Genomic DNA, 56,643 nt, shown 5'->3' on the forward strand with positions numbered 1-56,643 from the left:
CATCGGACATCGTGCTGGCTATTGCAGGTAACTGGACAGTCGCCAAAGCTTTCCGGCATAGTCGGCCCGCACCGACAACTGCACATGAACAACAAGGAACAACCGATGGCGACCCTACTGGTTCTGCACGGACCCAACCTGAACCTGCTCGGCACCCGCGAGCCGGGTGTCTACGGCGCGGTGACGCTGCCCGAGATCAACCAGGACCTGGAGCGCCGCGCCCGCGAGGCCGGGCACCATCTGCTGTACCTGCAAAGCAACGCCGAGTACGAACTGATCGAGCGGATCCACGCCGCCCGTGGCGAAGGCGTGGACTTCATACTGATCAATCCAGCGGCTTTTACGCACACAAGTGTCGCATTACGTGACGCGCTGCTGGCGGTGAGCATCCCATTCATCGAAGTGCATTTGTCGAACGTGCACAAACGCGAACCTTTCCGCCATCACTCCTACTTTTCAGATGTTGCTGTGGGAGTGATCTGCGGCCTTGGCGCCAGCGGTTACCGACTGGCCCTGGAGGCCGCCCTGGAACAGCTTGAATCACAGGCTAAACACCCCTGACCGACCCTTGGGAGTTGACGATTAATGGATATCCGTAAAGTTAAGAAACTGATCGAATTGCTGGAAGAATCCGGTATCGACGAGCTCGAGATCAAGGAAGGCGAAGAGTCCGTACGCATCAGCCGCCACAGCAAGACCCCGGCGCAGCAGTACTACGCTCCGGCACCGATGCCAGCACCGGTCGCCGCTCCGGCAGCAGCACCAGTGGCAGCGGCTCCAGTCGCGGCAGCCGCTCCGGCACTGAACGGCAACGTTGCCCGTTCGCCGATGGTCGGTACCTTCTATCGCAAGGCCTCGCCTGCTTCCCCGTCTTTCGTCGAAGTCGGCCAGAGCGTGAAGAAAGGCGACATCCTGTGCATCGTCGAAGCCATGAAGATGATGAACCACATCGAAGCTGAAAGCAGCGGTGTGATCGAATCCATCCTCGTCGAAGACGGCCAGCCGGTTGAGTACGACCAACCGCTGTTCACCATCGTTTGAAGCGCGGAGAGACAACGATGTCGAAACCTGCGAAGTTGGAAAAAGTCCTGATTGCCAACCGTGGTGAAATTGCACTGCGGATCCTGCGCGCCTGCAAGGAACTGGGAATCAAGACCGTTGCCGTGTACTCCAAGGCCGACAAGGAGCTGATGCACCTGGGCCTGGCGGACGAATCCGTGTGCATCGGGCCGGCGCCTGCCGCCCAGTCCTACCTGCACATCCCGGCCATCATCGCGGCAGCAGAAGTGACCGGCGCCACGGCGATCCACCCGGGCTACGGCTTCCTCGCGGAAAACGCCGACTTCGCCGAACAGGTCGAGAACTCCGGTTTTGCCTTCATCGGCCCGAAAGCGGACACCATTCGCCTGATGGGCGACAAAGTGTCGGCCAAGCACGCCATGATCAAGGCCGGTGTACCGACCGTTCCCGGTTCCGACGGCCCACTGCCGGAAGACGAGGAAGAAGCCCTGCGCATCGGCCGTGAAGTCGGCTACCCGGTGATCATCAAGGCCGCCGGTGGCGGTGGTGGTCGCGGCATGCGTGTGGTGCACCAGGAAGAAGACCTGATCTCCTCGGCCAAGCTGACCCGTACCGAAGCCGGTGCAGCGTTCGGCAACCCGATGGTGTATCTGGAAAAATTCCTCACCAACCCACGTCACGTGGAAGTCCAGGTGCTGTCCGACGGCCAGGGCCACGCCATTCACCTGGGTGACCGCGACTGCTCGCTGCAGCGCCGCCACCAGAAGGTACTGGAAGAAGCACCGGCCCCGGGCATTGATGAAAAAGCCCGCCAGGAAGTCTTCGCCCGCTGCGTCAAGGCGTGCATCGACATCAACTACCGTGGCGCCGGCACCTTCGAGTTCCTTTACGAGAACGGCAGCTTCTACTTCATCGAGATGAACACTCGTGTGCAAGTGGAACACCCGGTATCGGAAATGGTCACGGGGATCGACATCGTCAAGGAGATGCTCAGCATCGCCGCTGGCAACCCGCTGTCGTACACCCAGGACGACGTGGTGATCCGCGGTCACTCCCTGGAATGCCGGATCAACGCCGAGGACCCGAAGAAATTCATCCCGAGCCCAGGCACCGTCAAGCACTTCCACGCTCCGGGCGGCAACGGCGTTCGCGTCGATTCGCACCTGTACAGTGGTTATGCGGTACCGCCGAACTATGACTCGTTGATCGGCAAGCTGATCACCTACGGCAAGGACCGTGACGAAGCCCTGGCGCGCATGCGCAACGCCCTGGACGAAATCGTGGTGGACGGGATCAAGACCAATATCCCGCTGCACCGCGACCTGGTTCGCGACGAAGGCTTCTGCAAGGGTGGTGTGAACATCCACTACCTGGAACATAAGCTCGCTAATCAATAAACCACTGTACTGTAGGAGCGAGCTTGCTCGCGATCCGACGCCATAGCGGCGGCCATTCAACAGGGCCGCGTTATCGTTGACGATTTTTTCGCGAGCAAGCTCGCTCCTACAGATGTTGTAGTGAGTGCGTGATCCGACCGACAAGGCCGCTTAATTGCGGCCTTGTCGTTTTTGAATACCGTCCAGGGCGCGGCTCAAGTAGACTTGCGCGTTTCTCGCAGCCCCACGCGGTTGCACACTCCATTTTTGCAAAGGTGCCCCGCCATGCCTTGGCTGCAAGTACGCCTGGCCATCAGCCCGGAACAAGCCGAAACCTACGAAGACGCCTTCCTCGAAGTCGGCGCCGTTTCGGTCACCTTCATGGATGCCGAAGATCAACCGATTTTCGAACCGGAACTCAACACCACCCCGCTGTGGTCCCACACCCACCTGCTGGCCCTGTTCGAAGGCGGCACCGAAGCGACCAGCGTGCTCGCGCACCTGGAACTGCTGACCGGCTCGCCCCTGCCCGAACACCACAGCGAAGTGATCGAGGACCAGGACTGGGAACGCAGCTGGATGGACAACTTCGAGCCGATGCGCTTCGGCCGTCGCCTGTGGATCGTCCCGAGCTGGCACGCCGCACCGGAACCGGACGCGGTCAACCTGCTGCTCGACCCGGGCCTGGCCTTCGGCACCGGCACCCACCCGACCACCGCACTCTGCCTGGAATGGCTCGACGGCCAGGAACTCAAGGACTGCAACGTCCTGGACTTCGGCTGCGGCTCGGGGATCCTGGCGATTGCCGCCCTGCTGCTGGGCGCCAAGGAAGCGGTCGGGACCGATATCGACGTCCAGGCCCTGGAAGCCTCCCGTGACAACGCCGGGCGCAACCACATCGCCGAAGCGCTGTTCCCGCTGTACCTGCCGCAAGACCTGCCGCAGGTCCAGGCCGACGTGCTGGTGGCGAATATCCTCGCCGGCCCCCTGGTTTCCCTGGCGCCTCAGCTGTCCGCCCTGGTCAAGCCCGGCGGCCGCCTGGCACTTTCGGGGATCCTGGCCGAACAAGGCGCGCAAGTGGCTGCCGCTTATGCCCAGGACTTCGACCTCGACCCGATTGCCGATCGCGACGGCTGGGTGCGCATCAGTGGTCGTCGGCGCTAGAATGGCCGCCTGCATGAACCGGATCGCCGCATGACCGACAGCTTCGTCACCCAGTGCCCGCATTGCCAGACCAGTTTCCGCGTCAGCCACGCTCAATTGAGCGTGGCCCGCGGAGTGGTTCGTTGCGGCTCCTGCCTGCAGGTGTTCAACGCTGCGCGACAATTGCTCGAACAACGCGCGGCCCGGGAAGCGGCAGCCGCTGCCGCTGCCGCGCCGACACCGGCTCCGGTGCCGAAACCGGCCCCTGCACCGCCACCACCGCCTCCAGAACCACCGCAACAGCCACGGGCCATCAGCCAGCGACAATGGTCGGCCGAAGAGCTGGACCTGGACAACCTCGACCTGGACGAGGAGCTGGCGCGCCTGGAGCAACGGGAAATCCAGCCGACCAAGGCGTTCGGCCAGGACCGCGGCGGCAAGGGCGAGTCCCTCAGCGCTCGCCGCGACGGCCCGGACACTGAAGAAGAGCAATGGCCCGACAGCCTGTTCAGCGAACCGCCGGGCAAGCACCTCGACGCCGATCCGGTCGACGACGGCGCCATGACCGCGGCCCCAGCCAAGGCACCGGAAAAGAAGGTCGAGCCGCCGAAGCTGGTGCGCACCGAGCCTTCGCTGTCCTTCGACCTTGCCGACCTCGACGACGAACCGCCGGTCCCGCGCCTGCAACTCGAACACGACGAGCTGGAAGACGACACCTTCCATGCGGCCCCCGCCGCCGAGCACGCTGACGAAGCCCCCGCCGAAGACGAGCGCAAGAAATCCAAGCCCCGGCGCGAGCGCAACGAACCCGGCCTGCACGACGACGTGCTGCTGGACCTGGTCGACGACCCGATCCAGCTCGACTGGCAACGCCGCCGCTCACCCTGGGGCCGTCGCCTGCTCTGGCTGCTGCTGGTGCTGCTGGCCGCCGGCGCCCTGGTCGGCCAATACGTCGGTTATCACTTCGACGAGCTGGCGCGCCAGGACCAGTACCGCCCCTGGTTCCAGCAACTTTGCCCGGAAATCGGCTGCAAAGTGCCGTCAAAAGTCGATATCGCCCGAATCAAGAGCAGCAACCTGGTGGTCCGCAGCCACCCGGACTTCGCCGGCGCCCTGGTGGTGGATGCGATCATCTACAACCGCGCCCCGTTCTCCCAGCCCTTTCCGTTGCTGGAGCTGCGCTTCGCCGACCTCAATGGTCATCTGATCGCCAGCCGCCGCTTCAAACCCGCCGAGTACCTGAGCGGCGACCTCGCCGGCCAAGGCGAAATGCCGCCGCAGACACCGATCCATATCGCCCTGGATATCCTCGACCCGGGCGCCAAAGCCGTGAACTACAGCCTCAGCTTCCACTCGCCCGAGTAACCCGAGGCCCATTGCCCGGTTGCGCGGCGGTTTTCTGGCGACAACCAAACCGCCAGTGACAAGCAAATAACTGTTCAGATTTTATCCAACTTTGCCTTTATCCAGTCATCGAGAGCGGGTATCATGCCAACCCTTTTTCGAACTCTCATGATCCGGCCCCACAACAGGGAAGTCCTATGTCGGCGGTACGCATCGGCCCATATACATTGCAGAACGGCTTGATTCTCGCCCCCATGGCGGGTGTCACCGACCAGCCCTTTCGTCAGTTGTGCCGACGCCTGGGCGCGGGTCTTGTAGTCTCGGAAATGGTCACCAGCGACATGAGCTTGTGGAACAGCCGCAAATCGCGTCTGCGCATGATCCACGAAGGCGATCCCGAGCCCCGCTCGGTACAGATCGCCGGTGGCGACGCGCAGATGCTGGCGGATGCGGCCCGGGCCAATGTCGAGCTGGGTGCACAGATTATCGATATCAACATGGGCTGCCCGGCCAAGAAGGTCTGCAACAAGGCCGCTGGCTCCGCGTTACTGAAAGATGAAGCACTGGTGAACGAGATCCTCCAGGCCGTCGTGGCGGCGGTGGATGTACCGGTCACCCTGAAGATCCGCACCGGCTGGGACCGGGCGAACAAGAACGGCCTGACGGTGGCGAAAATCGCCGAGCAGGCGGGAATCACGGCGTTGGCCGTGCACGGGCGAACCCGTGCCGACCTGTATACCGGTGAAGCCGAGTACGACACCATTGCCGCGATCAAGCAGGCGGTGTCGATCCCGGTCTTCGCCAACGGCGACATCGATTCGGCCGAGAAAGCCCGGCACGTGCTGCACGCGACCGGTGCCGATGGCCTGTTGATTGGCCGGGCCGCCCAGGGGCGGCCATGGATTTTTCGTGAAATCGAGCATTTTCTGCGTACCGGCGAAACCCTCCCGGCACCGGAGCTGTTCGAAGTGGAACGTATTCTGCTAGAGCATCTGGCCGCGTTGCATGCCTTCTATGGGGAGGTGATGGGTGTACGTATCGCCCGCAAGCACGTCGGCTGGTATCTCGCAACCTTGCCGGGCGCCAAGGAGTTTCGCGCCCACTTCAATCGTGTGGAAGATACGGAAGCACAGTGCGCCAGCGTTCGTGAGTTCTTCGCCGAACGTTACAAGAGCCTGGTGACAGGGGAAGGGAGAGGGGTGGCCGCATGACGATGATGACCGAGACTTTAGTGAGTGGAACAACGCCCGTGAGCGACAACGTCAATTTGAAACAGCACCTCAACACGCCGAGCGAAGAAGGCCAGACCCTTCGCGGGAGTGTCGAGAAGGCGCTGCACAATTATTTCGCCCACCTTGAGGGCGCGGCCGTCACGGACGTGTACAACCTCGTGCTCTCGGAAGTCGAGGCGCCCTTGCTGGAAAGCGTGATGAACTACGTCAAGGGCAACCAGACCAAGGCCAGCGAGCTGCTCGGGCTGAACCGCGGCACCTTGCGCAAGAAACTCAAACAATACGATTTGCTGTAAGCATTCAATCAAACCAGAAAGGCGCCCGCGTAAAACCGGTCGCCTTTTTTGCTGACTCCTTTGCTTTTGATGGAAATTGAGATGACCGACCAGACCACCCGCCTGCCGATCCGCCGCGCCTTGATCAGTGTTTCCGACAAGACCGGGATCCTCGAATTTGCCCGGGAGCTGGAAGCCCTGGGTGTGGAAATCCTTTCCACCGGCGGGACCTTCAAACTGCTGCAGGACAACGGCGTGGCCGCAGTAGAAGTCGCGGATTACACCGGTTTCGCGGAAATGATGGACGGCCGGGTGAAGACCCTGCACCCGAAAATCCACGGCGGTATCCTCGGTCGTCGCGGTATCGATGACGCCATCATGAACGAGCACGGCATCAAGCCGATCGACCTGGTGGCGGTCAACCTCTACCCGTTCGAAGCCACCATCAACAAGCCCGGCTGTGACCTGCCGACCGCCATCGAGAACATCGACATCGGCGGCCCGACCATGGTCCGCTCGGCGGCCAAGAACCACAAGGACGTGGCCATCGTGGTCAACGTCGGCGACTACGCCCAGGTCCTGGAAAGCCTCAAGGCCGGTGGCCTGACCTACGCCCAGCGTTTCGACCTGATGCTCAAGGCCTTCGAACACACCGCCGCCTACGACGGCATGATCGCCAACTACATGGGCACCGTGAACCAGGCCGCTGAAACCCTGAGCACGGAAGGTCGCAGTGAATTCCCGCGGACTTTCAACAGCCAGTTCATCAAGGCCCAGGAAATGCGCTACGGCGAGAACCCGCACCAGAGCGCGGCGTTCTACGTAGAAGCCAAGCCAGCCGAAGTCGGCATCGCCACTGCCACCCAGCTGCAAGGCAAGGAACTCTCCTATAACAACGTGGCCGATACCGATGCCGCGCTGGAATGTGTGAAGAGCTTCGTCAAGCCAGCCTGCGTCATCGTCAAGCACGCCAACCCATGTGGCGTGGCCGTGAGCCCGGACGCCGAAGGCGGTATCCGCCAGGCCTACGAACTGGCCTATGCCACCGACACTGAATCGGCCTTCGGCGGCATCATCGCCTTCAACCGCGAACTGGATGCCGAAACCGCCAAGGCCATCGTCGAGCGTCAGTTCGTCGAAGTGATCATCGCCCCGTCCGTGAGCGAAGAAGCTCGCGCCATCGTCGCCGCCAAGGTCAATGTACGCCTGCTGGTCTGCGGTCAGTGGGACGCCAACCGCGCCCCGGCCTGGGACTACAAGCGCGTCAACGGTGGCCTGCTGGTGCAGAGCCGCGATATCGGCATGATCGGCAGCGACGACCTGAAGGTCGTGACCCAACGTGCACCGACCGAGCAAGAGATCCACGACCTGATCTTCGCCTGGAAAGTCGCCAAGTACGTCAAGTCCAACGCCATCGTCTATGCCAAGAACCGCCAGACCATCGGTGTCGGCGCCGGCCAGATGAGCCGCGTCAACTCCGCACGCATTGCTGCAATCAAGGCCGAGCATGCTGGCCTGCAGGTACAGGGTTCGGTCATGGCCTCGGACGCATTCTTCCCGTTCCGCGACGGTCTCGACAATGCGGCCAAGGCCGGTGTCACCGCGGTGATCCAGCCAGGCGGTTCGATGCGTGACAATGAAGTGATTGCAGCGGCCGACGAAGCCGGTATCGCGATGGTATTCACCGGCATGCGCCATTTCCGTCACTAATACGACAACGGCCGCACTGAAACCGGCATCTGCTGCGTTGGAGCCGATCTCGATGATGCTCATTGCCAAAAGGCAACTCCGCTCATCGAGACCGACTCCGCCTTGCATCTACCGGCTTCATTGCGACCTCCGACAGCGTGAAGCGCTTTAGGGTCCAAAACGAAATTCAGCGTCATCGAGGTTTTTGAAATGAATGTTTTGATCATCGGCAGCGGTGGCCGTGAACACGCCCTGGCCTGGAAAGTGGCGCAGGACCCGCGGGTCAAGAAAGTCTTCGTTGCCCCGGGCAACGCCGGTACCGCCATTGAAGCCAAGTGCGAGAACGTCGCCATCGACGTGCTGGCCCTTGAGCAACTGGCGGACTTTGCCGAGAAAAACGTCTCCCTGACCATCGTCGGTCCGGAAGTGCCGCTGGTGGCCGGTGTGGTCGACCTGTTCCGCGCCCGTGGCCTGGACTGCTTCGGTCCAACCGCCGGTGCCGCCCAGCTCGAAGGCTCCAAAGCCTTCACCAAGGACTTCCTGGCACGTCACAAGATCCCCACCGCCGATTACCAGAACTTCACCGAGATCGAGCCAGCCCTGGCCTATCTGCGTGAAAAAGGCGCGCCGATCGTGATCAAGGCCGACGGCCTGGCCGCCGGTAAAGGCGTGATCGTCGCCATGACCCTGGCCGAAGCCGAAGACGCCGTGCGCGACATGCTCGCCGGCAATGCCTTCGGTGAAGCCGGTTCGCGCGTGGTCATCGAGGAATTCCTCGACGGCGAAGAAGCCAGCTTCATTGTCATGGTCGACGGCAAGAACGTCCTGCCCATGGCCACCAGCCAGGACCACAAGCGCGTCGGCGACGGCGACAGCGGTCCGAACACCGGCGGCATGGGCGCTTACTCGCCAGCGCCAGTGGTCACCGCCGAAGTCCACCAGCGGGTCATGGACCTGGTTATCTGGCCGACCGTGCGCGGCATGGCTGCAGAAGGCAACGTCTACACTGGTTTCCTGTACGCAGGGCTGATGATCGACCAGGCCGGCAACCCGAAAGTCATCGAGTTCAACTGCCGCTTCGGCGACCCGGAAACCCAGCCGGTGATGCTGCGTCTGCAATCGAGCCTGATCCTGCTGATCGAAGCCGCGTTGGCCCAGGCCCTGGACAAGATCGAAGCCCAATGGGACCCGCGTCCGAGCCTGGGCATCGTCCTGGCCGCCGGCGGTTACCCGGGCGACTACGCCAAGGGCGCCGTGATCAACGGCCTGGATGCGGCCGCTGGCCTGGAAGGCAAAGTCTTTCATGCCGGTACCGCACTGAAGGACGGTCAGGTAGTAACTTCTGGCGGTCGTGTGCTCTGCGCCACCGCCCTGGGTAACAGCGTTGACGCCGCACAGCAGCAGGCCTACAAGCTCGCAGCTAAGATTGATTGGGACGGCTGCTTCTACCGTAGCGATATCGGCTATCGTGCAATAGCACGCGAACGCGCAGACTCAAAGGAATAAGCTATCCGAAGGGATAGGCAAGGGCGTTGGGCCCTTGCCGAACGATTCCAGCCCTGCGCATAGTTATCACCAGGCATCAACCTACGAAGGGATTTCGCCGTGCGCTGGCTCAGGATCGCCATAGGTATTACTGTCAGCTTGCTGACCCTGCTCTGCCTTGCTCCGGCCCAGGCCTCGCAAGGCATTGGCTGGGCGTCATTGTTTGACGACCAGGCCGACCTGCAATTGAGCGATATCCGCTCCTCGCGCTACATCAACCAATTCAGTCCGGTCGAGCTCGAACGCTTGACCGCCGCCCAGCCCGAGGGTGCCTTGTGGCTGCGCTTTCGCCTGCAACCGGGCCCCCACGAACAAGTGCTGCGGGTCTTCGCCCCCGACCTGGCGCGTCTCGACCTCTATACCCTCGACGGCGACAGCCTGATCGCCCAGGTGCGCACCGGCAACGACCTGCCCCAGGCCGAACGCCCGCTGCCCAGCAGTGACTTCATGCTGCCGCTGGTGCAAAGCAGCCGGCCGCTGGATATCTACCTGAGACTCGTCTCCAAGCACGAACTGCGCCCGCACATCACCCTCGAGCCGGCTATTGCGGTCGCCGCCGACCAGAGCCAGTCGCTGCTCTACGGCCTGCTCTTCGGCTGCCTGACGATGCTGATCCTGCACAACCTGATCCGCTTCGCCTACACCCGCTCGCGCAGCAGTCTGTGGTTGGCCGCCTGCGAAGGCTTCCTGTTGCTCAGCGCGCTGTTCCTGTTGAACCTGATCGGCCCCTGGCTGCCCGACTGGCACGGCACGCAGACCCCCGCTTCCTATGTGGCGCTGCTGCTGACCGCCCCCTGCGGGCTGATGTTCACCTACTCGTTCTTTTCGCAGTTGGGCCCGCATCCGCTGAACAAACTGCTACTGGGCGACATCCTGGTCATCAGCCTCGGTGGCCTGCTGCTGTTGTTCATCGACACCCTGCCCTTGAATGTCATGACCTACGGTCTGGTGGGTCTGGCGAGCCTGAGCATCCTGCTGGTCTCCGCCTATCACTGGCAGAAGGGTTACCGTCCGGCGCGGCTGTTCGTGGTCGCCATGGTGATCTTCAACATCGGTACGCTGGTGATCCTGCCCGCGCTGCTGGGACTGACCCTGGTGGCGCCGCAAGGCCTGATCATCGCCTTGCTGGTGTTCATCTGCATCAGCGGTCTGCTGATGAGCGTGGCCCTGGGCGAGCGCCGGCGCAGCATCACCGAAGACCAGTTCAGCCTCAGCCGCGACCTGGCGGCAAGCAATGCGGAAATCGCCGCCAAGGCCGAGTTCCTGGCGAAGATCAGCCACGAGATCCGCACGCCGATGAACGGCGTGCTGGGCATGACCGAACTGCTCCTCGGCACGCCGTTGTCGGTCAAGCAACGCGACTATGTGCAAACCATCCACAGCGCCGGTAACGAACTGCTGACCCTGATCAACGAGATCCTCGATATCTCCAAGCTGGAGTCCGGGCAGATCGAGCTGGATGACGTGCAGTTCGACCTCAACGCCCTGATCGATGACTGCCTGAGTATCTTCCGCGCCCGCGCCGAACAGCAGAATGTCGAGCTGATCAGCTTTATCCAACCGCAAGTGCCGCGGGTGATCAGCGGTGACCCGACGCGCCTGCGCCAGACCCTGCTCAGCCTGCTGGAACACGCCCTGAAGAAAACCGACGAGGGCGAGATTCTGATTGTCGTCGCCCTCGACGAACGCAGCGGCCAGCCGCGCCTGCGTATCGCGGTCCAGGACAGCGGCGTGCCGATGGGCGACGAAGAGCGCGACGCCCTGCTCCACGCCGAACTGCAGAGCAAGAATTTCCTCGCCGCAACCCGCCTGGGCGGAAACCTCGGGCTGGTGATCGCCCGGCAGTTGGTGCAACTGATGCAAGGCGAATTCGGCATCAAGAGCGGCACCCACCAGGGCAGCACCCTCTGGCTGACCCTGCCGCTGGACCCGCTGCACCTGGAGAACCCGACGTCCGACCTCGACGGCCCGCTCCGGGGCGCGCGGGTGCTGGTGGTCGACGACAACGACACCTGCCGCAAGGTGCTGGTGCAGCAATGCAGCGCCTGGGGCCTGAATGTCAGCGCCGTGCCATCGGGCAAGGAAGCCCTGGCACTGCTGCGGACCAAGGCCCACCTGCGCGACTACTTCGACGCGGTGCTGCTGGACCAGAACATGCCCGGCATGACCGGCATGCAACTGGCGGCGAAGATCAAGGAAGACCCGAGCCTGAACCACGACATCCTGCTGATCATGCTCACCGGCATCAGCAACGCGCCGAGCAAGATCATCGCGCGCAATGCCGGGGTCAAGCGCATCCTCGCCAAACCGGTGGCCGGCTACACCCTCAAGACCACCCTGGCGGACGAACTGGCCCAGCGCGACAAGCGGCCGGGGTCGGGACCGACACCGCCGCCAGTGGCGAGTCCCGAGGTGGTGACGCCGATCACCGTGCCGAGTGACTTCCGCATCCTGGTGGCCGAAGACAACAGCATCTCCACCAAAGTCATTCGCGGCATGCTCGGCAAGCTCAACCTAAAACCCGACACCGCAAGCAATGGCGAAGAGGCCCTGCAGGCGATGAAAGCCCAGCGCTACGACCTGGTGCTGATGGATTGCGAGATGCCGATCCTCGACGGTTTTTCCGCCACCCAGCAGCTGCGCGCCTGGGAAGTCGGCAACCAGCGGGTGCGCACCCCGGTGGTGGCGCTGACCGCGCACATTCTCACCGAGCACAAGGAGCGCGCGCGCCAGGCCGGGATGGACGGGCATATGGCCAAGCCGGTGGAACTGTCGCAGCTGCGTGAACTGGTGGAGCACTGGGTAGCCGAGCGCGCGCAGAATCAAGCCCAGGTCTCGACCCCCTGACGAAGGGACAAAACCCGCCCCATGACAATCGGTTCGGCCCGCTCCCGGACAGAGCCGACAGCGTGCGCAACCCCTGATAGACTGCCGTCGCCCTCCTCCGTTGCGAGCCCACACCATGCTCCACGTGTTATTCAGCGTTTACCTGAAGATGCTGGTGCTCTACAGCCCGTTCTTCGTCCTGTCCTGCTTTATCAGCCTGACCCGTGGTTATTCCAACAAGGAGCGGCGACGCCTGGCCTGGAAGGTTGCGTTGGCGACGCTGATCTCCAGCGTGTTGCTGTATCTGTTCGGGCGGGTGATTTTCAGCGTCTTCGGCATCACCGTGGATGCCTTCCGTATCGGCGCGGGCAGCGTGCTGTTTATTTCGGCGTTGGGCATGGCCCAGGGTAAATCGGCGGTGCAGACCGACAACGTGCAGCAGGACGTGACCATCGTCCCGCTGACCATTCCCCTGACCGTCGGCCCCGGCACCATTGGTGCGTTGCTGGTCATGGGGGTCAGTCAGCCGCACTGGGACGACAAGTTCTTTGCCATCGTCAGTATCGCCCTGGCGAGCCTGACCGTCGGCGTGGTGCTGTACCTGTCCAACCGGATCGAGCGCATCCTCGGCGACCAGGGCTTGCAGATCGTCAGCCGCCTGATGGGGCTGTTCGTCTGCGCCCTGGCGGCGCAGATCATCTTTACCGGGGTGCGCGGGTATCTGGTGCCTTGACGTCAGGCGCCTTTATAGCCAATTACATACGATTATAGAGAATTATAGAAACCGTCCTTTTTGAGCCCGTAGCCCCTCAAGACCGGGGCTTTTCACCGTACCAGCGCGGGGTGTACACCCACTCGCCGCCCTCGGCACGGGGGAAAGTGCAGGTAGTGGACGAGCCGATGATGACCATGGTCCGCATGTCCACCTGATCCGGCGTCAACTCACCTAGAGTGGTCACCCGCAAGGTCTGTCCTGGCCGGCCGATATCCCGTCCCAGTACCACCGGCGTCTGCGCCGTGCGGTGCGCCGCGACGATCTCCAGGGCCCGGCCCAACTGCCAGGGCCGGGAACGCGAGATCGGGTTGTAGAAAGCCAGGGCCAGGTCGGCCTGGGCCGCCAGGTCGAGACGCTTCTCGATGATGCTCCAGGGCTTGAGGTTGTCCGAGAGCGACATCACACAGAAGTCATGCCCCAGCGGCGCACCGGCCTGGGCCGCCGTCGCCAGCGAGGCCGACACCCCCGGCAGGATTTCCAGGTCGACGCGATGCCAACTCGGGTCAGTGGACTCGTGCAGGGCTTCGAGCACCGCCGCCGCCATGGCAAATACGCCAGGGTCGCCGGACGACACCACCACCACCGAACGGCCCTCGGCCGCCAGTTCGAAAGCATGCCGGGCGCGCTGCATTTCTTCGCGGTTATCCGTGCAATGCAGCACCTGATCGGCACGGAACGGGCCGGCCATGCGCACATAGGTTTCATAACCCAGCACATCGTTGGCCTTCGCCAACTCGGCCTTCACCGCCGGCACCATCAGCTCGGCGGCACCGGGGCCGAGGCCGATCACCGCCAGGCGACCGCGTGAACGACCGATCCGCGCAGGCTCCAACGGCTGGCTGGCGACCGCGATCGCCAAGCCCTCACCGACAGAGATCGGCGGTAGCAATTGCGGTATGGCTTGTTGCGCCATATCGGCGACCGAGCCGGTCGAGGCGACAAAACGCAACGGCACACCCAACTCGACAGCCGCTTCACGCAGCGCGGGACTGGCCATCTCGCTGTCCGCCGCCAGCAGGCAGGCCAGCGACTGGTGGGCGATATTCGCGCCGTGCAGGGCATCACGCACCGCACTGGCCAGCTCCGGCACAGCGGCGGTGACCGCCACCAGCACGCTGCGCGGATAAATCAGCAACTCATTGGCCGCCGGCGCACGCTCGGCGCTGCCGACATGAATCGACAGGCGCGCCTGTCGGTCCTCCGGCAAATGCGCCTGCGCCAACCAGGGTGCCGCCCCTTCGATACGCACGCTTTCGCCGGCCAGCAGGTCCGAGACAAACCGCTTGCCCAGCTCCAGGTCACCGAGAGCATAGCCACTCGGCGGGTTCAGCAAGCAGGTGCCGAAACGCAGTTCGCCGCTGGTGGTGATGGCCGCCGCGACACCGAGGCCGGCGGCCATTTCCCGGGCCATGACATTCACCCCGCCCAGCCCGCCCAACAGCGGTACCACGGCGCTGCCGTCCTCGGCCACCGCCAGCACCGGCGGCTCGGCGCCTTTCTCCAGCAACACCGGGGCCAGCGTACGGATCACAATACCGGCGGCGCACAGGGCAATGATCGGCGTGTCCTGCTGATAGAGCTGACGCATGGTCGCGCCAAACTCGTGATACAAGCGATCGGCGCCGTCGACCCGTTCCGCCAGTCCGTAGACCAGCGCATCCGGATAAATCTGTTGCAGCCGGCGAGCCGTTGCCAGGCTGCCATTGCCGAGGATGACAATGGCCGGTTGCGCGCGGCTCATCCCTGCCACCGTTCGCCAGGCACGATGATCAGCGAGAAGTATGGCGAGGACATCGGCTCGACCTCATCGAGGGGCACGATCTTCTGATTGGCCATGGTCGCGCGCTCCACATAAAGCGCGCGCTCGGCCAGGCCCAACTCTTCCAGCACTTGGCGAACCTTGGGGAAGTTACGCCCCAGCTTCATGATCACCGCTGCATCGGCATCGGCCAGGCGACGCTTGAGTTCGTCATGGGGCAGCACGCCGGACAACACCGACAGGCTCTGGTTGCGATACACCAACGGCACGCCGAGCACCGAAGCGCCACCCAGCATCGAGCAGACCCCGGGAATCACCTGGGTCTCATAACGCTCGGCCAGGCGATCGTGCAGGTACATGTAGGAGCCATAGAAGAACGGATCGCCTTCGCAGATCACCGCCACGTCACGGCCGGCGTCCAGGTGCGCAGCCACTTCCAGGCTGGCTTGGTCGTAGAAATCGCTGATCACCTGTTCATAGGACAAGGGCGCAGGCAACGCCTCGGTGGTCACCGGGTAGACCAGCGGCAGCAGGCTCTGGGCCTCCTGCAAGTGCGCCTCGATAATGCCGAAGGCGTTGCCTTTCTTGCCCTTGGCAACGAAGTACGCCACCACCGGCGATTCGCGCAGCAGGCGCAGAGCTTTGACCGTAATCAGTTCCGGGTCTCCGGGGCCCACGCCGAGGCCGATCAGACGTCCAGGCTGCTGCATCATTCAATCTCCGTAGCGAGGGCATTGACCGCGGCGGCGGCCATGGCGCTACCGCCCAGCCGGCCCTGCATGATCACGAACGGCACGCCACGGCTGTCGGCCGCGAGCATCGCCTTGGATTCGGCGGCGCCGACAAACCCCACCGGGAAACCGAGGATCAACGCCGGTTTCGGCGCGCCGGCATCGAGCATTTCCAGCAGGTAGAACAGTGCCGTCGGGGCATTGCCGATCACCACCACGCTGCCTTCCAGATGCGGCCGCCACAGCTCCAGCGCCGCCGCCGAACGGGTATTGCCCAGTTCCTCGGCCAAGCCGGGCACGCGCTCGTCGCGCAGGGTGCAGATCACCGGGTTGTTCGCGGGCAGGCGCGCACGGGTCACGCCTTCGCTGACCATCCGCGCATCGCAGAGAATCGCCGCGCCGGCCGCCAGGGCCTCGCGTCCGGCCTTGCCGGCGCCTGGGGAGAATTGCAGGCCGTCGATGGCGTCGACCATGCCGCAGGCGTGGATCACCCGCACCGCGAGCTTCTCCAGATCCGCGGGAATCCGTGCCAGGTTGGCTTCTGCGCGAATGATCGCGAAGGAATTGCGATAGATCTCCTGACCGTCGCGGATGTAATCAATCATCGGTGTTGCTCCGTGGACGGGCCGCCAACAGGACGCCCGCCGCTTCAATAGTAAGGTTGCGTGCCTGCAACCGGCCGAAGCCCGGGTGCATGGCATCGCGCAAATAGAGGTCGTAATGGCCGGGCGCAACCGCCAGCAGGGTGGCCGGCGCCACATGCGCCGCCGCGCAGGAGCGCGTGCAACCGGACAGGTGCACGCCCTGGGGCTGGTCTTGCAGTTGGAGCGCCAGGCTGCGGGCGTCGGCCTTGGTGTCGGCCAGGCCCTTGCCGCAACCGGCCGAGCCGGTGCAGGCGATCAGTTGCGCCAAGGCGTCAGCGGCGTCGCATGACAGGCCGAGGTGTTGCAGTTGGGCGATCACGGTTGCCGCGTCTTCGACCCGGATATTGGGCAGCAACAGGCTCTGCCAGGGTGTCAGACGCAAGCTGGCGTCGCCGAAGTCATTCGCCAGCCGGGCCACACCGTCGAGCATCGTCGCGTCGAGTCGTCCCAGGGGCGCCACCGCACCAATGGAAACCAGACCCGGCTGGCGCTGTGGATAAGTGCCGATATGCAGCAGGCCGGGGGCGGCGGATCGATGCCAGGACGGGACAGCCACAGGTTCAAAGCCGAGGCGCCGGGTCAGTTGAGCGAGGAATTCAGCGGGCGAGACGTCAGCCAGCAGATGGCGCATGCGTGTCTGCTCAGGACGGGCCAGATCGAGAAACTGCTCCAGCACCGCCACCATCAGCCCATGCCCTTCGGCCAGGGGCACGGCGGCCAGCGGCAGGTCGCGGGCCGGGCAACCGGCGAGGCCGAACGCCAGGTACGCTTGATCGTCCAGCAGCAGCGCCGACAACCACAGGTCATGGGGATGCTCGAGCATCGCCAGGGCTTCACCACCGTCCAGTTGCAGCGCGAACTTGGCCGACAGTTCATGAAAACGTTCGTGGGTCTGCAGGGTCGCCAGGATCTGTTCGGCCAGGGGCCGGGTGTCGATCAGCAGGTGACGGTCAATGCCCGCGCCCGGGCTGAGCATCAGGTTACGGACATCGTCGCCCGCCGGCGTGGTCGGCCCGAGCCCGGCCGCCAGCAATTCGTCGATCAACGCCGTGTGCTGCGCGCCGATGCCCCGAATCTGCAGGTTGGCCCGGTTGGTCGCCTCGATCACCCCACCGGCATAACGTGCGGCGGCGCGGGCCACCGCCTGGGCCTGGGTGCTGTCGATCACCCCACCGGCCAGCTTGATCCGGCAGATACCACCGTCCAGCGCCGGGACGATACGCAGCAACCCCGGACAGGCCGAGGGGCGGATAGCGGTGGCAGGTGAGCGTGGGTTCAAGGGACGGCCGGTCGTGAAGGAAAGGTATAGGCTGTTATCGAAGAGCATTTCGCCCTCGCAGGCACGGTATTATGCCTGCTTTGTCCGATGGCATGAAAAGCCTGCCCGTCGGAACCGCTGTGTTTTGAGGATTTTAGATGGTGCCTTGGCTGACAATCGTGGGAATCGGTGAAGACGGCCTCAGTGGCCTTGGTCAGCAGGCCCGGGAAGCCCTGTCGGCGGCTTCCCGGGTCTTCGGCGGCCAGCGGCAGCTCGACCTGCTGCCGGACGCCATCCGCGCCGAGCGCCTGGCCTGGCCAAGCCCGTTTTCCCTGGAGCCGGTGTTGGCCCTGCGCGGTGAACCGACCTGCGTGCTGGCCAGCGGCGATCCGATGCTGTTCGGCGTCGGCGCCAGCCTGTCGCGCCGGGTCGCCGCCGAGGAGATGCGCGTGCTGTCCGCGCCTTCGTCCTGTTCCCTGGCCGCGGCTCGCCTGGGTTGGGCCTTGCAGGATGTGCTGAGCCTCTCGGTGGTTGCCNNCCTCTCGGTGGTCGCCGTATCATTAAAAAAAAAAAATGCCCATCTGCACAGCGGCGTGCGCCTGCTGGTGTTGAGCAATGACGGCCAGAGTCCTGCCGCGATTGCCGCGTTGCTGCGCGAACGGGGTTTCGGCCCGAGCCGGATCAGCGTGCTGGAACACCTCGGTGGCCCGGCGGAACGGCGGATCGATGGGCTGGCCGACAGTTGGAGCGATCCGGTGATTGCCGACCTGAACCTGGTCGCCATCGAATGTCTGGCCGCCCCCGGTACAGCGCGCCTGTCGCGGATCGGCGGGCTGCCGGACTCGGCCTTCGAACATGACGGGCAACTGACCAAACGCGATGTCCGTGCCATCACCCTCGCCCGCCTCGCTCCGGTACCCGGTGAACTGTTGTGGGATGTCGGCGCGGGCAGCGGCTCCATCGGTATCGAATGGATGCGCGCCCACCCCAGTTGCCGGGCCATTGCCATCGAGGCCGATGCCGGTCGCCAACAGTTGATCGAACGCAACCGTGACAGCCTCGGAGTGCCGGGCCTGCAATTGATTCGCGGCAGCGCACCCGAGGCCCTGGCCGGACTGGAGCCGCCGGATGCGATCTTTATCGGCGGCGGCGTTACCCGCCCGGGCGTGCTGGATAGCTGTTGGGCGCATCTCAAGCCGGGAGGACGGTTGGTGGCGAATGCCGTGACCCTGCAAAGCGAAATGCTGCTGATGGACTGGCGCCAGACCCATGGCGGCGAACTGACCCGCATTCATATCGCCCAGGCCCAACCGCTGGGGGATTTCGACACCTGGCGCCAGGCGCTGCCGATCACCCTGCTCGACGTCATCAAGCCATGAACACCTATCCCCTTGTAGGAGCGAGCTTGCTCGCGATGGACGTCAACGATAACGCGAGAAACCTGATGCCACGCGGTGCCCCGGCTACCATCGCGAGCAAGCTCGCTCCTACAGGGAGCCATCTTCATGCGTGACGAAACCGCCGAGCAGCCCGCGCCCCTGCGCAGCGGCCTGACCACCGGCAGCTGCGCCACGGCCACTGCCCTGGCGGCGGCGCGCCTGCTGCTCAGCGGCATCAGCTGTGACGCCGTGCAAATCACCCTGCCCAAGGGCAAGCGCGTGGACATGCGCCTGGAGTTCTGTCGCCGTCATCACGACAGCGCCGAGGCCGGCACCCTCAAGGATGCCGGCGACGACCCGGATGTCACCCACGGCGCCCTGCTCTACTCGCAAGTGCGGCTGATCGCCGAACCGGGCGTGCAGTTTCATGCCGGCAGCGGCGTCGGCACCGTCACCCGCCCCGGCCTGGTGCTGGCCGTCGGCGAACCGGCGATCAACCCGGTGCCGCGCCGGATGATCACTGAGCATCTGCTGCAACTGGCGGCCGAGCTGGACTACGCCGGCGGTTTTTCAGTCACCGTCAATGTCCGCGACGGCGAAGCCCTGGCGCTGAAAACCATGAACCCGCGGCTGGGCATTCTGGGTGGGCTGTCGATCCTCGGCACCAGCGGCATCGTCCGGCCGTTTTCCTGCGCGGCCTATATCGCCTCGATCCACCAGGGCATCGACGTCGCCAAGACCAACGGTTACCTGCATATCGCCGCCTGCACCGGCAACGCCAGCGAGGACACCATGCGCCGCGTCTACAACCTGCCGGAAATCGCCCTGATCGAAATGGGCGACTTCGTCGGTGCCGTGCTCAAGCACCTGCGCAAGGTGCCGGTGGACAAACTGAGCCTGTGCGGAGGCTTCGGCAAGATCAGCAAATTGGCGGCAGGGCACATGGACCTGCACAGCCGGCATTCGAGCATCGACCTGCCGCAACTGGCCGAATGGGCGGCCGAGGTTGGCGCCGATCAAGCCTTGCAGGAGGCGATTGTCCAGGCCAATACCAGCCAGCAGGCACTGGCCATGGCCAGCGCGGCCGGCATCGCCCTGGGTGATGCAGTCTGCCAGCGAGCACGTGACTTCGCCCGCAGCGTGGTCCCCGCGCAGGTGCAGGTGGAAGTTTTCGCCATCGATCGCCAGGGCGGCATCGTCGGTCACGCCGGAGTCCTGTCATGAAACGCCTGTTGCTGCTCGGCGGTGTCACCGAGGCGCTGGCGATTGCCCGGACCTTGGGCCCAGCGCACATCTACAGCCTGGCAGGAGTCGGGCGAGTACCGACGGACTTGCAGTGCCAGGTCCGGGTCGGCGGTTATGGCGGCGCCGAAGGCCTGGCGCACTTTATCCAGGCTGAAGGCATCGACCTGCTGCTGGACGCCACCCATCCCTACGCCGCACAAATCAGCAGCAACGCCGCCACCGCCGCCCGCCTGAGCGGTATTCCCTGCTGGGCACTCCGGCGTCCGGCCTGGGTCGCGGAGCCCAACGACGACTGGCGCGAAGTCGCCGATTGGGCCGCTCTGGTCGAAGCCCTCAAGCCCTTCCAACGCCCGCTGTTCACCCTCGGCCGCGAGCCTCTGCAACATCTGGAAGAAATTCCCGCCGGGCAGTTCTGGACCCTGCGCGCCCTCGATGAGTATCCCGGCAACGCCCGCTGCGAAGTGATCGGCGCCCGCGGGCCGTTCCTGCTGGAAGACGAGCGTGCCTTGTTCGAACGCCGCGCCATCGACGTGTTGATCAGCAAGAACAGCGGCAGCGGTGCGACCGAGCCCAAACTGCAGGTGGCCCGGGAACGCGGGATACCGGTGCTGATTCTCCAGCGACCGACATTGCCGCCAGTGGACCGGGAGTTCCAGACGCTCACTGAAACACTTGCCGCGTTGGCAAGCACCAGCGAATAGATCACGATCATCAGCTTGCAAATATAGTAACCTTTAGGTTACCTTGAGAGCGCAATGATCGAGGTCGAAGAATATATTCGGGGCAACCAGTCCAACCCATTCGAAAACTGGTTCGCGTCATTGGATGTGCAGGCCGCCACGAAGGTATCCACCGCAATCCTTCGCATGCAGATGGGCAACACCTCCAACATCAAGTGGTTCGACGGCCTGGGTGAATACCGCATCGATTGGGGACCGGGCTACCGAATCTATCTGATCCAGGAAGGCAAACGGCTGATCATCCTGTTTGGCGGTGGTCACAAATCCAGCCAGAGCAACGACATCAAGCAAGCCAAAGCGCTCATTGCCGAATACCAGCGTCGTAAAAAAGCCGCATCGAAAACGAGGTAACACCGAATGGCCCTTACTCGCAGCTTCAAACAAACCATCGCCGAGCGAGCACAGCGCGACCCGGCGTTCGCCCAGGCACTGCTGGATGAGGCCGCCACCCTGTTTCTCAATGGCGAACCCGAGATTGCACGGGTAATTCTGCGTGACCTGGTCAACGCTACCGTCGGTTTCGAGGGCCTGGCCAAGGAAACCGACAAGCCAAGTAAAAGTCTGCATCGCATGCTCTCGGCCAAGGGCAATCCAAGCATGGACAACCTGGCCGCCATCTTCAGCGTGATTCGCGCCACCCTGGGCGTGAAGATCGAGGTTCATGCCGTTCCGGCCCTGTAACGGCATCCTGCTACGCTTGAGCACAAGGACACCGACAAGCCCTACACAAGCTTGCGACTTTTCACCGCAGCCCGCGCTTTTACTTATGAAGGACGTTCAGGCTAAATAACCCATCTGTTTGAAAACACTCACGGAAATCCTTCCATGTCCCGACAACGGCTAGCAACTGCCTGGATCGCCTGCTTCGCAGTGCTGTTCAATCTGCTCGCCATGCCGATGTCCGGAGCCATGGCGCAAGCCTCGCAAGACTCGATCCCGGAGCAACTGCTGTGGGGCAGTTTCTGCTCGGCCAGCGGTACCCGGCTGGTGGCCATCGACCTCGGCAAGCTGGAACAGCCAGCCCCGCAGAACGATGACCATTCCAATATGCAGCACTGCTGGTGTTGTGCGGGCTTCGCGACGTTGCTGGGATTGCCCGGCCATCTACCACAACTGCCCGTGGTCGGGATCGAAACCCACCCGGCGCGCGCCGTCAGCAATATCGACAGCCCCACACCGCGCCAGCAATGGCCCTCGCTCAACCCCCGGGCCTCTCCACTCAGCTGATTCACACCCACAAGTCCGTGTGCGTCATGAATCGTTATGGAGAACAACCATGTTCAAGAATGCCCTGTTGCTGGCCGCCCTGCTGCTGCCCGCCTGCTTTGCCAATGCCCATGAGTTCAAGGTCGGTGACCTGCAGATCAGCCATCCCTGGTCCCAGGAGCTGCCACCCAATGCGCCGACCGTGGCGGCCTATTTCGTGATCCACAACTCCGGCACCAGCGCCGACCGCCTGACCGGCGTCGACAGTCCCATCGCCGGCAAGGCCGAACTGCATGAACACGTGATGCAACTCGACCTGATGAAAATGCAGCAGGTCACCAGCGTCGACATAGCGGCCGGCGGCGAAGTGAAGTTCGCGCCCATGGCTTACCATGTGATGTTGCTGGACCTCAAGGACCGTAGCCTGTTGCAGGACGGCAAGCACTTCCCGCTGACCCTGCACTTTGAAAAGGCCGGCGCGCTGACCGTCGAGGTCTCGGTGCAGAAACAACCGCCGGCCGGGACCGGCGACATGAGCCACATGGACCACGCACCCGCGCAATAAGCCACGACGCCGTTGAACGCCATGCACGCCGCACGCCTCAGGTCACCCCGCTCCCGCGCACCAGTACGCGGCAGTTGGCTGAGCCTGTTCGCCATGTTGATGATCTTTATCGGACCGCTGATTTCCCAGGCGATGCCGATGGATCACCGCATGCCCATGTCGATGGGCATGGACATGTCGATGGAGATGCCCGGGCCTGCCGGCGAGGCCATGGCGCCAGGCGCCGACGAGCACCACGCCCCCAGCGCCGAGCACCATGCCCTGTGGGAAAAATGCGGCTATTGCAGCCTGCTGTTCAGTTGCCCGGCCCTGCCGCAGACCCTGAGCTTCGCCGCCCTTGACGGCCCCCGGCCAACCTCCGTGGTCGCCACCCAGACCCGCCTGGGTCATGCCCGCCAAAGCATTTTCCCCGGCGCCCGTACCCGCGCTCCGCCCGCGTTCCATTAAGCAACGACAGACAACCCTCTCACCCGGCCCGCCTGGACTGTAAACCGCAGTGCCAGGGCGGCGGCCGTGTTGTATTCGCTTGAATGATGGAACGCTTATGTCCCCTGCAAACACTCGCCTGCGCACTGCGCGGTCGTCCTCCCCGTTCGCCCTCAACGAGGCCCGTGCACGTCTGCGCCAGGGCACCGCGCTGATGTGCGGCGCCATGCTCGCACCCGCTATCTTCGCCGCCGACTCGCCGGACGATCCACCCCGGGAAATCGCCCCGACGGTGATTACCGCCATCGCCCCCAGCTCGCCATTGACGGTGATCACCGATCCCAAGGACCCGCGCCAGCCGGTTCCGGCCAGTGACGGCGGCGACTACCTGAAGACCATCCCCGGCTTTGCCCTGGTCCGTAACGGCGGCACCAACGGTGACCCGGTGCTGCGCGGCATGTTCGGCTCACGACTGAACATCCTCACCAATGGCGGCCAGATGCTCGGTGCCTGTCCGGGCCGGATGGACGCGCCGACCTCCTACATCGCGCCGGAAACCTACGACAAACTGACGGTGATAAAAGGCCCGCAAACCGTACTCTGGGGACCCGGTGCCTCGGCCGGGACCATCCTCTTCGACCGCGAGCCGGAGCACTTCGGCGAGCTCGGTACGCGGGTCAATGCCAGTCTGCTGGCCGGCTCCAACGGCCGCTTCGACAAGGTCGTCGATGCCGCCGCCGGCGGCCCGTTGGGTTATGTCCGGGTGATCGGCAACCAGGCCCGTGCCGGCGACTACAAGGACGGCAATGGCGACAGCGTGCCCTCGCGCTACGACAAGTGGAACGGCGACGTCGCCCTGGGTTGGACGCCGGATGCCGACACCCTGCTGGAACTGACCGCCGGCAAGGGTAACGGTGAAGCCCGCTACGCCGGGCGCGGCATGGACGGCGCGCAATTCAAGCGCGAGAGCCTTGGCCTGCGCTTTGAAAAATCCAACCTCGGCGAGGTGCTCGACAAGCTCGAGGCCCAGGTCTACTACAACTACGCCGACCACGTGATGGACAACTACAGCCTGCGCCAACCCTCCGGCACCGGGATGATGGCCGGGCCCATGGCCTCCAACGTCGACCGCCGGACCCTCGGCGCCCGGCTCAAGGCCACCTGGCGCTGGGCCGACTGGCAACTGATCAGCGGCCTCGACGCGCAGACCGACGAACACCGCCAACGCAGCAGCATGGGTATCGACACCTACCAGGACCTGCCGCGCAACAAGGATGCCGAGTTCCATAACTACGGCGTCTTCGGTGAACTGACCTGGTACGCCGCCGAGCGCGACCGCCTGATCAGCGGCGCTCGTCTGGACCGCGCCTCGGCCAAGGACTTCCGTCAGAGCATCGGTTCCGGCATGAGCGCCCAGCCCAATCCGACTGCCAACCAGACCCGTTCCGACAGCCTGCCAAGCGGTTTCATGCGCTACGAGCATGACCTGGCCGACAGCCCGACCACGCTGTACGCCGGCCTCGGGCATGCCGAACGTTTCCCGGACTACTGGGAACTGTTCTCCCCCAACCAGGGCCCAAGCGGCGCCCTCAATGCCTTCGCTGCGATCAAGCCGGAGAAGACCACCCAGCTGGATGTCGGCCTGCAGTACAAGACCGAGGACCTGGAGGCCTGGGCCTCGGGTTATGTCGGCCAGGTACGCGACTTCATCCTGTTCAACTATCAGCCGGGAATGATGGGCACGACCTCCCAGGCGCGCAATGTCGATGCGCGGATCATGGGCGGCGAGCTCGGCGCGGCCTACCACCTGACGTCCAACTGGAAAGCCGACGCCAGCCTGGCCTACGCCTGGGGCAAGAACACCAGCGACGGCAAGGCCCTGCCACAAATGCCACCGCTGGACAGCCGCCTGGGCCTGACCTACAGCCGCGACAACTGGAGTGCCGGTGGCCTGTGGCGGGTGGTTGCGCGACAGAACCGCATCGACCTGAACGAGGGCAACGTGGTCGGCAAGGACTTTTCCAAAAGCGCCGGCTTCGGGGTGTTCTCCCTCAACGGCGCATACCGGATCAACCAGCACGTGAAGGTCAGCAGCGGCGTCGACAACCTGTTCAACAAGGCCTACGCCGAACACCTGAACCTGGCAGGCAACGCCGGGTTCGGCTACCCGGCCAATGACCCGCGGGCCATCAACGAACCGGGGCGCACGTTCTGGACCAAGGTGGACATGAGTTTCTAAACCACACAGGTCTTGAAAACACTGCAAAACCTGTAGGAGCCGGCTTGCCGGCGATGGCGGCCGCGAGAGCGACGCAGGACTTGCCGGCCTCATCGCCGGCAAGCCGGCTCCTACAAGGATCGAGCGATGACAAAGACATCACGGCTTCAGACGACCAAAAAACAATCAAACCTTGCGGAGCGCTCCTGATGAGCCCACCTAAAATTTCCTTCTACAACCTGGCCTGGCGCTGGCATTTCTATGCCGGGCTGTTCGTCGCCCCGTTCATGGTCCTGCTGGCCCTGACCGGGATCATCTACCTGTTCAAACCGCAACTCGATCCACTGCTATACAGCGACCTGATGACGGTCCAGGCCGGTCATCACAGCCTCAACGCCGATGAGCAATTGCGGCGCATCGAGATGGCTTATCCACAGGTGCGGATCAAGCAGTACCTGCCCCCCATCAACGCCGAACGCAGCGCGCAGTTCGTGCTGGTCAAGGACGGTCGCGAACTCAACGTCTTCCTCGACCCCTATCGCGGCACTGTCCTCGGCGAACAGGATGCCAAGCTCAACCTGCAAGCCGTCGCCCGCGCCCTGCACGGCGAACTGATGATCGGCACGCTCGGCGACCGCCTGGTGGAACTGGCCGCCGGCTGGGGCGTGATGCTGGTGGTCTCCGGTCTCTACCTCTGGTGGCCACGGGGCCGCTCCAGCGCCGGCGTGCTCTGGCCACGTCTGAACCAGCGCGGCCGCATCGTCTGGCGTGACCTGCATGCCGTCAGCGGTTTCTGGGGCGCCGGGCTGTTGTTGTTCATGCTGCTCAGCGGCATGACCTGGACCGGTGTCTGGGGCAAGCAGTACGCCGAGGTCTGGAACAAGTTTCCCGACGCCATGTGGAACAACATGCCCAAGTCCGATATCGAGGCCCGCAGCCTTAACGACGCGGCCCGCCAGACCGTGCCCTGGGCCGTGGAAAACACGCCGATGCCAATGTCCGGCGACCACGCCGAGCACATGAACCACGGCACCACCTCGACCGGCCCGGCGGCACCGGGCATCAGCCTGCAACAGGTGGTGGACATCGCCTCCGCGCGCCAGGTCGAACCCGGCTACAGCATCACCCTGCCGACAACCGCCGAAGGCGTGTTCACTATCGCCGTATTCGCCGATGACCCGCGCAACGACGCCACCCTGCATGTCGACCAGTACAGCGGTGCGGTCCTGGCTGATGTGCGCTGGCAGCAATACGGCAATGTCGCCCGGGCCACGGAGATGGGCGTGATGCTGCATGAAGGCAAGCTGTTCGGCACGATCAACCAACTGGTCATGTTGCTGGTGTGCCTGATGATCCTGCTCAGCGCCGTCAGCGGCGTGGTGATGTGGTGGAAGCGCCGCCCGCAAGGTGGCCTCGGTGTGCCGCCGCTGCGCCACGATCTGCCACGCTGGAAAACCGCCCTGCTGATCATGTCCGCCCTGGCGCTCCTGTTCCCCCTGGTCGGGGTCTCGCTGATCGTCGTCTGGCTGCTGGACTGGGCGCTGCTGTCACGTCTCAAGGGCCAACCTGAATCTGCCTCATCTTCAACCTGAACAGCTTGAGAGGCGCATCCCTGGGGAGTCTGTAGACTTTGAGGAGAATATGTTGCAATTACAGTTTGTTATAATATAACAATATGCAACATCCCTACCCGCAGTCCCTGGCTGCGGGTATCGCCTCCGAAAATAAGCGACTCCCTGTCTCGATGAATAAGTACATTCTGTCCGGCCTCTGCCTGCTGGCGTTGAACCACGCCCAAGCCGACGGCACCCTGACCCTGCCCACCGGCACCATTACCGCACCTGCCGTCGACGATGGGCACATCGACCTGAAGACCCCGACCACCGCCGGCTCGCGCCTGGGTCTGACGGCACTGGAAACCCCCGCCAGCACCGACAGCCTGAGCGGTGAAGAGATTCGCCAACGCGGTGACAGCAGCGTGCAGGATGGGGTATCGCGTAGCGCCGGAATCAGCCGTACCGGCAACCCGGGTGATGGCGGCACCTCGTTGCAGGCACGGGGCTTTACCGGGCAGAACTCGGTGATGCAGTTGTATGACGGCACACGGATGTACAGTGGCGCCGGTACCGTGACCTTCCCGGTGGACACCTGGGCGGTGGAGCGCGTCGATGTGCTGCGTGGGCCGGCGTCGGTGCTGTATGGCGAAGGGGCCACCGGTGCGGTGACCAACACCATTCCGAAAAAGCCGTTCGAAGGCGAGATCGAAAACCACGTGCGCCTGGGTTATGGCTCCTACGGCAGTCAGCAGGAAGCCCTGGACAGTGGCGGTTCGCTGACGGACACCCTCAGCTATCGCCTCAACCTCAACCGCCTGAACAGCAACGGCTGGGTCGACCGTGGCGACTCGAGCAGCAACTTCTTCAGCGGTGCCTTGCGCTGGCAGGCCAACGATGACCTGGTGTTCACCCTGTCCAGCGACTACGGCGACCAGGAACCCACCGATTACTTCGGTGTGCCACTGATCAACGGCCACTACCAGGAAAACCTGCGTTTCAAGAACTATAACGTCGACAACGACAAGCTGCACTACAACGACCAGTGGACGCGTCTGCGTACCGATTGGCAGATTTCCGATGCCGTCAGTTCCAGCAACGAACTGTATTACCTCAAGGCCCAACGCCGCTGGCAGAACGCCGAGAACTACAACTTCGACCCGACGACACAAACCCTGTCGCGGGCCAGCTACATCAGCATCAAGCATGAAGAAGAGCAGACCGGCGACCGCCAGACCTTCACCTTCAAGCACAGCCTGTTCGGGCTCGACAGCCAGACACTGACCGGTGTGGACATCAACCGCATCCGCTTCAAGCTCAACAGCAACTCAGGTTTCGATGACCTGCCCGGCAGCCCGCCACTTGACCTGAGCAATCCGCAACCTGGCCAGTTCGAGAGTGCCGACGCATACCGTCCGCAGTTCTCGGCCACCACCCGGCAGTTCTCGCTGTTCGCCGAAAACCGCACTCAGCTCAGTGATCGCTGGTCCCTGGTGACGGGGGTGCGACGTGACTATGTGCACATCGACAATGACAATCTGGTCAGCGACACCCGTAGCGACAAGAGCCTGGTCGGTAACAACTGGAAGGTTGGCCTGGTCTTCGCACTGACCGACGACACTTCGCTGTACGGCCAGTACGCCACCAGCACCGAGGGCGTCGACGGCCTGGTTACCCTGGGAGCAAACGCGCAGCAGTTCGGTCTGTCCACCGCCAGGCAATCCGAAGTGGGCCTCAAGCAGATGTTCTGGGACCAGCGCGGCGAGTGGACCCTGGCGGCCTACCATATCGTTAAAAAGAAGTTGCTCGTCGCCGACCCGAGCGCCCCGAACGACCCGAGCAAACAACTGCAGGTCGGGCAACAATCGTCCGACGGACTGGAAGCCAGTCTTGACCTGAAATTCGCGCACGACTGGCAGTTGCAGGCCAATGCGTCGATTGTCCGGGCTCAATATGATGACTTCGACCAGTCGGTCAATAACCAGATCGTATCCTACAAAGGCAACCGTCCTACGGACGTCCCACGGCGCACCGCCAACCTCTGGCTGAGCAAGGCGATCACCGATGACGTAAAGGCCGGTGCGGGTGTGCGTTATGTCGATGCACGTTACGCCGACCTGGCCAATACCGTGGAACTGCCGAGCTACACGGTGGTTGACGCAACGGTATCGTGGAAAGCCCTGCACAACACGACCCTGGGCCTGCAGTTGAACAATTTGTTCGACCGCCAATATGCCCTGAGCGAATACAATGGCGGCCAACAATGGATCCTGGGGCAACCGCGGTCGGTCTTCGTCACGGCGGATTACACCTTCTAAAGACAGAACCGAGTGCAGCACAAACCTGTAGGAGCGAGCTTGCTCGCGAAAAATCGCCAACGATAACGCGACCATTGTTGAATGGCCGCCGCCATGGCGACGGATCGCGAGCAAGCTCGCTCCTACAGGGGGACTGCATCCCCGAATAATGAGTAACGCATGACCTCGCTGACCCTCACCGATCTCACCTGGGCTCCTCCGGGCCATGAGCACTGCCATCACCGGTTCCAACTGCGTGATGCCAGCCTGCGGGTGGCGCCGGGTGAGTTCGTCGGTCTGATCGGGCCCAATGGCAGCGGCAAGACCAGCCTGTTGCGTTGCGCCTACCGCTTCAGCGCACCCGCGCAAGGCGAAGTCCTGCTTGAACACCAGAACGTCTGGAAACAATCACCCCGCTGGTGCGCTCAACGCATCGCGGTGGTGCTCCAGGAATTCCCCGATGCCTTTGGCCTGACCGTCGATGAAGTGGTCGCCATGGGCCGCACCCCACACAAAAAGCTCTTCGATGGCGACACCGAACTCGACCGCCAGCTGATCCGCCAGTCCCTCGAGTCAGTGGGCATGCTGGGCTTCGAAGACCACGCCTTCGCCACCCTCTCCGGCGGTGAAAAACAGCGCGTGATCCTCGCCCGCGCCCTGGCCCAGCAACCGCAACTGCTGATCCTCGACGAGCCGACCAACCACCTCGACCCGCGCTTCCAGCTCGAACTGTTGCGCCTGGTCAGGCAACTGCAGATCGGCACCCTGGCCAGCATCCACGACCTCAACCTGGCGGCGGCCTTCTGCGACCGCCTGTATGTGCTCGACCACGGCCGCATCGTTGCCAGCGGTACGCCGGCCGAAGTCCTGACCGCCGAGTTGCTGCGCGAAGTCTTCGGCGTCGAAGCACTAATCGATACCCACCCACTCTCCGGCTACCCGCGAATCACCTGGATAACCCAACCATGAAGCTACGGCACCTGGCGCTTTGCCTCGGTTCACTGTTCACGTCCATGGCCGCCCTGGCCGAGTCGACGCACTACCCGTTGACGATCCAGAGCTGCAACCGCGAGGTGACCTTCAAGGAGGCGCCGAAACACGCGGTCAGCCATGACATCAACATGACCCAGATGATGCTCGCCCTCGGCCTGCGCCAACGCATGGTCGGCTACAGCGGAATCAGCGGCTGGAAAGCGGTCACCCCGGAGATGGAGAAGATCCTCGACGGCCTGCCGGAACTGGCGGCCAAGTACCCGTCGGTGGAAACCCTGCTCAATGCCAACGTCGACTTTTTCTTCGCCGGCTGGGACTACGGCATGAATGTCGGCGGGGCCGTCACCCCGGCAACGCTGACGCCGCTGGGCATCAACGTCTACGAGCTGACCGAGTCCTGTGCCTTTGTGATGAAACGCGCGGGCGCCAGCCTCGACGACACCTACAACGACCTGCGCAACCTGGGCAAGATCTTCGACGTGCAGGACCGCGCCAATGCCCTGATCGGCGAGATGCAGGCGCGGGTCGCCGCGGTGCGCAAAACCCTGCCGGCCGATCGCCCACGGGTGTTTCTCTATGACAGCGGCGAAGACCGCGCCATGACCTCCGGCCGCCTGGCCATGCCCCAGGCACTGATCGAAGCCGCCGGCGGACGCAACGTGCTGGATGACGTCGACGCCAGCTGGACCCGGGTCAACTGGGAGAGCGTGGTGGAGAAGAACCCACAGGTGATCGTGATCGTCGACTACAGCGAAATCACCGCTGAGCAGAAACAGCACTTCCTGGAAACCAACCCGGCCCTGCAGTCGGTGGACGCCATCCGTAACAAGCGCTTCGTGGTCATTCCCTATGTCGAGGCGACACCGGGCATCGATAACGTCAAGGCTATCGAAACCCTCGCCAAGGCGTTCCACCCACAATGATGAATCGCCGCTACACCCTGTTGCTGGCCGGACTCGGCGTCTTGTTGCTGCTGTCCTGCGTGGTGTCCCTGGGCTTTGGCCCGGCGCCGGTGCCGGTGGACGTGGTGTGGCGAATTCTCGTGCACAAGCTGCTGGGGCTGGGCGAGGTGAACTGGAGCGCCGGGCAGGAACATATCGTCTGGCTGATCCGCGTGCCGCGCATGTTACTGGGAGCGTTGGTGGGCGCCGGACTCGCCTTGATCGGGGCGGTGTTGCAAGCGGTCACCCGCAATCCCCTGGCCGACCCGCACCTGCTGGGCGTCACCTCCGGGGCGACCCTGGGCGCGGTGATCGTGGTCCTGCACGTGGGCGAGATCGTCGGTCTGCTGACCTTGCCCATCGCCGCCTTTATCGGCGCCCTGAGCAGCATGCTGATGGTCCTGGCCATCGCCAGCCGCCAAGGTCGACTGGACAGCGACCGACTGCTGCTGTGCGGCGTCGCCGTGTCCTTCGTGATGATGGCGCTGGCCAATCTGCTGCTGTTTCTCGGCGACCATCGGGCCAGTTCCGCGGTGATGTTCTGGATGCTCGGCGGCCTGGGCCTGGCACGCTGGGAGCTGCTGCCGATACCGGCGGCGAGCGTGCTGCTGGGGCTGGTCCTGCTGGTGAGCATGGCCCGGCCATTGAACGCGTTGATGGCCGGCGAGCAGACCGCCGTGACCCTGGGGGTCAGTGCACGCAATGTGCGCCTGAAGGTGTTTCTGATCGCCTCGCTGCTGACCGGCGTGCTGGTCTCCATCAGCGGTTCCATTGGTTTTGTCGGCTTGATGGTGCCGCATATTGCCCGCTACCTGGTGGGCGCGGAGCACCGCCGGCTGCTGCCGGTGTCGGCCCTGTTGGGGAGCCTGTTCCTGGTCTGGGTCGATGTCGCGGCACGCACCCTGATCGCTCCGGAAGACCTGCCCATCGGCGTCGCCACGGCAGCCATCGGCGGGGTGTTCTTTATCGGGCTGATGCGCAAGCGCGGTTGAGCGGCTCGACGGGACGACCTGTATGATCATGGATTCTCCAGCCCCTCTCAGGATGAGTCCCATGTTGAAAACCGCCGCCCTGGCACTGCTGCTCTGCTGCTCCTTCAGCGCCTTGGCCGACACCAGTGTCGATGTCTCGAAAATCTACGGCAATATCAAGTTCGTCAACAGCTTCCCCGACTACAAGGTCAAGATCGTCAGCGCCTTTCCAGACCTCAATGTGCAAAAGGTCAGCGCCTTCCCCGACGGCCCCGGCAAATGGAAAGAGGTCGACGCCTTCCCCGATTACAAGATCCAGATCGTCGATGCCTTTCCCGATTTCACCATCAAGTACGTGGACGCTTTCCCGGGCGTGCCGTAACCCCGCAGACCCGGCTCGGGGGTAGACCGCCCCCGCAGCACCAGAATGACGCAGCGCCGTGCCCACCGGCCCGACAAAGCCTCCTCTTGGGGCGCCGCCCTCCCCAGCCACCGTTGAAATACGACGTTTTGTTGCCTTCAGCCGACTAGGCACAACGCTTGCAATCACCCTTTCACCTGCCCCATAACAACATCAGGTTCATGGAGATTGCACAATGAAGCGTCGCAGCTTGCTCAAGGCTTTCACCCTCTCGGCATCCATTGCCGCCATGGGCATGACCTGGACTGTCCAGGCTGCCGAGACCATCAAGGTCGGCATCCTGCACTCGCTGTCCGGGACCATGGCAATCTCCGAAACGTCGCTCAAAGACATGGCGCTGATGACCATCGAGGAAATCAACGCCAAGGGTGGGGTCAACGGCAAGATGCTCGAACCGGTGGTGGTCGACCCGGCGTCCAACTGGCCGTTGTTCGCCGAGAAAAGCCGCCAGTTGCTGACCCAGGATAAAGTCGCGGTGGTGTTCGGCTGCTGGACCTCGGTGTCGCGCAAGTCGGTACTGCCGGTGTTCGAGGAACTCAACGGCCTGCTGTTCTACCCGGTGCAATATGAAGGCGAAGAAATGTCGCCGAACGTGTTCTACACCGGTGCGGCGCCGAACCAGCAGGCGATCCCGGCGGTGGAATACCTGATGAGCGAGGACGGTGGCGCGGCCAAGCGTTTCTTCCTGCTGGGCACCGACTACGTCTACCCGCGCACCACCAACAAGATCCTGCGTTCGTTCCTGCACTCCAAGGGTGTCGCGGACAAGGATATCGAAGAGGTCTACACCCCGTTCGGCCACGCCGACTACCAGACCATCGTCGCCAACATCAAGAAGTTCTCCGCCGGCGGCAAGACCGCAGTCATCTCCACCGTCAATGGCGACTCCAACGTGCCGTTCTACAAGGAACTGGCGAACCAGGGCCTGAAAGCCACCGACGTACCGGTGGTGGCCTTCTCCGTGGGCGAGGAAGAACTGCGCGGGATCGACACCAAGCCGCTGGTGGGCAACCTGGCGGCGTGGAACTACTTCGAGTCGGTGGATAACCCGGTGAACAAGAAATTCGTCGCTGACTGGAAAGCCTACGCCAAGAAGAAAAATCTCCCTGGTGCCGACAAGGCCGTGACCAACGACCCGATGGAAGCCACCTATGTCGGCATCCACATGTGGGCCCAGGCGGTTGAAAAAGCCAAGTCCACCGATGTCGACAAGGTCCGTGAAGCCATGGCCGGCCAGACTTTCGCCGCCCCCTCGGGCTTCACCCTGACCATGGACAAGACCAACCACCACCTGCACAAACCGGTGATGATCGGCGAGATCCAGGCGGACGGGCAGTTCAACGTGGTCTGGCAGACCAAGGAGCCCATCCGTGCCCAGCCGTGGAGCCCGTTTATCCCGGGTAACGACAAGAAGCCGGATTATGCGGTGAAGAGCAACTGAGCCCGCGGGCCTGGAACCCATTCACAGGCCCGACGTATCCCCCTGTAGGAGCGAGCTTGCTCGCGATCCGTCGCAATAGCGGCGGCCATTCAACAAGGCCGCGTTATCGTTGACGACTCTTTCGCGAGCAAGCTCGCTCCTACAGGGTCCGTGTGCGTTCAAGGACATTGATATGCCCACTGCCCTATACCGTTTTTTCCTCGCCCTGGCACTGCTGCTGCCAATGGCCGCCCACGCCGGCGATGCCGAAGACTTCGTCGCCGCCGATTCCAGCCAACAGGCCGCCTTGCTGGAAACCTGGGCCGCGCACCCGGAGCCGGCGCGCATCGAACTGATCAACGCCCTGCAAAGCGGCCAATTGAGCGTCAACGGCGAAACCAAGACCCTGCGCCTGAACAACCGCCTGCGCGGCCTGATCGACACCGCCGTCGCCGCCCAGCAACTGCTCGCCGCCGACGCCAAGATGCGCCTGGCCGCCGCGCAACAACTGCAAAAAAGCGCCAAGCCGGCGCAACTGAAATTCCTCGACCAGCAACTGGCCGGCGAAACCAACGCCGATGTCCATGCCGCCCTCAGCCTGGCCCTGGCCAATCTGCAACTGGTCGACAGCGACCCGGCCGTCCGTCTGGCCGCCGTGCGCCTGCTCGGTGACAGCGGCGACCCGCTGGCCCGTACCCGCCTCGAAGGCCTGCTGCAACCCGGGGTCGAAGCCGACGCCGGCGTGCATACCGCCGCCGAAACCAGCCTGGCGCAAGTCAAACGCAAACTGATGATCGGCGAATGGCTCGGCCAGGCCTTCAGCGGCCTGTCCCTCGGTTCGATCCTGCTGCTGGCCGCCCTCGGCCTGGCGATCACCTTCGGCCTGCTCGGCGTGATCAACATGGCCCACGGCGAAATGCTCATGCTCGGCGCCTACGCCACTTATGTGGTGCAGTTGCTGTTCCAGCGTTTCCTGCCGCACGCCATCGAGTTCTATCCGCTGGTGGCCCTGCCGGTGGCGTTTTTTGTCACCGCCGCAATCGGCATGGCCCTGGAACGCACGATCATCCGCCATCTCTACGGGCGACCACTGGAAACCCTGCTCGCCACCTGGGGCATCAGCCTGATGCTGATCCAGCTGGTGCGGCTGCTGTTCGGTGCACAGAACGTCGAAGTGGCCAACCCGGTCTGGCTCTCCGGCGGTATCCAGGTGCTGCCCAATCTGGTCCTGCCCTATAACCGCCTGGTGATCATCGCCTTCGCCTTGTTCGTGGTGGTCCTCACCTGGCTGCTGCTGAACAAAACCCGCCTGGGCCTGAACGTACGGGCCGTCACCCAGAACCGCAACATGGCCGCCTGCTGCGGCGTGCCCACCGGACGCGTGGACATGCTCGCCTTTGGCCTCGGCTCCGGCATCGCCGGCCTGGGTGGCGTCGCCCTGAGCCAGATCGGCAACGTCGGCCCGGACCTGGGCCAGAGCTACATCATCGACTCCTTCCTGGTGGTGGTGCTCGGCGGCGTCGGCCAGTTGGCCGGCAGCGTCATGGCGGCCTTCGGCCTGGGCATCGCCAACAAGATCCTCGAGCCGCAGATCGGCGCGGTGCTGGGCAAGATCCTGATCCTCGCGCTGATCATTCTGTTTATCCAGAAACGCCCGCAAGGACTCTTCGCACTGAAAGGACGGGTGATCGACTGATGAACCAGCCCCTGATGCTCACCGCGAGCCAAAAAGTCGGGCCCGGCGTGACGATTGCCGTCGGCGTGATCGTGCTGGCGCTGCTGCTGGCCTTGCCGCTGCTGTCGCTGCTGCCGCCGGAGAACCTGTTCCACGTCTCGGCCTACACCTTGACGCTGGTGGGCAAGATTCTCTGCTACGCCATCGTCGCCCTGGCCCTGGACCTGGTCTGGGGTTACGCCGGCCTGCTGTCCCTGGGCCACGGCCTGTTCTTCGCCCTCGGCGGCTACGCCATGGGCATGTACCTGATGCGCCAGGCGTCCGGCGACGAACTGCCGGCGTTCATGACCTTCCTCTCCTGGACCGAACTGCCCTGGTACTGGACCGGCACCAGCCACTTCCTCTGGGCCCTGTGCCTGGTGGTGCTGGCGCCGGGATTGCTGGCGCTGGTGTTCGGTTTCTTCGCCTTCCGTTCGCGGATCAAGGGCGTGTACTTCTCGATCATGACCCAGGCCCTGACCTTCGCCGGAATGCTGCTGTTCTTCCGTAACGAAACCGGCTTCGGCGGCAACAACGGCTTTACCAACTTTCGCAGCATCCTCGGTTTCGGCATCACCGAACCGGGCACCCGCGCGGTGCTGTTCTTCGCCACCGTGGTGTTGCTGGTCGCCAGCCTCTACAGCGGCTGGCGCCTGGCCAGGAGCAAGTTCGGCCGAGTGCTGACCGCCCTGCGCGACGCGGAAAACCGCCTGATGTTCTGCGGCTACGACCCCCGTGGTTTCAAGCTCTTCGTCTGGGTCCTGAGTGCCGTGTTGTGCGGCCTGGCCGGGGCGCTGTATGTGCCGCAGGTCGGGATCATCAACCCCAGCGAAATGTCGCCGACCAACTCCATCGAGGCCGCCGTGTGGGTGGCTCTCGGCGGGCGTGGCAGCCTGATCGGCCCGTTGCTCGGCGCCGGGATGGTCAACGGTATGAAGAGCTGGTTCACCGTGGCGTTTCCCGAGTACTGGCTGTTCTTCCTCGGCGCGCTGTTTATCGTCGTGACCCTGTACCTGCCCAAGGGTGTGATCGGGTTGCTGAAGAAAAGGGCCGAACCATGAGAGTCACCGCGACCGCCGAATTCATGCTCGAACCGATCCTTGAACCGCCAACGTTTGATGCAAACCGGGACGCCGGCAGCAGCCGCGACGCCATCGGTCTTGGCCAGGCCAAGGGCGACGGCCTGGACACCCGCCACGGCACCATCCTGACCCTGGAAGACATCAGCGTCAGCTTCGATGGTTTCAAGGCCCTGAACAGCCTGAACCTGTACATCGGCGTCGGCGAACTGCGCTGCATCATCGGCCCCAACGGCGCGGGCAAGACCACCCTGATGGACGTGATCACCGGCAAGACCCGGCCCAGCCACGGCAAGGCCTGGTTCGGAGAAACCCTGGACCTGTCGTCGATGAGCGAAGTGCAGATCGCCCAGGCCGGGATCGGTCGCAAGTTCCAGAAACCGACCGTATTCGAAGCACTGAGCGTGTTCGAAAACCTGGAACTGGCGCAGAAGACCGACAAATCAGTGTGGGCCAGTTTGCGCGCGCGCCTGAGCGGCGAGCAGAAAGACGGGATTGCCCAGGTCCTGGAAACCATTCGCCTGACGGCCTCGGTCAATCGTCCGGCCGGCTTGTTGTCCCACGGCCAGAAACAGTTCCTGGAGATCGGCATGCTGCTGGTGCAGGACCCTCAACTGTTGCTGCTCGACGAGCCGGTGGCGGGCATGACCGATGCCGAGACCGAGTTCACCGCCGAGCTGTTCAAGAGCCTGGCCGGCAAGCATTCGCTGATGGTGGTGGAGCACGACATGGGTTTTGTCGGCGCGATTGCCGACCATGTGACGGTGTTGCACCAGGGCAGCGTGCTGGCCGAGGGTTCCCTTGAACAGGTGCAGGCAGACGAACGGGTCATTGAAGTGTATCTGGGGCGCTAATGAGAGGGCCAATGCGATCAACTGTAGGAGCGAGCTTGCTCGCGAAAAACGTAAGGACACCGCGGTGTGCCAGATAGCCCACGTTATCGTTGACGACTGTTTCGCGAGCAAGCTCGCTCCTACAGGGTTTTGAGGAGAATTCGAACATGCTGCAAGTCGACAAACTGCATCAATACTACGGCGGCAGCCATATCCTGCGGGGCCTGTCCTTTGCCGTGAACGTCGGCGAAGTCACCTGCCTGCTGGGCCGCAACGGGGTGGGCAAGACCACCCTGCTCAAATGCCTGATGGGCCTGCTGCCCGCCAAGGAAGGCGCCGTGCAGTGGGAAGGCAAGGCCATCACCCACCTCAAGCCACACCAGCGGGTCCATGCCGGTATCGCCTACGTGCCCCAGGGCCGGGAAATCTTCGGCCGCCTGAGCGTGGAAGAAAACCTGCTGATGGGCCTGTCGCGTTTTCCTGGCGCCGAAGCCAGGGAAGTGCCCGCGTTCATCTACGAACTGTTCCCGGTCCTGCTGCAGATGAAGCAACGCCGCGGCGGCGATCTCTCCGGCGGCCAGCAACAACAGCTCGCCATCGGTCGGGCCCTGGCCAGCCGTCCACGCTTGCTGATCCTCGACGAACCCACCGAAGGCATCCAGCCGTCGGTGATCAAGGAGATCGGCGCGGTGATCAAGAAACTCGCCGCCCGCGGTGACATGGCGATCCTGCTGGTGGAACAGTTCTACGACTTCGCCGCCGAACTGGCCGATCAATACCTGGTGATGTCCCGGGGCGAGATTGTCCAGCAAGGCCGCGGAGAAAATATGGAAACCGAGGGTGTGCGCGGACTGGTTACGATCTAACCTGTAACGTCCCGACGATAATTAGAAACCATGAATTCACCTGCCACTCACGCCCTGTTCACCCCCAGCTGGCACGCCGAGCTGGAACTCGGCTACGCCCGCTTCGGCGACTGCACGCGTCCGGTCACCCGGCGTCACCTGGGACCATTGCGGGTGCAGAAACACCTGTATGCCGAAGGCCCTGAAGTCTGCCAGCACATCATCGTCCACCCGCCCGGCGGCATTGCCGGCGGAGACCGCCTGGCCATCAGCGCCCGGGTCGAAGCCGATGCCTGGGCGCAACTGACCAGCCCCGGCGCCGCCAAGTGGTATCGCGCCAACGGGCCGGCCTACCAGACCCTGGACCTGAAAATTGCCGCCGGCGCGACCCTGGAATGGCTGCCCCAGGAAACCATCGTGTTCAGCGCGGCCCAGGCCGAACTGCGCACCCGCATTGACCTTGAGGGCGACGCCCGGCTGCTCTACTGGGACATGGTCGCCCTCGGACGCCCCGCCAGTGGCGAGCGTTTCGACCGTGGGCATTTCCAGTCACAGTTGGATATCCGCCGTGACGGCCAGTTGCTCTGGCACGAACGCCAGCGCATCGAGGGGGGCGACGGCCTGCTGGATTCGCCCATCGGCCTCGACGGCCAACCGGTCTTCGCCACCTTGCTGGTGACCGGCGAAATCGACAGCGAATTGCTCGAACGTTGCCGCTCGGTGCCAACCCGCGTACGCGGCGACCTGACCCAACTACCCGGCCTGCTGGTGGCGCGCTGCCTGGCCAGCGAAGCCCTGCACGCCCGCGCCTGGCTGATCGAGCTGTGGCGGCTGTTGCGCCCAGCCCTGCTGGGGCGCGACGCCGTGCCACCGAGAATCTGGAATACATGAAAATGCCAACCCTTTTTGACTGCCTGCCAACGGACTCCAAACCATGGACCTGACACCCCGCGAAAAAGACAAACTGCTGATTTTTACCGCTGGTCTGGTGGCCGAACGGCGCCTGGCCCGAGGGGTGAAACTCAACTATCCGGAAGCCATGGCCTATATCTCGGCGGCCCTGCTCGAAGGTGCTCGCGATGGCCAGACCGTGGCCGAGCTGATGCACTTCGGCACCACCCTGCTCAGCCGCGAACACGTGATGGAAGGCATCCCGGAAATGATCCCGGAGATCCAGGTCGAAGCCACCTTCCCCGACGGCACCAAGCTGGTCACCGTCCACCAACCCATCGCCTGAGGCCGAGCATGTCCTACGTAATCCGCGATGCCGTCCACGCCGATCTGCCGGCGATCCGCGACATCTACAACGACGCCGTACTCAACACCACGGCGATCTGGAATGAACAACCAGTGGACCTGGGCAATCGCCAGGCCTGGTTCAGCGCCCGCCAGGGCCAGGGTTATCCGATCCTGGTGATCGTCGACGCCGGCCACAGCGTCCTCGGCTACGCCTCCTTCGGCGACTGGCGGCCCTTCGAAGGCTTCCGCCACACCGTCGAACACTCGGTGTACGTGCGCAGCGACCAGCGCGGCAATGGCCTCGGCCCGCAGCTGATGGCAGCGCTGATCGAGCGCGCCCGCGGTTGTGGCAAACATGTGATGGTCGCCGCCATCGAAAGTGGTAACAACGCGTCCATTCGCCTGCATGAACGCCAGGGCTTCGCCATTACCGGACAGATGCCCCAGGTGGGGGTGAAGTTCGGCCGCTGGCTGGACCTGACCTTCATGCAACTGACCCTGAATCCGGGCGCCCTGCCGCCTGCAGTCAACCAGGAGTAACCCGTCATGAACGCCGCCCAACTGCGTCGTGTGAATAACGAAAGCTTTGCGCACTACCGCCAGGGTTTGATCGATTTGCTGCTGGACGCCGTTCGGCACGGCGCCAGCGTGGGTTTCATGGCCGACCTCGACGCCGGCCAGGCCCGGGACTATTTCGACACGGTGCAAGTCGCGCTGCAGGACGGCAGCCTGCTGCTCTGGGTGGTGGTGCGTGACGAACAGGTGCTGGCCAGCGTGCAACTGAGCCTGTGCCAGAAGGCCAACGGCTTGAACCGTGCCGAAATTCAGAAGCTGCTGGTGTACAGCGAGGCGCGCCATCGCGGTCTCGGCCAGCAACTGATCCAGGCCCTGGAACAGACCGCGAAACAGTACAAACGCGGCCTGCTGCATCTCGACACCGAGGCCGGCTCCGAAGCCGAAGCCTTCTACAGCGCCCTGGGCTACACCCGGGTCGGCGAACTGCCGAACTACTGCGCCACACCGGAAGGTCGCTACAAGGCCACCGCCATTTACTTCAAGACCCTGGGACAACCCGAATGATTCCTGGTGAATATCAGATCCAGCCTGGCGACATCGAACTCAATGTCGGCCGCCGCACCCTCAGCCTGAATGTGGCGAACAGCGGCGACCGACCGATCCAGGTTGGCTCGCACTATCACTTTTTCGAGACCAACGACGCCTTGAGCTTCGATCGTGCCGCCAGTCGCGGCATGCGCCTGAATATCCCCGCCGGCACCGCCGTGCGCTTCGAGCCGGGCCAGAGCCGCGACGTCGAGCTGGTGGAACTGGCGGGGCTGCGTCGGGTGTTCGGCTTTGCCGGACGAGTGATGGGAGAGCTCTGACGAGCAGCCACGAGCTTCAAGCCTCAAGCTGCAGGAAAAAGCAGTTTGGCGGCGCCCCTATCAGCTTTTTCTTGAGGCTTGCAGCTTTAAAGCTCGCAGCTCAATTCCGAGGACCGAGGAATGCGCATTTCCAGACAAGCCTACGCCGACATGTTCGGCCCCACCGTCGGCGACAAGGTGCGCCTGGCCGACACCGACCTGTGGATCGAAGTGGAAAAGGACTTCACCACCTACGGTGAAGAAGTGAAATTCGGCGGCGGCAAAGTGATCCGCGACGGCATGGGCCAGGGCCAGCTACTGGCCGCCGAAGTCGTCGACACCCTGATCACCAACGCGCTGATCATCGACCACTGGGGCATCGTCAAGGCCGATGTCGGCCTCAAGGATGGCCGCATTGCCGCCATCGGCAAGGCCGGCAACCCGGATATCCAGCCCGACGTGACCATCGCCATCGGCGCCAGTACCGAAGTCATCGCCGGTGAAGGCATGATCCTCACCGCCGGCGGCATCGACACCCATATCCACTTCATCTGCCCACAGCAGATCGAAGAAGCACTGATGAGCGGCGTCACCACCATGATCGGCGGCGGCACCGGCCCGGCCACCGGCACCAACGCCACCACCTGCACCTCCGGGCCCTGGCACCTGGCGCGGATGCTCCAGGCCGCCGACGCCTTCCCGATGAACATCGGTTTCACCGGCAAGGGCAACGCCAGCCTGCCGCAACCACTGATCGAACAGGTCGAGGCCGGCGCCATCGGTCTCAAGCTCCATGAAGACTGGGGCACCACCCCCGCCGCCATCGACAACTGCCTGAGCGTGGCCGACCAGTACGACGTGCAGGTGGCGATCCACACCGACACCCTCAACGAGTCCGGCTTCGTCGAAACCACCCTCGGCGCGTTCAAAGGTCGCACCATCCACACCTACCACACCGAAGGTGCGGGCGGCGGCCATGCCCCGGACATCATCAAGGCCTGCGGTTTCCCCAACGTGCTGCCCAGCTCGACCAACCCGACCCGACCGTTCACCCGCAACACCATCGACGAACACCTCGACATGCTGATGGTCTGCCATCACCTCGACCCGAGCATCGCCGAGGACGTGGCCTTCGCCGAGAGCCGCATCCGTCGGGAAACCATCGCCGCCGAAGACATCCTCCACGACCTCGGTGCGTTCTCGATGATCAGCTCCGACAGCCAGGCCATGGGCCGTGTCGGCGAAGTCATCACACGGACCTGGCAGACCGCCGACAAGATGAAGAAACAACGCGGCCCGCTGCCGGGCGACGGAGACGGCAACAGCAACTTCCGGGTCAAGCGCTATATCGCCAAATACACCATCAACCCGGCGATCACCCACGGCATCAGCCATGAAGTGGGCTCGATCGAAGTGGGTAAATGGGCCGACCTGGTGCTCTGGCGCCCGGCATTCTTCGGCGTCAAACCGACACTGATCCTCAAGGGCGGGGCAATTGCCGCCAGCCTCATGGGCGATGCCAACGCCTCGATCCCGACACCGCAGCCGGTGCACTACCGTCCGATGTTCGCCAGTTATGGCGGTTCACTGCACGCCACCAGCCTGACCTTTATCAGCCAGGCGGCGCAGGCAGCGGGCATTCCCCAGAGCCTGGGCTTGAAGAAGAAAATCGCCGTGGTCAAAGGCTGCCGCGACGTGCAGAAAACCGACCTGATCCACAACGACTACCTGCCGCAGATCGATGTCGATCCGCAGACCTACCAGGTCAAGGCCGATGGCGTACTGCTGTGGTGCGAGCCGGCGGACGTGCTGCCGATGGCGCAGCGCTATTTCCTCTTCTGACCCCAGGCCAGCCACGGATGGCTTGGCCGTCAGGCTTGAATGGCGGCAAAGAAGGTTTTCGACGTCTCGACCAACCCCAACTGCTGCAGACAGTCATTGATCCCATCCATCATGCCCAAGTCCCCTGGATGGGGCTTGCCGTCCAGCACACGATGCAAGGCACAGAGAAACAATAACTTACCGACGGCATTGTCATTGGCCATGTCCTTTTTGCCGTCGGCAATACTCAGTGCCGCCTGGTTGATCTGGCCTTCGGTGTAGCTCAAGAAATCTGCTTTGTTCATGACATCCGCTCCTCTGATAGATGCGGTGTTTTGAATGAAGACATCACGCACTTACCCTAGGCCGACCGGCAACGAACGTCTACTGTCAGAAATGACAGGTACAGATGAGTCGAGCTGCCTGAAATCCCCCCTCAAAGGGGACGCAAAGGCGCTAAGCTAGCCGTCACACTGGCGTCTCCCCTTCGAGGTAACGAGCATGCACCTATCGACGTTTATCGTGCAGCAGGTCGACAGCATCGTCGATGAGTGGGAGCAGTTCGCCAAAACCCTGACCCCAGCCGCGGATGCCATGGGCCGGGTCGCCTTGCGCGACCATGCCAAATCGATCCTGCTGGCCGCCGCCCGGGACATGGAGACCGCCCAGAGCGTCAGCGAACAGACGGCCAAGTCCAAGGGCGACAGCCAGGACAGCAGTTCCAGCCTCGACGTCGCCGCCGCCAGCCATGGTGAACTGCGCCACACCGCCGGTTTCGACCTGATGCAGATGACCTCGGAGTTCCGTCATCTGCGCGCCTGCGTAATTCGCCGCTGGGTCGCCAGCCTGGCGTCACCGGAGCTGGGGCATTTCCAGGAGATGATTCGCTTCAACGAAGCCATCGACGAAGCCCTGACCGAATCCACCGCCGCCTATGCCGAACAGGTGAACCGTTCACGGGATATCTTCCTGGCCATTCTCGGCCATGACCTGCGGGCGCCCTTGCAGGCGGTGAGCATGTCCACCGAAATGCTGGTGCGCAAGAATCGGCTCGATGCCGACGGCCTGGTGTATATCGCCAGCATCAAGCGCGGCACCCGACATATGGGCAGCATGATCAGTGACCTGCTGGAGTTTGTCCGCAGCCGCCTGGGCAGCAGCCTGCCCATCGACCCGGCGCCGATGGACCTGAGCAGCGCGGCGAAAGCCGTGATCAATGAAGCCTGGGCCGGGCAACCGGATTGCCTGCCGCTGCTGAAGGTGGAAGGCGATGTCCACGGGATGTGGGATCGCGGGCGTATCGAGCAATTGCTGCAAAACCTGATCGGCAATGCCTTGCAGCATGGCGCCAGCCATCGACCGCTGACCCTGACCCTGGCAGGTGGCGCGGACAAGGTCAGCCTGACCATGCACAACTTCGGCACGCCGATCCCGCCAGAAGCCGTGGCGACACTCTTCGATCCGCTGGTACGCGGCGCCAGCGAAGAAATCGGCCAGCCGGGCACCGCCACCAGCCTGGGATTGGGGTTGTTTATCGCCAAGGAAGTGGTGATCGCCCACCAGGGCACGATAGAGGTCAGTTCCAGCGCCGAGGACGGCACCTGCTTTACCGTGGTCCTGCCCAGAATCTCACGGGCCTGACCCGGACCGCGTCATCGTTCATCGCCGGCAAGCCGGCTCCCACAAGGGGTTTGTGCCCGCCACAAACGCCTTGTCCGACACAGTCCCCCTGTAGGAGCTGGCTTGCCAGCGATCCGCCGCAGGCGGCCATTCACGCCGACACCGTCACTCGTGCACAAAGCGCCCCAGGCGCTGGCGCAGCATCTGGTTCTCCGTGCGCAGCAACTGCACCTCTTCCAGCAGGTCCAGCGCCAGGGCGACGCCTTCCCACTCCAGCTCCAGCTCGCGGTGCAGCTTCACCGCGCGACGGGCGATGCCCGGCGCTTCGTTGCCAAACCGCCAGGCCTCGGGCGAGCGCCCCTGAGGTTCAAGAATGCCGTGTTCGACGATTTCGATCACGAAGGCGACCGGTAGTTGGGTCTCCTCACAAAAAGCCTGCATATCCAGTTGAACGCTCAAAGGGCTGCTCATGATTTAGCTACTCCATTGCTCTCTCGGGTCGAAGGCGGCCTTTTTCGCCAGTTCCTGCCACAACGCCTTGACGGCGTCGTCGTTCTGCCGGGGCATCACGGCCTTGAGTTGCACGAACAGATAACCGCGCTCCCCGGCCTTGTTCAACAAACCATGGCCCTTGGCCCGCATGCGCTGGCCGTTCTGGCTGCCGGCCGGGACCTTGAGGTTGATCTTGCCGGTCAGGGTCGGCACCGCGACTTCCGCGCCCAGCGCCAATTCCCAGGGCGCCAGCGGCAGGGTGATGATCAGGTTCTCACCTTCGACATCAAACTTGGGGTGAGGTGCGAAACGAATCGTCAGGTACAGGTCACCACTCGCCCCGCCGCCGACGCCCGGCGCGCCCTGGCCCTTGAGGCGGATACGCTCGCCATCGCTGACACCGGCCGGAATCTTCACGTTCAGGCTCTTGCTGGTGTTGCTGACATGCTGCCCGGCGGCGTTGTGCTGCGGAATCTGGAAGCTGACCTTCTTCGACTCGTTCGAAAGGCTTTCTTCCAGGAAAATCGGTAATTCCAGTTCCACGTCCTGCCCTCGCCGACCGGCGCTGCGGCCCGGTTGCCCATTACCAAAACCATTGCCGCGCGAGCCGAAGATCGAACTGAAGAAGTCCGAGAAGTCGCCCGTGTCCGCGCCGCCGCCACCGAAACCGCCACGGCCCTGCCAACCCGGCGGGCCCTGGAACGGCTGGCCATGCTGGCCGTATTTGCGCAGGTCGTCGTACTCGGCGCGCTTGTCGGCGCTTTTCAGCGCTTCATAGGCTTCGGAGGCATCCTTGAATTTCGCCTCGGCGTCCTTTTCCTTGCTGACATCCGGGTGGTACTTGCGTGCCAGCTTGCGATACGCGGCCTTGATGGTCTTGTCGTCCGCCGTCGGCTCCACGCCCAGGATCTTGTAATAGTCTTTGAAGTCCATCTAAGGATCACCATCCGTTATTCGATATCGCGCCGCTCGGCAAGACACAGCATGCGCGCATCGGCGCGATAAAGATTGACCGATCTCAAGGCTGTGACTCAGGGGCGCTGCAGAAGTTTATCGGCCGTTACTGCGATTTCTTGTCATCAACCGCTACAGTCCGAACCAATGACTGCAAGTTTGGGGACAATTGCCCGCCTTTCAAGTCCAAGCGCTTACAAGAAGCGCTATTTAACGGATCACCGGCCTTCGAATCCGCGCGCGACTGGCATACACTGCGCGGCCGTTTTGCAACCGGAACCCGAACACCATGAACAACGCCTCTCCGGCCCGTGCCTGCGGCATCGACTTCGGCACCTCCAACTCCACCGTCGGCTGGATACGTCCCGGCATGGAAACGCTGATCGCGCTGGAAGACGACAAGATCACCCTGCCTTCGGTGGTCTTCTTCAATTTCGAGGAGCGCCGTCCGGTCTATGGCCGGCTGGCCCTGCATGAATACCTGGAAGGCTACGAAGGCCGGCTGATGCGCTCGCTCAAGAGCCTGCTGGGCTCCAAGCTGATCAAGCACGATACCAGCGTGCTCGGCACGGCCATGCCGTTCAAGGATCTGCTGGGGCTGTTTATCGCCCAATTGAAGCAACGCGCCGAAGCGGCCGCCGGACGTGAGTTCGAGCAGGTGGTGCTGGGCCGTCCGGTGTTCTTCGTCGACGAAGACCCGGTCGCCGACCAGGAAGCCGAAGACACCCTGGCCGGTGTCGCGAAGAAGCTCGGCTTCAAGGACGTGTCCTTCCAGTACGAGCCCATCGCTGCGGCCTTCGACTACGAGTCGACCCTGGACCGTGAAGAGCTGGTACTGATCGTCGACATCGGCGGTGGTACCTCGGACTTTTCCCTGGTGCGCCTGTCGCCTGAGCGCCGGGACCTGGACAACCGCCACGACGACATCCTCGCCACCGGCGGCGTGCACATCGGCGGGACCGACTTCGACAAGCAACTGAGCTTGCAAGGCGTGATGCCGCTGTTCGGCTACGGCAGCCGGATGAAGAGCGGTGCCTATATGCCCACCAGCCATCACATGAACCTGGCGACCTGGCACACCATCAACTCGGTGTATTCGCAGAAGACCCAGCTGGCCCTGGGCAGCATGCGCTACGACATCGAGGACACCGGCGGTATCGATCGCCTGTTCAACCTGATCGAACAGCGCGCCGGGCACTGGCTGGCGATGGAAATCGAGGAAACCAAGATCGAGCTGACCCATGCCGCGCAACGCCATGTGCCGCTGGACCGTATCGAACCGGGCTTGAGCGTGGAATTGACGCGGGCGTTGTTCGAGTCGGCCATCGACAGCCTGCTGAGCCGTATCCGCACCAGCGTCACCCAGTTGCTCGGCGATGCCGGGGTGGGTGTCGAGCAGGTCGACACGGTGTTCTTCACCGGCGGTTCCAGCGCCATTCCGGCACTGCGCCAGAGCGTGTCGGCGATGTTGCCCAATGCCCGACATGTGGAAGGGAATATCTTCGGCAGCATCGGCAGCGGTTTGGCGATCGAGGCGAAGAAGCGCTACGGCTGAAACAGCGGGCAGGTGATGCTAACCCCATCGCCTGCCAGGCGCTCGCGAGGGCGTCAGACCAACTCGGCGAGCTTCAGCTCGCTCTTGATGTAGGCATAATAAATCGGCCCCGCCACCACCCCGGGCAGGCCGAACGCGGCCTCACACACCAGCATGGCCATGAGCAATTCCCAGGACTTGGCACTGATCTGCCCGCCGACGATCCGTGCGTTGAGAAAGTATTCCAGCTTGTGGATAAACATCAGGTAACCCAGCGCCGCCGCCGCGACCCAGATCGACAGCGACAGGCCGACGATGGTGATCAGGGTGTTGGACATCAGGTTGCCGATCACCGGCAATAGCCCGAGCAGAAAGGTCAGCACGATCAGGGTCTTGGTCAACGGCAGCTTGATCCCGCACAGCGGCAGGATCACCACCAGGAAGATCGAGGTGAACGCGGTGTTGAGCGCCGAGATCTTGATCTGCGCGAAGACGATATTGCGGAAGGCCTGCACCAGCAGCCGCAAACGGTCGAACAGCGCGGCCGCCAGGGGTTTGCGCTGGCTGACGTCAGAGGCATGCTGCAAGGCCACGATCGCCCCCAGCACCATGCCGATCAGCAGGGTCACGAACATGTGCGCCGCGTCCTTGCCCACCAGTTGCAATTCGCTCAGGTGCTTGCTCAGCCATTCGCCGATAGCGACCTGGAACTCGGCCGCACTGGCCGGCAGATAAGCGTCGATAAACGGCGGCAACTGCCCACGGGCCTTGTCCACCACCACCATGAATTTTCCGAGGGACGCCCCGGGGTTTTCCGCTTCGTGCAGCAGAAAGCTGATGGCGCCTGCAAAGATCAGGCTCAGCACGCTGACGATCAGGGTGCCCAATAACGCCACCGCCAGCCAACGCGCACGCCGCCCGGCAATCAGGTGTTCAAGCTTGGGCGTGAGCATGTTGACCAACTCGAATACCAGCAGGCCGGCCAACAGGCTGGGGAGCAGGCGCAACGGCAACGCCAGCAATAACCCACCGAAAACAAGGATCACACTGGCCAGGACTACGTAACGCTGGGAAAACGCTGACATACAGCCTCAAAAAGAACGGCGCTAAAAGACAGGCAGTCTGCCAGCCTTCTTCTGGGAGGACCAGCGGCAGGCGCCAGAAGGACGAAGGCCCGGCATCTTAATGGAGGGTTATGACAGTCTGGTAATGCAACATCATGAAATTCTGCGGGAGCGAGCTTGCCCTGATCGCGAGCAAGCTCGCTCCGGCGAAGGCGGGAAACTACTTTTTCTTCAGGCAAGTACTGATGTAGGTCTTGTACGCATCACCCTTGAGACCCTGGGGCCGGTTGGCGTTGCAGTCCTTCATCTTCTGTTGCTGCGGTGTCAGTACCTTGGCCGGCGCGGCCGCAGTGGCAGCCTTGGTCGCGGGCGTGGCCGGCATCGCCGCCGGGGTGGCCGCTGGCGTCGCAGCCGGTGTCATGGCCGCCGCCGTGGTTTTCAGGCAATTGCTCATGAACGCCTTGCGCGCGTCGCCCGCCAGGTTCTGGGTCTTGGCGTCCGCGTTGCAAGTGCTCATCTTGCTTTGCTGAGCCGTCGCCGCAAACCCCTGCGCGCCAAGTAACAAGCCGATCAACAACAATGGGATACGGAGCATCTTCATGGAGTTTTCTCCTTGTTACCGCACCGAAGGGCACGGCATGCTCTCAGTGTAGACAAACGCTGTTACACATCCAGCAGCGCCGGGCTAGGCCGGGCGGGCCTGGCGCCGGTACTGCTCCGGCGCACAACCGGCCTGGCGCTGGAACATTGCAATAAATGCCGAGGCGGTGCTGTAGCCCAGGTCAAAGGCGATTTCCTGCACGCTGCGGCCGGTTTCCAAAGCCTGCAGCGCGCCGATAAACCGCAGGCGCTGGCGCCACTCACCGAAGCTGATCCCCAGCTCGCGAACGAACAACCGCGCCAGGGTTCGTTCACTGACATGCAACTGCGCGGCCCACTGCGCCAGCGGGCGATTGTCCGCCGGGTCCTGCTGCAATCCCTCCAGCACCCTGAGCAAGGCCGGATCATTGGAATACGGCAGGTAACAATGGTGCACCTTGGCCTGGCGCAACTGGTCCACCAGCACCTGGGCCAGGCGTACATCCGAAGGTGTGCTGGGCGTTTTCACGTCCCGAAGGGCGAAGTCATTGAGGATCGCCTTGAGAATATCGCTGATGGCCAGGGTGCTCGCCTCAGCGGGCAAATCGCGGCAATGCTCCTCGGCCAGGTACACCGAACGGTAGACAATCGCCTGGGCATTGTGGGAGCTGTGCACGGTGTTCGGCGGTATCCACAGCGCATAACGCGACGGCGACATGAAGCGTTGGCCGGCTACTTCGTAGTGGATGACCCCATGGGACACATAGTCCAGCGAACCCCAGGGATGGCTGTGGGCCGCCGCATGCCGGCCGGGACCGAACTCGGCATACCGGAAGTACACCGAGGCCGGCAGAGAGGGAAAGTCGGGGATATCGATGTAGTGCTTGCCCATGCTGTCCGGATTCCAACGCAGATTGACCGGATCGAAGTATAGGCTTTTATCCAGACACGAGGATAATCCCCCCTCATTGACGATTCTGGTTGTAACCCCCCATGCAATACGCATTTCCCCTGCTGGCGATCCTTATCTGGGCCGGCAATACCGTGGTCAACAAGCTGGCGGTCGGCGCGATCTTCCCGGCGGAGATCGGCTTCTACCGCTGGTTGCTCGCGGGCCTGCTGTTTACCCCCTTCATGTTCAGGCAGGTCGTGGCCCACTGGGCCCAGATCCGCCCGAACCTGGGCCGGATCTTCGTGCTCGGGGTGCTCGGCATGGCGGTCTACCAGAGCCTGGCATATTTCGCCGCGACCCTGACCACCGCCACCAACATGGGCATCATCCTGTCGTTGATGCCCTTGATGTCGTTGACCCTGGCCATCCTCAGCCTCGGCCAGCGCCTGACCGCCGGCGCCTTGGCCGGGGCCGTGCTGTCATTTGCCGGGGTGCTGGTGGTGGTGTCGACCGGCAGCCTGACGGCGTTGCTGAGCCATGGCGTGAACCTGGGCGACGCGATGATGCTGATCGCGACCCTGGCCTATGCGATCTACAGCACCCTGTTGAAAAAATGGCAACTGCGCCTGCCACCGCTGGTGCTGCTGTACCTGCAGGTGCTGGTGGCGGTGGTGGTGTTGTTTCCGTTGTTCTGGCTGTCGCCGAAGGTCGGGCCGAACCTGCACAATGCCGGACTGGTGCTGTATGCCTGCCTGCTGGCCTCGATGCTGGCGCCACTGGCGTGGATGAGATCGGTCGCCACCCTCGGGCCGAGCCGGACCACCCTGTTCTTCAACCTGCTGCCGCTGGTCACCGCGCTGATCGCCGCCGTGGTCCTGCATGAGGCGTTGGCGCTGTATCACCTGCTGGGCGGGGCGCTGACCCTTGGCGGGGTGATTCTCTCGGAACGCTGGACCACACCTTTACGCCGCGCCTGATCCTGAGGCGCCTTACTGCTCCTCGGCCATCGTCTGCAGGTCCGGGTCCAGGCTCTGCCAGGTAATTCCCTTGGCTACCGCGCCAAAGACACGATGCAGCAACGGGTTGCGATGACGGCAATAACAGTCCAGCGCGACCAGGTGATGACCCAGCTCGCGCTTGACCCGGTAGCCCGTCTGGCCACTGTCCAGGCGCGTGGCGCCGACACGGTAGGACCACTTCACCGCTTGTTCCCATAGCTGGAAATACAGGTGCAGTTGTTTGTCCGCCTGGTAGTCGATACCGATGAACTTGTTGATCGCCTTGTCACCGAGCAGAAAGCACAGCATGAACGCCAACATCTTGCCGCTCTGCTCATCGCGCAACAGGATGAAATGCGATTCGGGCTTGAGGGCCATCTGCCGAAAGAACTCGAAGGTGAGCTTTTCGAATTTGGTCTTGCCCTTCTCGTAGGTCTGCATAAAGAGGCTGAACAGCTCTTGCAGCGTGGCTTCATCCGGACGCTGCATGACCTCTATCGCCAAGGCTCCTGGTACCAGGCCGTGCTTGAGCTTCTTTTTCAGCAGATAACGGTGGCGGCTCTTGAGGGTCTTGAGATAGCCCTCGAAACCACCTGGGGCCAAGTCGACCGCCGTCCCCGGAAAACTCACCATGGGAAACAGCCCGCGCGCTTCGCACAGGTCTTCAAACGCCGGCTTCTGCGCTTCGCCAAAGTCTTTCCAGACGGTCATCGAGGCATTCTTGGCTTTCGCCCGCAGGTTCAATGCGTCCTGCAACGGCAGCACGACATCCGCCAGCGAATAACCGGGCAACACGCCGATAGTGCCCTCGTCGGAACACGGCGAGCCGACGAACAGGGTCCGCTGGTAACGCAGGGCCGGGATCACCCTGAGCATCCTGGCAATCAGCGGCGGGACAACCAGCTCCATGGGCACGTTCATCACGAACGTGGGCGCCAGTCCGATCGGCTGTCCGTCTTTCTCCAGAATGGCATAGGCAAATTCGAACTGATCTTCAAGTCCGCCGTCCTCCAGGGCTTCATACCACCAACGACCTTCGACGCCACTAAAACAGGTTTCCCACAGCGTGGCGGGAACGGACGCAGCGTGACTGGCCCATTGAACTTGAAGCATTAAAACATCCTCTCAGTCGACTCCCTCCTGAGAGGGCCCATCCTTATACCCGCATGCAGGTGCATCGATAAAGGATGGAAGCCAATTATTTCAACCGCTCCCACGCGGTTCGCCACGTCGCCAAAGACCAGGCCCGGGCAGCGCTGACGCGACAGGCGTCGCTCAGTCGGCAATCACCACAATCGACACCCGACGGTTCTCGGTACGCCCCGCCGCCGTGTCGTTGCTGGCCACCGGTTCGCGGCTGCCAAGGCCACGCAACTGGATATTCTCGTGTTTCATGCCGGACTGTTCGAGCACCCTCGCCACGCTGTTGGCCCGGCGCATGGAGAGCTGTTCGTTGTAGGTTTCCTTGCCCGACGCGTCGGTATGCCCGTCCACCCGCACCCGCTCGATCCCCACGCCCAACAGGGCCTTGGCGATGCGCTCGACGATGTCGTGGCTTTCCTTGTTCAACACTTCCAGGTCACTGCCGAACAGCACCTTGCCGGACAGGCCGAAGGCCCAGCCCTCGTCCGTCAGTTCGAAGCCCTGTTGCTTGAGCACGCTGATCTGTGCCGCGCTCAGGCCTTTGGGCGGCGCGGTCTGGCAGCCAGCCAGCGCCAGCAGTGCGCTGAACAGGGCCAGGGTAAAAAAGCGCAAGGTGTGTCGGGTCAAGGTGTGCAAGGGTTCAACTCCTGGTTTGAACAGTGGCGGCGGAGTGCTCCGACTCCGCCGTGTGTTGCCCGCCTCGGGCAAGGCGTTTGGCATGGTACATCGCCGCATCGGCGGCATTCAGCAGGGTACCCGGAGTGGCGCCATGATCGGGATAAACCGCGATGCCGATGCTCAGCGAGGTCAAGACCTGGGCCTCGCCGGGCACCGCAATGGGCGCGTCCATGCTGGCGATGATCTTGTCGGCAATGCGCTCGGCGTCTTCGATCTTGTGCAGCGGCGTGAGCAGTACGGCGAATTCATCACCGCCCAGGCGCGCCACCAGGTCCTCTTCGCGCAGTTGCGCACGCACCCGCGTGGCCACGGCAACCAGCACCGCATCGCCCGCCGCATGGCCGAAGTTGTCGTTGATCTGCTTGAAGCGATCGCTGTCGAGAAACAGCACGCCAACCCGCTCGCCCTGCTTGGCGGCATTGCGCAGGGCACGCATCAGCCGACCTTCGAAGAACGCCCGGTTCGGCAGGCCGGTCAGGCTGTCGTGGCTGGCCTGGTGGGCAAGGGATTCGTTTTCACTCTGCAGATGGGTCTGCCAGGATTCCAGCTCGTCGAGCAGGGCGTTGAAGTCGGTGCCCAGATTGTCCAGTTCGGCAATCTGCGCCGGCGGCACACGCCGGTCGAAGGCCCGCTCGCGGCGCGCGGCGTGGGCCACATCGGCGAGGCTGCGCAACGGCCCGATAATCCCCCGCAACAGGCGCCGCGCCAGGTACAACCCGAGCCACGCCGCCAGGAGGCTGCACACCACGATCCCGAGCAGACCGCTGATCAGGAAACGCAACAAGCTGCCGCCATGGCCGGTCAGACGGACGCTGCCGACCTCGCGATCCTGATGGACAATCGGCAGGCTGATCGGCTGCTCCAGCAGGCCTCGCGCCAGTTGCATCTCCACTTCGGAGAGCAGGCCGGTTTCCGGCCGCTGCCAACGCGCCAGCAACTGACCATGGGCGTCGAAGACTTCGGCATCGGCCACCTCCTCGGTCTCGGCGATCAACGCCAAAGCCTCGGTGGCCGCACTGCTGTCGTTGAACACCACCGCCGCCTCCACGGTGTAGCTGATGGAGCGGGCGATCAGGTGCAGGTTGTGGTCGGCGTAGACCCGCAGGGCCAGCACGCCGAGAAAAGTCAGCGAGACACTGACCAGGCCCACGGCGGCCAGGGCCGCCATCAGGTGCCCACGACCCAGTACCGAACGCAGGCTGGGGCGCGTGCCGGACCTGCTCCAGCCGATCATGGCTGGCTACCCCGGCGGCGCGAAAGCTGCAACACGCTGGGGTGAATGCGCACACCACTGCGGGCAACCGAGTCGAGGTTGACCTCGAACGACACCTGGTTATCCGCGACCCGCAGGCAAAACAGGCTGCCGACGGTGCATTGATCACCGCCTTCACTGATGCTGAGCACCGGGTGACCGTTCAGGGCGGTAAACAGTTGGCTGCGTTCGTCGTTGCTCAGTTTGCCGATATAAACAGCATCACAGGCACTACCAAGGGCCGGGTTGCTTGCCAGCAGGCGCTGGACCAGCACCGGTCGCCCGGTGGCCTGGGTGGTGCCCTTGACCAGGTCGTCGGTGTACTCGGTAGGACCGACAATGCACAGGCGCAGTTGGGGCGGCTCCACCGGCCAGCGTGCATAGCTGAGAATCCCCAATACCACCTGGGTCACCGCCTGGGCGCGCTGATCGGCAGCACCGGTGGGCGCGGCGTCCTGGGCAAAGCCGATGTGCGTCAACAAACAGAGAAGGGTCGACAGGCAGAACTGTCTCCACCCCCAAAATCGCCCTGTCGTCGAGACAGCCACGTTCATGCAGGAATTCTCTTAAAACTATGTGGGAATAATGCCGCAACGATAGCACACCCCTTGGATCGCCAGGACGGATCTCACCGCATCGATAGCCCGCTAATAGTTTATGAATCTCTGAAGTATGGATTTGAGCTTTCCTATTCTTCTCCGTGCCAAGGGCTGCCTAAGATCGACACCATGCTCCTGCCGGGGAATCCCTTCCCCCGCCCTGATGTGAGACCGGTTCCGCAGAGAACCGGCTCGACGAAACTCCTTGATCACTGCCGTCACCGCTCGTCCCGGCCCCGCACCGTGACGCGCATAGCGCCGTTCAAGGCTTCGTTGAGGCTCACCGATGAAACTGGAGATTTTCCGTACCCTTTGGGGTTACACCGCGAGCAAGGCCCAGGCCCTCGAAGAGCTGCTGGCCGCCGGCTTCGACGGTCTTGAGGCGCGCCTACCTTTGCAGGCCGCTGAACGCGCCGAGTTCGCCGCCTTTCTAGGGGCCAACCGCCTGGGCTATATCAGCACCGTCTTCACCGCCTATGACGTGCTCCCCCAGCAGGCCGCCACGCCCGCCGAACACCTGCAGGACCTGGACCGCAAACTGGCCTGGGCCGCCGAGTTGGAGCCACGCTTCGTCAATGTGCTGGCCGGCAACGACCGCTGGCCCCTGGCGCAGCAGGTGGAGTTCTTCGGCCAGGCCATGGCCCTGGCGCAGCGCCATGGTCAGTTCTGCACCTTCGAAACCCACCGCTCGCGCTCTCTGTTCAATCCCTGGCTGACCCTGGAACTGATCCGGCAACTGCCCGACCTGCGTTTCACCAGCGACATCAGCCACTGGATCGTCACCTGCGAACGCCTGCTGGACGATCCCGCCGACGACCTCAGCGCCTTCGTCGAGCGCGTTCACCATATCCAGGCCCGGGTCGGCTACGACCAGGGCCCGCAGGTGCCGCACCCCGGCGCCCCGGAATACGCCCGCGAGCTGGCCTTTCACCAGGCCCACTGGGAAAGCATCTGGCGAGCCCAGCAGGCACGGGGTTACACCAGCACCACGCTGACCCCGGAGTTTGGCGCCGACGGCTACCTGCACCACCTGCCTTTCACCAATGTGCCGGTCGCCGACCTGTGGTCGCTGAACGTCTGGATGGCCCGGACCGAGCGCGAACACTTCCAGCGTTTCAGCCAATCAACCCATCCGTGAGGTGTTTGCGTCATGCCTGAGAACAACCCCAACCATGCGGCCCAAGCCAACTTCAAGAGCATTCCGCAGGTGAACATCGCCGGGCTGTTCAGCGTCGAGCTCGAACACCGCCTGGCAGTGGCCGAACAACTGGGTGCCGCCGCCAGCGAAGTGGGCTTCCTCTACATCACCGGGCACGGCATCGATCCGCAGTTGAGCGACAACCTGCGCCAGGCGGCCAAGGATTATTTCGCCCAGCCGTTCGACACCAAGATGCAGCATTACATCGGCACCTCGGCCTCCCACAAGGGATTCGTCCCGGAAGGCGAAGAGGTGTACGCCAAGGGCAAGCCGGACCACAAGGAAGCCTTCGATATCGGCTTCGAAGTCCCGGCGGACGATCCGCTGGTGCTGGCCGGCACGCCACTGCTGGGGCCGAATGACTGGCCGCCATTGGCCGGGTTCAAGGAAGCGGTGCAGGCCTATTACGCGGCGGTCTTCGCCCTCGGGCGCAAGCTGTTCGGCGGTTTTGCCCTGGCCCTGGGTCTGGAAGAGAACACCTTCGATGCCCTGGTCACCCGACCGCCGTCGAAGCTGCGACTGATCCACTACCCCTTCGACGATGCCGCCCAGGATGCCCCTGGTATCGGCGCCCACACCGACTACGAGTGCTTCACCATCCTGCTGGCGGACAAGCCTGGCCTGGAAGTGATGAACGACCAGGGCCAGTGGATCGACGCGCCGCCGCTGCCCGGGGCCTTTGTGGTGAACATCGGCGACATGCTCGAAGTGATGAGCGCCGGGGCCTTTGTCGCCACGGCCCACCGGGTGCGCACG

56 protein-coding genes (1 of these 56 only partly in view) are annotated in these 56,643 nt (G+C 63.3%); 42 read left to right on the forward strand and 14 right to left on the reverse strand.

The window, feature by feature from the left end; all coding sequences use genetic code 11:
* Window positions 1–105: 105 nt before the first annotated feature.
* From aroQ to HX866_RS10285, 11 genes are all read left to right on the forward strand, one after another.
* Window positions 106–561 (forward strand): type II 3-dehydroquinate dehydratase, encoded by a 456-nt coding sequence (aroQ, locus tag HX866_RS10235; RefSeq protein WP_040063984.1) that lies wholly within the window; start codon window positions 106–108, stop codon window positions 559–561.
* Window positions 562–585: 24 nt separating this feature from the next.
* Complete coding sequence (accB, locus tag HX866_RS10240) at window positions 586–1,041, forward strand: acetyl-CoA carboxylase biotin carboxyl carrier protein (protein WP_177093431.1); 456 nt, start codon at window positions 586–588, stop codon at window positions 1,039–1,041.
* A 17-nt stretch (window positions 1,042–1,058) separates the two neighbouring features.
* Window positions 1,059–2,417 carry an acetyl-CoA carboxylase biotin carboxylase subunit gene (accC, locus tag HX866_RS10245; RefSeq protein WP_177093432.1) on the forward strand — a complete coding sequence of 453 codons (1,359 nt, stop codon included), beginning with the start codon at window positions 1,059–1,061 and terminating at the stop codon, window positions 2,415–2,417.
* Between the two features lie 264 nt (window positions 2,418–2,681).
* Window positions 2,682–3,560 (forward strand): 50S ribosomal protein L11 methyltransferase, encoded by an 879-nt coding sequence (prmA, locus tag HX866_RS10250; protein ID WP_177124191.1) that lies wholly within the window; start codon window positions 2,682–2,684, stop codon window positions 3,558–3,560.
* A 30-nt stretch (window positions 3,561–3,590) separates the two neighbouring features.
* On the forward strand, window positions 3,591–4,904 hold the full coding sequence (locus HX866_RS10255; RefSeq protein WP_177139415.1) for a DUF3426 domain-containing protein: 1,314 nt from the start codon (window positions 3,591–3,593) through the stop codon (window positions 4,902–4,904).
* Window positions 4,905–5,080: 176 nt separating this feature from the next.
* Window positions 5,081–6,094 (forward strand): tRNA dihydrouridine synthase DusB, encoded by a 1,014-nt coding sequence (gene dusB / locus HX866_RS10260; RefSeq protein ID WP_177093435.1) that lies wholly within the window; start codon window positions 5,081–5,083, stop codon window positions 6,092–6,094.
* On the forward strand, window positions 6,091–6,411 hold the full coding sequence (fis, locus tag HX866_RS10265) for a DNA-binding transcriptional regulator Fis (protein WP_003186237.1): 321 nt from the start codon (window positions 6,091–6,093) through the stop codon (window positions 6,409–6,411). Before dusB ends, fis begins: the two co-directional genes overlap by 4 nt.
* An 81-nt stretch (window positions 6,412–6,492) precedes the next feature.
* The gene (purH, locus tag HX866_RS10270; RefSeq protein ID WP_177139417.1) at window positions 6,493–8,100 is read left to right on the forward strand and encodes a bifunctional phosphoribosylaminoimidazolecarboxamide formyltransferase/IMP cyclohydrolase; all 1,608 of its coding nucleotides are present in this window, start codon (window positions 6,493–6,495) and stop codon (window positions 8,098–8,100) included.
* Window positions 8,101–8,289: 189 nt separating this feature from the next.
* Complete coding sequence (gene purD / locus HX866_RS10275) at window positions 8,290–9,585, forward strand: phosphoribosylamine--glycine ligase (RefSeq protein WP_177093437.1); 1,296 nt, start codon at window positions 8,290–8,292, stop codon at window positions 9,583–9,585.
* Between the two features lie 99 nt (window positions 9,586–9,684).
* Window positions 9,685–12,471, forward strand: a complete 2,787-nt coding sequence (locus tag HX866_RS10280) for a hybrid sensor histidine kinase/response regulator (RefSeq protein WP_177093438.1) — start codon at window positions 9,685–9,687, stop codon at window positions 12,469–12,471.
* 115 nt (window positions 12,472–12,586) lie between these two features.
* Window positions 12,587–13,183, forward strand: coding sequence for a MarC family protein (locus HX866_RS10285; protein WP_177093439.1), 597 nt, complete (start codon window positions 12,587–12,589; stop codon window positions 13,181–13,183).
* A gap of 76 nt (window positions 13,184–13,259) precedes the next feature.
* Here HX866_RS10285 and cobJ read toward each other — a convergent pair whose 3' ends face one another.
* The 4 genes from cobJ to cobG are packed head-to-tail and all read right to left on the reverse strand — an operon-like array spanning window position 13,260 to window position 17,638.
* Window positions 13,260–14,966, reverse strand: a complete 1,707-nt coding sequence (gene cobJ, locus HX866_RS10290) for a precorrin-3B C(17)-methyltransferase (protein ID WP_177093440.1) — start codon at window positions 14,964–14,966, stop codon at window positions 13,260–13,262.
* Window positions 14,963–15,694, reverse strand: a complete 732-nt coding sequence (locus HX866_RS10295; protein ID WP_177105458.1) for a precorrin-2 C(20)-methyltransferase — start codon at window positions 15,692–15,694, stop codon at window positions 14,963–14,965. The genes cobJ and HX866_RS10295 overlap by 4 nt, the downstream gene beginning before the upstream one ends.
* Entirely contained in the window at window positions 15,694–16,320 is a 627-nt protein-coding gene (locus HX866_RS10300; RefSeq protein WP_177093442.1) for a precorrin-8X methylmutase, read from the reverse strand. Before HX866_RS10300 ends, HX866_RS10295 begins: the two co-directional genes overlap by 1 nt.
* Window positions 16,313–17,638, reverse strand: coding sequence for a precorrin-3B synthase (gene cobG / locus HX866_RS10305; RefSeq protein WP_256344891.1), 1,326 nt, complete (start codon window positions 17,636–17,638; stop codon window positions 16,313–16,315). The genes HX866_RS10300 and cobG overlap by 8 nt, the downstream gene beginning before the upstream one ends.
* A gap of 137 nt (window positions 17,639–17,775) precedes the next feature.
* Between cobG and cbiE the strand changes: the two genes are divergently transcribed.
* The 26 genes from cbiE to ureC all read left to right on the forward strand — a co-directional run bounded on the left by cbiE (window position 17,776) and on the right by ureC (window position 42,905).
* Entirely contained in the window at window positions 17,776–18,996 is a 1,221-nt protein-coding gene (cbiE, locus tag HX866_RS10310) for a precorrin-6y C5,15-methyltransferase (decarboxylating) subunit CbiE (RefSeq protein ID WP_177139419.1), read from the forward strand.
* Between the two features lie 126 nt (window positions 18,997–19,122).
* Complete coding sequence (locus HX866_RS10315; RefSeq protein ID WP_177139421.1) at window positions 19,123–20,220, forward strand: cobalt-precorrin-5B (C(1))-methyltransferase; 1,098 nt, start codon at window positions 19,123–19,125, stop codon at window positions 20,218–20,220.
* Window positions 20,217–20,942, forward strand: a complete 726-nt coding sequence (locus tag HX866_RS10320; RefSeq protein WP_177139423.1) for a cobalt-precorrin-6A reductase — start codon at window positions 20,217–20,219, stop codon at window positions 20,940–20,942. Before HX866_RS10315 ends, HX866_RS10320 begins: the two co-directional genes overlap by 4 nt.
* Window positions 20,943–20,996: 54 nt before the next feature.
* Window positions 20,997–21,332: a type II toxin-antitoxin system RelE/ParE family toxin gene (locus HX866_RS10325; protein WP_177105417.1), complete on the forward strand. Its 336-nt coding sequence runs from the start codon at window positions 20,997–20,999 to the stop codon at window positions 21,330–21,332.
* Between the two features lie 6 nt (window positions 21,333–21,338).
* Entirely contained in the window at window positions 21,339–21,662 is a 324-nt protein-coding gene (locus HX866_RS10330; protein ID WP_177093447.1) for a helix-turn-helix domain-containing transcriptional regulator, read from the forward strand.
* 144 nt (window positions 21,663–21,806) lie between these two features.
* A complete protein-coding gene (locus HX866_RS10335; protein WP_177105416.1) occupies window positions 21,807–22,208 on the forward strand; it encodes a DUF2946 domain-containing protein in 402 nt (133 codons plus the stop codon).
* 49 nt (window positions 22,209–22,257) lie between these two features.
* Window positions 22,258–22,752, forward strand: coding sequence for a copper chaperone PCu(A)C (locus HX866_RS10340; protein ID WP_177124901.1), 495 nt, complete (start codon window positions 22,258–22,260; stop codon window positions 22,750–22,752).
* A gap of 21 nt (window positions 22,753–22,773) precedes the next feature.
* On the forward strand, window positions 22,774–23,199 hold the full coding sequence (locus tag HX866_RS10345; protein ID WP_177139424.1) for a DUF2946 domain-containing protein: 426 nt from the start codon (window positions 22,774–22,776) through the stop codon (window positions 23,197–23,199).
* 97 nt (window positions 23,200–23,296) lie between these two features.
* Complete coding sequence (locus HX866_RS10350) at window positions 23,297–25,417, forward strand: TonB-dependent copper receptor (RefSeq protein WP_177139426.1); 2,121 nt, start codon at window positions 23,297–23,299, stop codon at window positions 25,415–25,417.
* A gap of 188 nt (window positions 25,418–25,605) precedes the next feature.
* On the forward strand, window positions 25,606–26,988 hold the full coding sequence (locus HX866_RS10355) for a PepSY-associated TM helix domain-containing protein (RefSeq protein WP_177139428.1): 1,383 nt from the start codon (window positions 25,606–25,608) through the stop codon (window positions 26,986–26,988).
* 152 nt (window positions 26,989–27,140) lie between these two features.
* Window positions 27,141–29,267, forward strand: a complete 2,127-nt coding sequence (locus HX866_RS10360; protein ID WP_177139430.1) for a TonB-dependent receptor — start codon at window positions 27,141–27,143, stop codon at window positions 29,265–29,267.
* Between the two features lie 159 nt (window positions 29,268–29,426).
* Window positions 29,427–30,215, forward strand: coding sequence for an ABC transporter ATP-binding protein (locus HX866_RS10365; RefSeq protein WP_177093454.1), 789 nt, complete (start codon window positions 29,427–29,429; stop codon window positions 30,213–30,215).
* A complete protein-coding gene (locus tag HX866_RS10370; RefSeq protein WP_177093455.1) occupies window positions 30,212–31,162 on the forward strand; it encodes an ABC transporter substrate-binding protein in 951 nt (316 codons plus the stop codon). Before HX866_RS10365 ends, HX866_RS10370 begins: the two co-directional genes overlap by 4 nt.
* Entirely contained in the window at window positions 31,159–32,172 is a 1,014-nt protein-coding gene (locus HX866_RS10375) for a FecCD family ABC transporter permease (protein ID WP_177139432.1), read from the forward strand. Before HX866_RS10370 ends, HX866_RS10375 begins: the two co-directional genes overlap by 4 nt.
* 61 nt (window positions 32,173–32,233) lie before the next feature.
* Complete coding sequence (locus tag HX866_RS10380; RefSeq protein WP_177093457.1) at window positions 32,234–32,533, forward strand: hypothetical protein; 300 nt, start codon at window positions 32,234–32,236, stop codon at window positions 32,531–32,533.
* Window positions 32,534–32,747: 214 nt separating this feature from the next.
* Window positions 32,748–34,013, forward strand: a complete 1,266-nt coding sequence (gene urtA, locus HX866_RS10385) for an urea ABC transporter substrate-binding protein (RefSeq protein ID WP_177124894.1) — start codon at window positions 32,748–32,750, stop codon at window positions 34,011–34,013.
* A 172-nt stretch (window positions 34,014–34,185) separates the two neighbouring features.
* The gene (gene urtB, locus HX866_RS10390; RefSeq protein WP_177139434.1) at window positions 34,186–35,688 is read left to right on the forward strand and encodes an urea ABC transporter permease subunit UrtB; all 1,503 of its coding nucleotides are present in this window, start codon (window positions 34,186–34,188) and stop codon (window positions 35,686–35,688) included.
* Window positions 35,688–36,767 (forward strand): urea ABC transporter permease subunit UrtC, encoded by a 1,080-nt coding sequence (gene urtC, locus HX866_RS10395; RefSeq protein ID WP_177124892.1) that lies wholly within the window; start codon window positions 35,688–35,690, stop codon window positions 36,765–36,767. The genes urtB and urtC overlap by 1 nt, the downstream gene beginning before the upstream one ends.
* Window positions 36,764–37,639: an urea ABC transporter ATP-binding protein UrtD gene (gene urtD / locus HX866_RS10400; RefSeq protein ID WP_371316792.1), complete on the forward strand. Its 876-nt coding sequence runs from the start codon at window positions 36,764–36,766 to the stop codon at window positions 37,637–37,639. Before urtC ends, urtD begins: the two co-directional genes overlap by 4 nt.
* Before the next feature lie 146 nt (window positions 37,640–37,785).
* Window positions 37,786–38,484 carry an urea ABC transporter ATP-binding subunit UrtE gene (gene urtE / locus HX866_RS10405; RefSeq protein WP_177093461.1) on the forward strand — a complete coding sequence of 233 codons (699 nt, stop codon included), beginning with the start codon at window positions 37,786–37,788 and terminating at the stop codon, window positions 38,482–38,484.
* 30 nt (window positions 38,485–38,514) lie between these two features.
* Window positions 38,515–39,354 carry an urease accessory protein UreD gene (locus HX866_RS10410; protein WP_177139436.1) on the forward strand — a complete coding sequence of 280 codons (840 nt, stop codon included), beginning with the start codon at window positions 38,515–38,517 and terminating at the stop codon, window positions 39,352–39,354.
* Between the two features lie 43 nt (window positions 39,355–39,397).
* On the forward strand, window positions 39,398–39,700 hold the full coding sequence (gene ureA, locus HX866_RS10415) for an urease subunit gamma (protein ID WP_177093463.1): 303 nt from the start codon (window positions 39,398–39,400) through the stop codon (window positions 39,698–39,700).
* Between the two features lie 8 nt (window positions 39,701–39,708).
* The gene (locus tag HX866_RS10420) at window positions 39,709–40,242 is read left to right on the forward strand and encodes a GNAT family N-acetyltransferase (protein ID WP_177124891.1); all 534 of its coding nucleotides are present in this window, start codon (window positions 39,709–39,711) and stop codon (window positions 40,240–40,242) included.
* Window positions 40,243–40,248: 6 nt separating this feature from the next.
* Window positions 40,249–40,782 carry a GNAT family N-acetyltransferase gene (locus tag HX866_RS10425; protein ID WP_177093465.1) on the forward strand — a complete coding sequence of 178 codons (534 nt, stop codon included), beginning with the start codon at window positions 40,249–40,251 and terminating at the stop codon, window positions 40,780–40,782.
* Window positions 40,779–41,084: an urease subunit beta gene (locus tag HX866_RS10430; protein WP_177093466.1), complete on the forward strand. Its 306-nt coding sequence runs from the start codon at window positions 40,779–40,781 to the stop codon at window positions 41,082–41,084. The genes HX866_RS10425 and HX866_RS10430 overlap by 4 nt, the downstream gene beginning before the upstream one ends.
* A 120-nt stretch (window positions 41,085–41,204) precedes the next feature.
* Window positions 41,205–42,905, forward strand: coding sequence for an urease subunit alpha (gene ureC / locus HX866_RS10435; RefSeq protein ID WP_177093467.1), 1,701 nt, complete (start codon window positions 41,205–41,207; stop codon window positions 42,903–42,905).
* A 29-nt stretch (window positions 42,906–42,934) separates the two neighbouring features.
* Here ureC and HX866_RS10440 read toward each other — a convergent pair whose 3' ends face one another.
* Window positions 42,935–43,189, reverse strand: coding sequence for a hypothetical protein (locus tag HX866_RS10440; RefSeq protein ID WP_177093468.1), 255 nt, complete (start codon window positions 43,187–43,189; stop codon window positions 42,935–42,937).
* 196 nt (window positions 43,190–43,385) lie between these two features.
* Here HX866_RS10440 and HX866_RS10445 point away from each other — a divergent pair, with 196 nt between their 5' ends.
* A complete protein-coding gene (locus tag HX866_RS10445) occupies window positions 43,386–44,525 on the forward strand; it encodes a sensor histidine kinase (RefSeq protein ID WP_177105406.1) in 1,140 nt (379 codons plus the stop codon).
* Between the two features lie 144 nt (window positions 44,526–44,669).
* Here HX866_RS10445 and HX866_RS10450 read toward each other — a convergent pair whose 3' ends face one another.
* Together HX866_RS10450 and HX866_RS10455 are read right to left on the reverse strand one after the other, a co-directional pair.
* A complete protein-coding gene (locus HX866_RS10450) occupies window positions 44,670–44,975 on the reverse strand; it encodes a chaperone modulator CbpM (protein ID WP_177093470.1) in 306 nt (101 codons plus the stop codon).
* A gap of 3 nt (window positions 44,976–44,978) precedes the next feature.
* Complete coding sequence (locus HX866_RS10455) at window positions 44,979–45,929, reverse strand: DnaJ C-terminal domain-containing protein (RefSeq protein WP_177093471.1); 951 nt, start codon at window positions 45,927–45,929, stop codon at window positions 44,979–44,981.
* 310 nt (window positions 45,930–46,239) lie between these two features.
* On the opposite strand from HX866_RS10455, the gene HX866_RS10460 reads away from it, so the two are divergent.
* Entirely contained in the window at window positions 46,240–47,505 is a 1,266-nt protein-coding gene (locus tag HX866_RS10460) for an Hsp70 family protein (RefSeq protein WP_177093472.1), read from the forward strand.
* Window positions 47,506–47,558: 53 nt separating this feature from the next.
* Here the strand turns inward: HX866_RS10460 and HX866_RS10465 are convergent, their stop codons facing one another.
* From HX866_RS10465 to HX866_RS10475, 3 genes are all read right to left on the reverse strand, one after another.
* Window positions 47,559–48,569, reverse strand: a complete 1,011-nt coding sequence (locus HX866_RS10465) for an AI-2E family transporter (RefSeq protein ID WP_177093473.1) — start codon at window positions 48,567–48,569, stop codon at window positions 47,559–47,561.
* Window positions 48,570–48,768: 199 nt separating this feature from the next.
* The gene (locus HX866_RS10470) at window positions 48,769–49,149 is read right to left on the reverse strand and encodes a PsiF family protein (protein ID WP_177105404.1); all 381 of its coding nucleotides are present in this window, start codon (window positions 49,147–49,149) and stop codon (window positions 48,769–48,771) included.
* Window positions 49,150–49,233: 84 nt separating this feature from the next.
* Entirely contained in the window at window positions 49,234–50,019 is a 786-nt protein-coding gene (locus tag HX866_RS10475) for an AraC family transcriptional regulator (RefSeq protein ID WP_177139438.1), read from the reverse strand.
* Window positions 50,020–50,120: 101 nt separating this feature from the next.
* Between HX866_RS10475 and HX866_RS10480 the strand changes: the two genes are divergently transcribed.
* Window positions 50,121–50,996: a DMT family transporter gene (locus tag HX866_RS10480; protein ID WP_177139440.1), complete on the forward strand. Its 876-nt coding sequence runs from the start codon at window positions 50,121–50,123 to the stop codon at window positions 50,994–50,996.
* A 12-nt stretch (window positions 50,997–51,008) separates the two neighbouring features.
* Here the strand turns inward: HX866_RS10480 and HX866_RS10485 are convergent, their stop codons facing one another.
* From HX866_RS10485 to HX866_RS10500, 4 genes are all read right to left on the reverse strand, one after another.
* Window positions 51,009–52,130: a GNAT family N-acetyltransferase gene (locus HX866_RS10485; RefSeq protein WP_177139442.1), complete on the reverse strand. Its 1,122-nt coding sequence runs from the start codon at window positions 52,128–52,130 to the stop codon at window positions 51,009–51,011.
* 162 nt (window positions 52,131–52,292) lie between these two features.
* Window positions 52,293–52,787: an OmpA family protein gene (locus tag HX866_RS10490; protein ID WP_371318758.1), complete on the reverse strand. Its 495-nt coding sequence runs from the start codon at window positions 52,785–52,787 to the stop codon at window positions 52,293–52,295.
* A 13-nt stretch (window positions 52,788–52,800) separates the two neighbouring features.
* A complete protein-coding gene (locus HX866_RS10495) occupies window positions 52,801–54,072 on the reverse strand; it encodes a diguanylate cyclase domain-containing protein (RefSeq protein ID WP_218179149.1) in 1,272 nt (423 codons plus the stop codon).
* On the reverse strand, window positions 54,069–54,644 hold the full coding sequence (locus tag HX866_RS10500) for a YfiR family protein (protein WP_177093479.1): 576 nt from the start codon (window positions 54,642–54,644) through the stop codon (window positions 54,069–54,071). Before HX866_RS10500 ends, HX866_RS10495 begins: the two co-directional genes overlap by 4 nt.
* A gap of 331 nt (window positions 54,645–54,975) precedes the next feature.
* On the opposite strand from HX866_RS10500, the gene HX866_RS10505 reads away from it, so the two are divergent.
* Both HX866_RS10505 and HX866_RS10510 read left to right on the forward strand, forming a co-directional pair.
* A complete protein-coding gene (locus tag HX866_RS10505; RefSeq protein ID WP_177139446.1) occupies window positions 54,976–55,827 on the forward strand; it encodes a sugar phosphate isomerase/epimerase family protein in 852 nt (283 codons plus the stop codon).
* Between the two features lie 12 nt (window positions 55,828–55,839).
* Window positions 55,840–56,643 carry the 5' portion of an isopenicillin N synthase family dioxygenase gene (locus HX866_RS10510; RefSeq protein WP_177139449.1) on the forward strand. The gene runs 255 nt beyond the window's last position, so 804 of the gene's 1,059 nt are visible here — the first part of the coding sequence; its start codon is at window positions 55,840–55,842; its stop codon lies off the right edge, out of view.

It is taken from the genome of Pseudomonas gingeri (assembly GCF_013386165.1).
In the GTDB taxonomy this organism is placed as follows: Bacteria; Pseudomonadota; Gammaproteobacteria; order Pseudomonadales; family Pseudomonadaceae; genus Aquipseudomonas; species Aquipseudomonas gingeri_C.

Excerpts from the sequence above, each read along its gene's own strand:
- HX866_RS10430 (WP_177093466.1), top strand. The coding sequence starts at position 40,779 with ATGATTCCTGGTGAATATCAGATCCAGCCTGGCGACATCGAACTCAAT.
- urtE (WP_177093461.1), top strand. The coding sequence starts at position 37,786 with ATGCTGCAAGTCGACAAACTGCATCAATACTACGGCGGCAGCCATATC.
- purD (WP_177093437.1), top strand. The coding sequence starts at position 8,290 with ATGAATGTTTTGATCATCGGCAGCGGTGGCCGTGAACACGCCCTGGCC.
- HX866_RS10440 (WP_177093468.1), bottom strand. The coding sequence starts at position 43,189 with ATGAACAAAGCAGATTTCTTGAGCTACACCGAAGGCCAGATCAACCAG.
- HX866_RS10315 (WP_177139421.1), top strand. The coding sequence starts at position 19,123 with ATGCGTGACGAAACCGCCGAGCAGCCCGCGCCCCTGCGCAGCGGCCTG.
- HX866_RS10345 (WP_177139424.1), top strand. The coding sequence starts at position 22,774 with ATGCACGCCGCACGCCTCAGGTCACCCCGCTCCCGCGCACCAGTACGC.
- HX866_RS10360 (WP_177139430.1), top strand. The coding sequence starts at position 27,141 with ATGAATAAGTACATTCTGTCCGGCCTCTGCCTGCTGGCGTTGAACCAC.
- HX866_RS10295 (WP_177105458.1), bottom strand. The coding sequence starts at position 15,694 with ATGCAGCAGCCTGGACGTCTGATCGGCCTCGGCGTGGGCCCCGGAGAC.
- HX866_RS10475 (WP_177139438.1), bottom strand. The coding sequence starts at position 50,019 with ATGGGCAAGCACTACATCGATATCCCCGACTTTCCCTCTCTGCCGGCC.
- HX866_RS10470 (WP_177105404.1), bottom strand. The coding sequence starts at position 49,149 with ATGAAGATGCTCCGTATCCCATTGTTGTTGATCGGCTTGTTACTTGGC.
- HX866_RS10445 (WP_177105406.1), top strand. The coding sequence starts at position 43,386 with ATGCACCTATCGACGTTTATCGTGCAGCAGGTCGACAGCATCGTCGAT.
- HX866_RS10325 (WP_177105417.1), top strand. The coding sequence starts at position 20,997 with ATGATCGAGGTCGAAGAATATATTCGGGGCAACCAGTCCAACCCATTC.
- HX866_RS10375 (WP_177139432.1), top strand. The coding sequence starts at position 31,159 with ATGATGAATCGCCGCTACACCCTGTTGCTGGCCGGACTCGGCGTCTTG.
- HX866_RS10285 (WP_177093439.1), top strand. The coding sequence starts at position 12,587 with ATGCTCCACGTGTTATTCAGCGTTTACCTGAAGATGCTGGTGCTCTAC.
- HX866_RS10450 (WP_177093470.1), bottom strand. The coding sequence starts at position 44,975 with ATGAGCAGCCCTTTGAGCGTTCAACTGGATATGCAGGCTTTTTGTGAG.
- HX866_RS10355 (WP_177139428.1), top strand. The coding sequence starts at position 25,606 with ATGAGCCCACCTAAAATTTCCTTCTACAACCTGGCCTGGCGCTGGCAT.
- HX866_RS10480 (WP_177139440.1), top strand. The coding sequence starts at position 50,121 with ATGCAATACGCATTTCCCCTGCTGGCGATCCTTATCTGGGCCGGCAAT.
- urtA (WP_177124894.1), top strand. The coding sequence starts at position 32,748 with ATGAAGCGTCGCAGCTTGCTCAAGGCTTTCACCCTCTCGGCATCCATT.
- HX866_RS10380 (WP_177093457.1), top strand. The coding sequence starts at position 32,234 with ATGTTGAAAACCGCCGCCCTGGCACTGCTGCTCTGCTGCTCCTTCAGC.
- cobJ (WP_177093440.1), bottom strand. The coding sequence starts at position 14,966 with ATGAGCCGCGCGCAACCGGCCATTGTCATCCTCGGCAATGGCAGCCTG.
- urtD (WP_371316792.1), top strand. The coding sequence starts at position 36,764 with ATGAGAGTCACCGCGACCGCCGAATTCATGCTCGAACCGATCCTTGAA.
- HX866_RS10340 (WP_177124901.1), top strand. The coding sequence starts at position 22,258 with ATGTTCAAGAATGCCCTGTTGCTGGCCGCCCTGCTGCTGCCCGCCTGC.
- HX866_RS10500 (WP_177093479.1), bottom strand. The coding sequence starts at position 54,644 with ATGAACGTGGCTGTCTCGACGACAGGGCGATTTTGGGGGTGGAGACAG.
- purH (WP_177139417.1), top strand. The coding sequence starts at position 6,493 with ATGACCGACCAGACCACCCGCCTGCCGATCCGCCGCGCCTTGATCAGT.
- accB (WP_177093431.1), top strand. The coding sequence starts at position 586 with ATGGATATCCGTAAAGTTAAGAAACTGATCGAATTGCTGGAAGAATCC.
- HX866_RS10335 (WP_177105416.1), top strand. The coding sequence starts at position 21,807 with ATGTCCCGACAACGGCTAGCAACTGCCTGGATCGCCTGCTTCGCAGTG.
- ureA (WP_177093463.1), top strand. The coding sequence starts at position 39,398 with ATGGACCTGACACCCCGCGAAAAAGACAAACTGCTGATTTTTACCGCT.
- HX866_RS10425 (WP_177093465.1), top strand. The coding sequence starts at position 40,249 with ATGAACGCCGCCCAACTGCGTCGTGTGAATAACGAAAGCTTTGCGCAC.
- HX866_RS10505 (WP_177139446.1), top strand. The coding sequence starts at position 54,976 with ATGAAACTGGAGATTTTCCGTACCCTTTGGGGTTACACCGCGAGCAAG.
- aroQ (WP_040063984.1), top strand. The coding sequence starts at position 106 with ATGGCGACCCTACTGGTTCTGCACGGACCCAACCTGAACCTGCTCGGC.
- HX866_RS10410 (WP_177139436.1), top strand. The coding sequence starts at position 38,515 with ATGAATTCACCTGCCACTCACGCCCTGTTCACCCCCAGCTGGCACGCC.
- HX866_RS10495 (WP_218179149.1), bottom strand. The coding sequence starts at position 54,072 with ATGATCGGCTGGAGCAGGTCCGGCACGCGCCCCAGCCTGCGTTCGGTA.
- urtB (WP_177139434.1), top strand. The coding sequence starts at position 34,186 with ATGCCCACTGCCCTATACCGTTTTTTCCTCGCCCTGGCACTGCTGCTG.
- HX866_RS10485 (WP_177139442.1), bottom strand. The coding sequence starts at position 52,130 with ATGCTTCAAGTTCAATGGGCCAGTCACGCTGCGTCCGTTCCCGCCACG.
- HX866_RS10350 (WP_177139426.1), top strand. The coding sequence starts at position 23,297 with ATGTCCCCTGCAAACACTCGCCTGCGCACTGCGCGGTCGTCCTCCCCG.
- prmA (WP_177124191.1), top strand. The coding sequence starts at position 2,682 with ATGCCTTGGCTGCAAGTACGCCTGGCCATCAGCCCGGAACAAGCCGAA.
- urtC (WP_177124892.1), top strand. The coding sequence starts at position 35,688 with ATGAACCAGCCCCTGATGCTCACCGCGAGCCAAAAAGTCGGGCCCGGC.
- fis (WP_003186237.1), top strand. The coding sequence starts at position 6,091 with ATGACGATGATGACCGAGACTTTAGTGAGTGGAACAACGCCCGTGAGC.
- accC (WP_177093432.1), top strand. The coding sequence starts at position 1,059 with ATGTCGAAACCTGCGAAGTTGGAAAAAGTCCTGATTGCCAACCGTGGT.
- HX866_RS10465 (WP_177093473.1), bottom strand. The coding sequence starts at position 48,569 with ATGTCAGCGTTTTCCCAGCGTTACGTAGTCCTGGCCAGTGTGATCCTT.
- HX866_RS10320 (WP_177139423.1), top strand. The coding sequence starts at position 20,217 with ATGAAACGCCTGTTGCTGCTCGGCGGTGTCACCGAGGCGCTGGCGATT.
- HX866_RS10455 (WP_177093471.1), bottom strand. The coding sequence starts at position 45,929 with ATGGACTTCAAAGACTATTACAAGATCCTGGGCGTGGAGCCGACGGCG.
- HX866_RS10255 (WP_177139415.1), top strand. The coding sequence starts at position 3,591 with ATGACCGACAGCTTCGTCACCCAGTGCCCGCATTGCCAGACCAGTTTC.
- dusB (WP_177093435.1), top strand. The coding sequence starts at position 5,081 with ATGTCGGCGGTACGCATCGGCCCATATACATTGCAGAACGGCTTGATT.
- HX866_RS10300 (WP_177093442.1), bottom strand. The coding sequence starts at position 16,320 with ATGATTGATTACATCCGCGACGGTCAGGAGATCTATCGCAATTCCTTC.
- HX866_RS10365 (WP_177093454.1), top strand. The coding sequence starts at position 29,427 with ATGACCTCGCTGACCCTCACCGATCTCACCTGGGCTCCTCCGGGCCAT.
- HX866_RS10420 (WP_177124891.1), top strand. The coding sequence starts at position 39,709 with ATGTCCTACGTAATCCGCGATGCCGTCCACGCCGATCTGCCGGCGATC.
- HX866_RS10460 (WP_177093472.1), top strand. The coding sequence starts at position 46,240 with ATGAACAACGCCTCTCCGGCCCGTGCCTGCGGCATCGACTTCGGCACC.
- HX866_RS10370 (WP_177093455.1), top strand. The coding sequence starts at position 30,212 with ATGAAGCTACGGCACCTGGCGCTTTGCCTCGGTTCACTGTTCACGTCC.
- HX866_RS10330 (WP_177093447.1), top strand. The coding sequence starts at position 21,339 with ATGGCCCTTACTCGCAGCTTCAAACAAACCATCGCCGAGCGAGCACAG.
- ureC (WP_177093467.1), top strand. The coding sequence starts at position 41,205 with ATGCGCATTTCCAGACAAGCCTACGCCGACATGTTCGGCCCCACCGTC.